The sequence below is a fragment of the Xanthomonas albilineans genome (genome assembly GCF_009931595.1).
In the GTDB taxonomy this organism is placed as follows: Bacteria; Pseudomonadota; Gammaproteobacteria; order Xanthomonadales; family Xanthomonadaceae; genus Xanthomonas_A; species Xanthomonas_A albilineans.
In genome coordinates this window covers 3,652,501-3,710,171 of record NZ_CP046570.1, presented here as the reverse complement: position 1 = coordinate 3,710,171, position 57,671 = coordinate 3,652,501, and the positions used below count along the sequence as shown (strand labels likewise).

The window sequence follows — 57,671 nt, the reverse complement described above, 5'->3', positions numbered from 1 at the left end:
GGCTCATATCCACATGATCGTGCGTGCGCGGTGGCGTATCGCCGGGCAGCACGCGCAGGCTCCCGGACATGCCCAGGTGCAACAGCGCACTGCCTGCTGCGGTTTCCAGCAACAAATATTTGGCGCGGCGGTGGATACCGGCGATGCGTTGCCCCGGCAACTGCTGTGTGACCTCCGGCGGAATCGGCCAACGTAGATCCGGTCGCCGCAGAATCACGCCGTGGATGCGACGCCCGGCCAGATGCGGTTCCAGGCCGCGTCGAGTGGTTTCGACTTCGGGAAGTTCAGGCATGAGCGTGCATGTTGGCAGAGAGTCGTTGAAGAAACCTCAGCGCGGGACTGTAGCATCGCAGTTGTGGCGACAGTAGCCGCACGATCATAAGATGTATTATCGATTTCCTATGGGTTGCATATTGCGATCGTAATCCCGGATAGTCGGCTACAGTTGAAGCCAACGCTTGTCAAGGTCTTGGACTCAACTTCCAAGTACAACACCCCTCAATCACGTAAGGGATTGGCATGGAAAAGCAATACATCCGTTTGAGCTGCGAAGAACACGCGTTGCTGCAGATCGAGCTCAGCCACAGTGCCAGCTCTGCTCCATCGCGCGCCGAATCGGACGAAGTGCGTCTGCGTTGTCGCGTGAAGTGATACGTCAAAACGCGTCTGTGTAGGCTGCCAATCTCGCGGCCAAGCACTATCGGCAGCGTCGTAAAGCCTGCGTTCGTAAGCGCAGAATTGTTGAGGGCAGTGCGCTATACGCCTTGGCAACGCGAGAGCAGTGAGAATACCAACGCACGGCTGCACCAGTTCATGCCCAAGGGGCCGGACCTTTCCAAGGCAAGCCAGGAATATCTCAACAATGTCGCAGACCTGATGAACGCTCGATCACGTCGTACGCTCGGCTGGAAGACGCCAAATCAATCAGGCGCTGGAAAAAGAGAGCGCTCAATTCAACGTAGGTGTTGCGCTTGCAAGTTGAGAATGCCCTTACTGCGCATGAACACATTTGAACTTGCCATTTTCTATGGCACGGAGATGTCTAGGATCTGTCTGAAAATCGGGAGCTGAGGGAGATGGGGCGGGCAGCGACCATGCGGATGGAAGCTGCGAAGTGATTTGCACGAAAAACACGAAATCTTTGAGGAGTTCGAGTCTCTGTAAGACCGACACCCGCCAACACGATACTTTGGTATAGCGCAGGCATGCCGATGTTCATGCGTAGATGCCTCACGCGTGCTGGCGCACCGCGGGCGTGCATGCCAGACTTTCCATCTCGCAACGCGGCGTGACGCGGGCCGTCAGCGACAGGTCGCAAGCCCGCATTCACCGGCACGGCGTCACTTGACACAGTCGCTGTCGCGGCCACTTTCTTTCATCTCACTGGAGATCGCCATGGATCCCGACCCGTATCGACGCGGCGCCATCGCCGCACTCCGCGCCCATTCTTTTCGCCTGGTAATAGCCTTGCGCTGACCCGGAAGACGCCCGTCGCCGTAGTGGTGGCGGTGTCCTTGCCGGCGATGCGCCGCAAGGAGGTCGTCATGTTCTTGTTCTTTTTCCGTCGTTTCCGCCTGCAACGCCGATTGCAGCGCGCCCTGCGTGCCGCAGTCGCCATGCACCGCGCTGAAGCGCTGCGCTATCTGCTGGCCGCACATGGCGCGCGCGCCTTCGCCAAGGCCGTGTCCGCACAGTCCCCGCGGGTGCTGGCCGATGCATTGTCGCTGCTGCCGGTCGATGACCGCATCCGCGTCCGTGCGCGACTGTCGCACGCGGCGCAACGGCGCTTGCATGCGGCCGGTATGCCCGCTTCGACATTGAACAGGAGCCACGCGGTGCTGGCTTGGTGGCTCGATGCATCGTTACTGCGTCGCGACTGAATCTCGCACCGAAAGTAGCTCGGTCCCATCTCCCCTTCCCACGCCAGACTGCCATGTGGCGCTGGCTCTTGCCATGGTGAGTGCCGTTTCAATGCATCGCTCTCGTGTTTTGTTCCTCATCGTGTGCACGGTCCCGCTGCTCGCGGCCTGCCACGCACATCCACAGGCTGTTGAAAATGCGTCTGCCGTGCTGCGTCGTGGTACGCAACTGCGCGTTCCACCACAATCGCCGTTGCGCGGCGCGCTACCCATCGGCACCGTGGTGCGGCGCCCGATCACGCCAACCATCGAGACGCCCGGGGTGGTGGAAGCGCTGCCGGAACGGCTAGTGAAACTGGTGGCGCCGGTCAGTGGACGTATCGTCAGCCTGGCGCATGGACTCGGCGATCCGGTGAAGGCCGGCGAGACGTTGTTCGTGATCGACTCGGTCGATCTGGCCAACGCCTATGCTGACGATGGCAAGGCGCAGTCGGCACTGCGTCAAGCGCAACGCGAAGCGCAGCGGCAACAAGCCTTGCTGAGCGGCGACGTCGCCACCAGGAAGGACGCCGAGGCGGCGCAACTGGATCTGGCTCAGGCGCAGGATCAGGCGCGCGCCGCACGCGAACGTCTGGCCCAGCTTGGCGCCGATCCGATGGCCGCCTCGCACCGACGCTATGCGATGCGTTCGCCGATCGATGGTCGCATCAGCGACATCGCCGTGTCGCTGGGTGGGTACTGGAACGACACCACGGCCACGGCGATGACGGTCGCCGACATCTCCAAGGTCTGGGTGAGTGCCCAAGTCGCTGAGCGCGATATCGGGCAGGTGTTCGTCGGCCAGCATGCGCAGATCCATGTCGATGCTTATCCGGATGCGTCATTCGAGGGCACGGTCCAACACGTCGCCGATCTTCTCGATACCGACACCCGCACATTGACCGTGCGTATCGCCATCGACAACCGCGACGGTCGCCTCAAGCCAGGCATGTTCGCGCGCGTCGGCCTGGCGGCGCGGCCGCGGTCGGCGCTGCTGGTGCCGACGACCGCCTTGCTCCAGTCCGGGTTGAGCACGCGCGTTTACGTGGAGACGGCGCCGTTCGTCTACGTCTCGCGTGTTGTAGCCACCGGCGCAATGCTGGGCAGCGACACCGAGATCACCGCCGGCTTGGCTCCGGGCGAGCGCGTGGTGGTCGGCAATGGAGCACTGCTCGATGATTGAATCCATCGTCAGCGTCTGTTTTCGGCGTCGTGGCATCGTCTGGTTGGTGTTTCTGGCGGTTGCGCTGTATGGGGCGTGGAGCTGGACGCAATTGCCTCTGGAAGCGTATCCGGACATCGCCGACGTCACCTCGCAAGTGGTCACGCAAGTTCCGGGACTGGCCGCCGAGGAGGTGGAGCAGCAGATCACCGTGCCGCTGGAGCGCGCATTGCTGGGCACGCCGGGCATGGAGGTGCTGCGCTCGCGCAGCGTATTCGGCCTGTCGCTGATCACGGTGGTGTTCGCCGATGGCACCGATGGTTACTTCGCCCGGCAACGTCTGCAGGAGCGGCTCAACGAGGTCACGCTGCCCTACAACGCCGCGCCTGGGCTGGACGCCTACACCTCGCCGACCGGGGAAATCTACCGCTACACGCTGGAGTCGAAGACGCGCAGTCTGCGCGAGTTATCCGAATTGCAGACCTGGACGGTGATCCCGCGATTGAAGAAAGTGCCTGGCGTGGTCGATGTCAGCAACTTCGGGGGCCTCACCACGCAATTCATGCTGGAGCTGGATCCGCAACGTCTCACTCAATACGGTTTGAGCTTGCAGCAGGTCAAGGATGCGATCAACGCCAACAACGCCAACGGCGGCGGCAGCGTGATCGATCGCGGCGAGCAAAGCTACGTGGTACGCGGCGTCGGCCTGCTGCATTCGCTGGAAGACATGGGCGCTGTCGCGGTGACGACGCGCAACGGCGTGCCGGTGTTAGTGCGGCAACTGGGCACGTTGCGCTACGGCAACGTCGAGCGCCGCGGCATCCTCGGCAAGGACGGCAATCCCGACACCATCGAAGGCATCGTGTTGTTGCTCAAGGACACCAATCCTTCGGCGGTGCTGGACGGTGTGCATGTGGCGGTCGCCGAACTCAATGGTGGGTTGTTGCCGAAGGACGTGAAAGTAGTCGCCTACCTGGACCGTACCGCCCTGATCGATGCCACGTTGCACACGGTCGGCTCGACCCTGGTCGAAGGCATGCTGTTGGTCAGTTTGGTGTTGTTGCTGTTTCTCGGCAGCCCGCGTGCGGCCACCATCGTGGCCTTGACCGTACCGCTTTCCCTGTTGATCGCCTTCGTGTTCATGCATCACCTGAAGATTCCGGCCAACCTGCTGTCGCTGGGCGCGATCGATTTCGGCATCCTGGTCGATGGCGCGGTGGTGCTGGTGGAGAACATCCTGCGCCAACGCGAGGCCGATCCATCGCAGCCATTGCGGCCGCAGGACGCCATCGCGGCTACCCTGCAGGTGGCGCGACCGATCTTCTTCGGCATGGGGGTCATCATCTGCGCCTACCTGCCGCTGTTTGCGCTGCAGCGCATCGAATACAAGCTGTTTTCGCCGATGGCCTATGCGGTTGGCGCGGCGTTGATCGGTGCATTGGTCGTGGCGCTGACGTTGATCCCGGCGCTGGCCTGGCTCGCTTTCCGCCGTCCGCGTCCGGTGGTGCACAACCGCGTGTTGCAGGCGCTGAGCGCCGCTTATGGGCGTTTGCTGGCGCGCAGCGTCGGCGGCAAGCGCTGGCTGCTGGTCAGTTGCGTGGCTGCGCTGTTGGCGTTGGGCCTGCTCGGCGGCAGCATTGGCCGCGACTTCCTGCCGTATCTGGACGAAGGTTCGCTGTGGTTGCAGGTGCAGATGCCGCCGGGGATCACCCTGGACAAGGCCGCGGCGATGGCCAATGCCTTGCGGCGTGCCACGCTGGCGTTTCCGGAAGTCAGCTACATCGTGACCCAGACCGGCCGCAACGATGACGGCACCGACTACTGGACGCCGTCGCATATCGAGGCCAGTGTCGGCCTGCGCCCGTATGCGCAGTGGCGGCCTGGGCTGGACAAGCAGGGGCTGATCGCCGCGCTCGCCGCGCGTTACGCGCGCATGCCCGGCTACAGCGTCGGTTTCATGCAGCCGATGATCGACGGCGTGCAGGACAAGCTGTCCGGCGCGCACGGCGACTTGACGGTGAAGGTGTTCGGCGACGACGTGAGCCAGGCGCGACAGATAGCCGATCGGATCGCGGGGACGCTACGCGCGGTGCCGGGCGCGGCGGACGTGACGGTGGACGTGGAGCCGCCGCTACCGAACCTGAAGATCGAAATCGATCGTGTCGCCGCCGCGCGCTACGGCATCAATGCTGCCGACATCGCCGATTTGATCGCCACCGGCATCGGCGGCAGCCCGATCGGTCAACTCTATGTCGGCGAACGCAGCTACGCGATGACCGTGCGCTTTGCACCAGCGACGCGCGACACCTTGCAGACGATCGGCGCGTTGATGCTGACCACGCCCAGCGGCGCCAAGTTGCCGCTATCGGCGGTGGCGCAGCTGCGCACGGTGTCGGGCGAGAGTGTGATCGTGCGCGAAATGGCCCGCCGCAACATCGTGGTGCGGTTGAACGTGCGCGGTCGCGATCTGTCCGGGTTCTTGCGCGAAGCGCGCGGCGCGATCGCACAGCAGGTGCGGTTCGACCACCAACGCTTCCAGGTGATCTGGGGTGGCCAGTTCGAAAACCTGGAACGCGCCCAGGCACGCCTGCTGGTGATCGCACCGATGACCCTGGGCATCATGTTCCTGCTGTTGTTCGCCAGCTTCGGCAACTTGCGCCAGCCACTGCTGGTGCTCGCTGCGGTACCGTTGGCGATGCTCGGTGGGCTGGCCGCGTTGCACCTGCGCGGGATGACCTTGAACGTGTCCAGCGCGGTCGGTTTCATCGCCTTGTTCGGCGTGGCCGTGCTCAATGCGGTGTTGCTGCTGGCGCAGATCAACCGCCTGCGCAACGAGGAAGGCAAGCCGCTGCGCGAGGCGGTGATCGAAGGCGCGCGCAGCCGCATGCGGCCTGTGCTGACCACCGCCACCGTGGCCGCGCTGGGGCTGACCCCGGCGATGCTGGCCACCGGCCTGGGCAGCGATGTGCAGCGTCCCTTGGCGACGGTGGTAGTCGGCGGACTGGTCACCGCCACCGTGTTGACCCTACTGTTACTGCCGTCGCTGTATCACCTGATCGAAACCATGGCCGCCGCACGCGCACAGCGCGCCGCGGCGAGCGCAGGAGATACCCCATGAGCACCTGCCGCATCGCATCCGCTTTGCTGTCGCTGCTCTTGCTCGGGGGTTGCCGGGTGGGTCCGGATTTCGTGCGTCCGCCGGTTCCGCCGGTGGACCGCTACACCGCCGCGCCGCTGCCGCCGCAGACCGTTGCGGCAGCCGACCCGGCCGGCGCGGCACAACACCTGTTGCAGGGGGAAGCGGTGCCGGCGCGTTGGTGGAGCGCGTTCGCCTCGCCGGCGCTGGATATGCTGGTAGACGAGGCACTGCAGGCCAATCCGGATCTGCAGGCGGCCGACGCCGCGTTGCGCGCGGCGAACGAAACCGCGGCGGCGCAGCTCGGCAGTCTGATACCCGCGGTCGATCTGCAAGTCAGCCCGCAACGGCAGCGGCAGGCAGGCGGCAGTCCGTACACGCTGCATACCGCTCAGGTGAACGTGAGTTACGTGCTGGACGTGTTCGGCGGCAATCGTCGGCAACACGAGGTACTGGCGGCGCAGGCCGACGTGCAGCGTTTCCAGCGCCAGGCCGCGTACATGAGCCTGACCAGCAATGTCGTCGCCAGCGCGATCCAGGAGGCCGGGTTGCGCGCGCAGATCGATGCGGCGCAGGCGCAAATCGCTCTGGCGCAGCGTCTGCGCACACTGCTTGAGCGTCAGTACGCCGCCGGCCAGGCCAGCGGTGTCGATCTGGCCGCGCAGGACGCGGCACTGGCCCAAGCCCAGACCGTCCTGCCGCCGCTGCAGCAGCAACTGGCGCAGCAGCGCGCCCGGCTCGCGCTCCTGGCAGGACGACCACCCAGCGAGGACATCGCGCAACGCTTCGCGCTGGGATCGTTGCACTTGCCGACTGCGCTGCCACTGAGCGTGCCGGCGCAGGTGCTGGCGCGCCGCGCCGACGTCGCGGCGGCGCAAGCGCAATTGCATGCAGCCTGCGCGCAGATCGGTGTCGCCACCGCGGCACGCTTACCCAGTCTGTCGCTGAGCGGCAACATCGGCAGTTCCGCCGCCCAGGTGCGACAGCTGTTCGAGCGCACCAACGCACAGTGGTTGCTTGGCGGCGAGTTGATCGCACCGCTGTTCCATGGCGGCAGCCTGCGCCACCAGCAGCGCGCCGCCGTGGCCGCCTACGATCAGGCGCAGGCCCAGTACCGCAGCGTGGTGTTGGCGGCGTTGCAGGACACCGCCAATACGTTGCAGGCGTTGCTCAGCGATGCGCAGACGTTGCAGGCCGCGGTCGCTGCGCGTACCGCTGCCGCGCGCAGCCTGGCGTTGGCGCAGCGCCAGCACGTGCTCGGTGCCGGCAGCGGCTTGCAGTTGTTGCAGGCCGAACAGGTCGAGCAACAAGCGGTGGTCGCGCTGGTCCAGGCACAAACGCAGCGCTATGCCGATACCGTGGCCCTGTTCCAGGCCCTGGGCGGCGCGCCGCCTGCGGCCGACGACCCGGTGCCGCAGACTGCCGTGCGCTGAACCGCGCGCGCTCGCGCCGCCTCAGCTGCCAGATGCCACACTAACCCGGCATCATAGGCATCCCGGAACCGTCCATTTCATATCCCGGAGCCGTCATGCTCGGTCCCTTTGTCCTGCGGAATGTGCCTTGATGGAAGCGTTGCGCCTGTTCAATCCCGTCTCCTTGCTCGACACCCTGGTGAGCCTGTCGGCCGCCTTCGTGCTCGGCGCGATCATCGGCTTCGAACGCCAAGTGCGCCAGCGCACCGCCGGGCTGCGCACCAATACCCTGGTCGCGGTCGGCGCGGCGATCTTCGTCTCGCTCGGCAACCGCCTGTTCGAGATCCACGGCGGTTCCCAGGGCGCGGTGCAAGTGGTGGCGTACGTGGTCTCGGGGATCGGCTTTCTCGGTGCCGGTGCGATCATGAAAGAGGGCGCCAACGTCACCGGGCTCAACACCGCGGCCACCTTGTGGGGCTCGGGAGCGGTCGGTGCCTGCGCCGGTGCCGGACTGATTGCCGAAGCGGTGCTGGCGGCGGCCTTCGTGCTGCTCAGCAATACCCTGCTGCGGCCGATGGTGAACCGGATCAACCGGCATCCGTTGAAGGAATCCTCGGTCGAAGCCACTTACATGTTCTATGCGATCTGCGCGCGCGAGGTGCACGGCACGATCCGCGAACGCTTGATCGAACTGCTGGAAGAGGCACACTACCCGGCGCGCGAAGTGGAACAGCATTCGTTCGGACACGACGATGTGGAGATCGCCGCGACCCTGTACGCCACCGCGGTGCGTGCCGAGGAACTGGATGCGGTGGTCCAGCGCCTGGAGGGCGAGCGCGGTGTCCAACAGGCGTTCTGGAACGCCGGCGCCGAAGGCTGAGCTGGCCGTGCCCGTATCCGTCCCTTCACCGTTGCCGTGCCGCCGATGATCGCGTGTTTCAAGCCATTGCCGCCGCACCGGCGCCTGCTCGGTCTGGCCGCGCTGTGCGTGGTGTTGGCGGCGATCTTCGTTGCCGACACGCTCACCGATTACGCGGTGGCCGCGCCGCTGTTCTACACCGTGGCGATCCTCGGCGCGGCGCGGTTGCTGGCGCCGGCCGGGCTGGCAATGCTGGCCGGCATCTGCGTGATGCTGATTGTGCTCAGCTTCCATTTGACCCATGCCGGCGCCTACCACGTCGGTGTCATCAATTCGGCCATCAGCATCGTGGTGGTGGCGGTGACCGCCTCCATCGCAATGCAGATGGAACGCGCCAAGGCCGCCACGCATGCGGCGCAGGCGCAGTTGCTGCGGTTGGCGCGCGTGCGCAGCCTGGGCAATCTGACCGCGTCGATCGCGCACGAGGTCAACCAGCCGCTGGCGGCGATCGTCACTAGCGGTCACGCTTGCCAGCGCTGGCTCGATCAGCAGCCGCCGAATCTGGACAAGGCCCGCGCGGCGCTGGCGCGGATCCTCGCCGATGCCGAGCGTGCCGGCGAAGTGATCGCGCGCGTGCGGCGCCTGACCAAGGGCGAGGCGCCGCAGAAGCGCGCTTTCGACCTCAACGCCGCGGTCGCCGAGGTACTGGCGATGTCGCACGGCGAACTGGAGCGCAATGCGGTGACGGTGCAAACCGAGTTGGCCACGGCGCTGCCGCAGGTCTCGGCTGACCCGGTGCAAATCCAGCAGGTGATCGGCAACCTGCTGCTCAACGCAGTCGAGGCGATGGCGGCCACGCCACCGGCACAGCGCACGCTGCGCATCGTCACCGAACGCGAAGATGCGCGCACGCTGCGGCTGAGCGTGGCCGATGCCGGCGAAGGCTTGTCGGCGCAAGCGCAGGCGCATCTGTTCGATGCGTTCTGGACCACCAAACAAGACGGCATCGGTATCGGCTTGAGTATCAGCCGCAGCATCGTCGAAGCCGGTGGCGGGCGCATCTGGGCCGAGCCTGGCCGCCCGCATGGCGCGGTGTTCTGCGTGTGCCTGCCCGCCGCTGCGAGCGGAACGCGATCATGAGCGCCGCCACCGCACCGCGTCCGGTGGTGTACCTGATCGACGACGATGCGTCGATCCGCGCCGCCCTGGAAGATCTGTTCGCCTCGGTGGACCTGCAGGTGCATGCGTTCGCGTCCACGCGCGATTTTCTGGCGCATCCGCAGGCCGATGCACCAGCCTGCCTGGTACTGGACATTCGCATGCCCGGACAGAGCGGCATGGAGTTCCATCGGCACATGCGCGAGGCGGGACTGGCATTGCCGACGATCTTCATCACCGGCCATGGCGACATCCCGATGAGCGTGGAGGCGATGAAAAACGGCGCGATCGAATTCCTGACCAAGCCGTTCCGCGACCAGGATCTGCTCGATGCGATCGAACATGGCATCGCCCGCGACCGCGCGCGGCGCGAAGCCGAAGCCGCGCAGGCCCAATTGCGTGCGCGCTGGGCACGGCTGACTCCGGGCGAACAGGACGTGGTGGAACTCGTAGTGCAGGGATTGTTGAACAAGCAGGTGGCATCGCGGTTGCAGCTCAGCGAAATCACCGTGAAAGTGCGGCGTGGCCATGCCATGCGCAAGCTGCAGGTCGGCTCGCTGGCGGAACTGGTACGGCTGGCCGAGCGCCTGGGGTTGTAGGCGACGGTACGCAGCGCATGCGAGCATAGCTTTGCTGCACTGCGTTCGCTGATACTTCCCCCTGTTCCGTCGCTCCCGAGGTTCATATGTCGTTCCTGTTCCGGCGCAAATCGTTCGATCTGGTCACCGTCCACGAAGCCGGACGTCGACTAGTGCCCACGCTACGCTGGCCGCATTTGGTGGCGCTTGGTATTGGTGCGATCGTCGGCACCGGCATCTACACCTTGATCGGGGTCGGCGCGCAATTGGCAGGGCCGGCGGTGCTGGTGTCGTTCGCGGTGGCCGGTGCGATCTGCGCCTGCGCCGCGTTGGCTTATGCGGAGATGGCCACGCTGATGCCGGCCGCCGGCAGTGCCTACACCTATAGCTACGTTGCGCTTGGCGAGAGCATCGCCTGGGTGGTGGGGTGGAGCCTGATTCTGGAATATTCGCTGGTGGTCAGCACGGTGGCGGTTGGCTGGTCCGGCTATTTCGTCGGCTTTCTGCACTGGGCCAACGCGCAGTGGGGCGTCGACTTGACGTTGCCGGCGGCGTTGGTTGCCGGTCCGCACGCTGGCGGCATCGTCAACCTGCCGGCGGTATTGATCACCTTCGCGGTGGCTGGCCTGCTGATGGCCGGCACCAAGGAAAGTGCGACGCTCAACGCGGTGCTGGTGACGCTGAAGCTGATCGCCCTGGGTATCTTCGTGGCGACGGCGCTGCCGGCATTCCATCGCAGCAATCTGCAACCGTTCATGCCCTACGGCTTTCCCAAAACGGTCGGGGCCGATGGTGTTGCGCATGGGGTGATGGCGGCGGCGGCGATCATTTTCTTCGCCTTTTATGGGTTCGATGCGATCTCCACCGCCGCCGAGGAAACCAAGAATCCCAAGCGCGACCTGGCGATCGGCATCGTCGGTTCGATGATCGGTTGTACCCTGATCTACATGCTGGTGGCGTTGGCGGCGATTGGCGCGATGCGTTACAGCGTGTTCGGCGCCAGCGCCGAGCCATTGGCGCTGATCTTGCGCGAGCTGGGTCAGGCCAAGGCGGCGGCGGCCATCGGCGTGGTCGCGGTGATCGCGCTGCCGACGGTGCTGCTGGCGTTCCTGTACGGACAGAGCCGGATCTTTTTCGTGATGTCGCGCGATGGCCTGCTGCCGCGCGGTTTGTCCAAGGTCCATCCGCGTACCGGCACGCCGGTGGCGACGACGCTATTCACGGCGGTGCTGGTCGCGGCGCTGGCCGGCGTTGCGAGGCTGGACGAAATCGCCGCGTTGGCCAATGCCGGCACCCTGGCCGCGTTCATCGCCGTGGCCGCGTGCATGCTGGTGCTGCGCGTGCGCGAACCTGCGCGTGTCCGCAGCTTCCGCACGCCGCTGGCATGGGTGGTCGGGCCGCTGGCGATTGGCGGCTGTGTGTATTTGTTCTGTAGTTTGCCGCAGACCACGCAGTTCTGGTTCATGTGCTGGAATGCGCTGGGTCTGGTCGCCTACCTGCTGTATGGCTACCGTAACAGCCAGTTGCAGCGCGCGCAGATGCGCTCGTAACCGCAGTCCGATGGTCGTGTTCGCTGCGTTGTTCAGGCGTTCGCCAGCGCCGTCATCGGCGAACCCGCCCACACCTGCGGCGGCGCCTTGCAGTATTGGGCGATGAACTGCGCTTGCGATGGCATTTGCGCCACGCTGCGTTCGATCGGCGCACGGATCGCGGCGAGGAAGCGTTGCAATTCCTGGTCCGGCAATGCGTGCGCCAGCGGATGATGTGCGTTGGGCATCACGCCCTGACCGAGCAGCACGTAGGCCCACGAATCCCCCCGAAACAGTGCGTCGGTGTCCTGCCAGACATGCGCACGTGCGCGCCAGGCGTCCAGGCGTTGCTGCAACGATGCCGGCAATGGCATCTCCCGACACGCGCGCCACATCGGTTCTTCGCGCCGGGTCGCGTGGTAATGCAGGATCACGAAATCGCGCACGTGCTCCATCTCGGCGCGGCTGGCCGCGTTGTACAGCGCCTCCAGCGACGGGGTAATGCCGTCGCTGGGAAACAGCGCCAGCAGACGCATCACTGCGGTGATGGTCAGATGGATGCTGGTCGATTCCAGCGGTTCGATGAAGCCGCTGGCCAGGCCCAGCGCGATCACGTTCTTGTTCCAGGTCTTGCGCCGGCGACCCGTGCGGAACGGCACCAGCGATGGCTCTTTCAACGTCGGTGCGGCGACCTCGCGCAGCAACTGCGCACGCGCCGCCTCGTCGGACAGATGCGCGCTGGAATACACCAGCCCGCAACCGACGCGATGCTGCAGCGGAATCTGCCAACGCCAACCGGCGGCGTGGGCGATGGTGCGGGTATACGGCACCGGTGGCGCCACCGCCTCGGCCTGCACCGCCACCGCGCGGTCGCAGGGCAACCAGTGGCTCCAGTCTTCGTATCCGCTGTGCAGGGTTTGTTCGATCAGCAGGCCGCGAAAGCCCGTGCAGTCGATGAACAGATCGCCGTCGATCAGTTGTCCATCCTCCAGTTGCAACGCGGTAATCGCACCGTTCTCCGGATGCTGCCGCACCTGGCAGATCTTGCCCTCCACGCGGCGTAGCCCGTGTCGCTCTGCGTGTGCGCGCAACAGGCGTGCATACAAGCCTGCATCGAGGTGATAGGCATAATTGAGCGGCGATGGCGCTTCGCGTGCGAAGCGATCCGCGCGTGCGGCTACGCTCTCCAGGCAGTAATCGCCCAGTTCCGAATGCAGTCCGCGCCGCTGCGCCTCCAGCCAGAAGTGGTGGAAGGCGCAGACCAGGGTGCTCTGCCCGGTGATCCCGAACGGATGCATGTAGCGCTCGCCCGCTTGCCCCCAGTGCTCGAAGGAAATCGACAGCTTGAAGGTGCCGGCGACCGCGCGTAGGAATTCCTGCTCGTCGATCTGCACGAAGCGGTGGAATTGACGCAACGGTGGCAGCGTGGCTTCGCCGACGCCGATCGTGCCGATCTGTTCGGATTCGATCAGGGTGATCTCGAGCAGATCACGGAACTGATGCGCCAGTGCGCAGCCGGCGATCCATCCCGCGGTGCCGCCGCCTGCGATCACCACCTTGCGTATTTGGGTCATTGCGATCTCTCTTCTGCCATCGTGAAGTGCGCTGACCAGGGGCGTTGGACGTCAGCGGTTGAGCCGGGATAGCAACATGGCGCGCAATTGCCGCGCCTGCGTCTCGTCGATCGGCCCGAGTAGCTGCCGTGCCTGCGCCGGCAGATGTGCGCCGGCCCGCTCGGCCGCGCCGAACACGTAGTAGTCGAACAACGCGCGCCAGGCTGCCTTCTCCGGCGGTGGTCGGTCGCGCAGCGCCCACAGCGCATGTTGCAGCGCCGGCATCGGTGCCGGCAGCTGCGCCGGTGCTTGGCTCCACCAATAGTTGACGAGCACGTTGAATGATTCCAGCGCTTGCACATGGTGCCACCACAGCGCTGGCAGGAACAGCGCATCGCCAGGTTCCAGCACCGCGCTGCGGCCATGCATCAATGCCTCGCGGAAACGCGGATAACGAACGAAATCCGGTGCGTCGAAGTCGACCACGCTGACCGCCTGGCCACCGGGATTGAGCTCCAGCGGCCCCGGGTACAGGTTCTCGATCTGCTCCGGCGCAAACACCGTGAAACGGCGCTGTCCAACCGCGCAACAGGCCAGGTTGTGCGGCACGTCGTAGTGGCAGCTGGCGGTGATCCGGTTGCCGATCCAGATGTTCGGTTGCGCGGCGATGCCATGCGCGGCGAAGTCCACCGCGTTGTCGGCGCGCAACCCCGGCAGGTGCGTGTCCATCGGGAGCGAGGCCAGGTAGTAGGCCGGTGGCTGCACTACGTCCAGATGGGTGGCGATGGCTTCCAGCAGCCCATGCAGGTCGTTGTGCCTGACCTCGAAGTTCAACGCGGTGAAATCGGCGTTGTAGAACGGTCGGCCACCGATCTGCGGCGCACCGTAGGAATACGCCAGCACCTGTTGTGTGGCATGCGTGCGCAGCAACGCCATCGCTGCCTGTGGACCGTGCAGACCGGCCTGGACCAAGCTCCAATCGCTTACCAGACCGCGCAGCACCACCGGTTCGCCGGCATCGTACAACGCCTCTAGCGGCAGCGCGTCGGCACGGCAATCGGCACGTTCGGCGATTGCCGTCAGCACGCGCTGCGGCAACGCGCTCATGCTGCGACCATGGCGTCGCCTTGCTGTAAGCGACGCTGTTTCTCGGCCATCAACCAGCGCATGGCCTGCATCGATGCCAGGATCAGGTAGGCGCCTTCCAAATAGCCGGCGTGATGCAGGCCGTGCAATGCCGTCGCGTCCAACGCGGCCAGGCGTTCGCGGTCGATGCAGTACAGGCCGGCCAGGTTCACTGCGTGTGCGCTGTCGAGCTGTACGTCGACATGCAACGGCTGGATCAGGCCCAGTGCATCGAAAGCGGCGAACATCGCATCGCCGCCTTCCACACCATCGCGGATGCCGCGCAGCACGGTGATGATGTGTTCCAGGTAGGTGCTATGCCCGCCCTGCGGCAGGAAGATGGGCTCGCCTTCGCTGCGGCTGATCCGCGGGTGTTCCAGATCGACATGGATCACCGGCTCGCGCCGCGCTATGCCGTCTTCGTGCCGTTCCTGAAAGCCGATCAGGAACGGACCCTTGGCGATAGCCCCGGGCAGATACGCCGCATTCCAGCGTTCGCCTTGCAGGAACAGGTTTTCCTGCGGTTCGAAACCCAGCAGCGCCACCGCGTGGAAACCGCTGCCGATGGTGTTCTTGCGCAGGAAAATCGGATATTCGCGTTGCAGGTCGGCGAACTCGGTCGGGAATGCCTGCACCATCCCGATGGCGTCGCCGAATGCGGCGCCAAAGCGTAGGATCACGCGCAGGTCATGATGGGTCACATTGTTGAGCAGTTCGAATCGGGCCATCGATGTTCTAGCTTGGCGTTAAACCTGCCGCTGACGTTCAGAAGGTATAACGTACACCCACCGTGTAGCGTGGGCTTTGGTCGATGAGCTTGATGATCTGCTTTTGCGAACGCCCGTGCCAGCGAACATCCTCGCTGGTGAGGTTGATCCCTTCGAAGCCGATGGACAGCTTGTCGGTGATCGCGTAACTCACGCTCAAGTCCAGTTGTTTGTATGGCTCGACGTAATACGGGTTGCGGTTGGAGCCGTCCTGGTTGGCGGCGATCAGGTACTTGTCGCGCCAGTTCCAGGCCAGGCGCGCACTCCATCCGTGTTTTTCGTAGATCAGCATGGCATTGGCGGTATTGCTGAGACCAAGCAACGCGAATTGGTCGCGGTCCAGGACCGTATCGTTGAAACCGACATCGCCCTTGACGATGGTGTAGTTGGCGTAGACGCCGAAGCCGGTGTCGCCGAAGAAGTACTGCCCGCCGAGCTCCCAGCCGTGGATATGCGCCTTGTTCTGGTTGACCGGGCGCGAGACGTCGAATTCGTACAACGGATCGTTGGCCTGGCCGACCAGATCGTAGGCGTTCTCCAGCGCCAGGCTTTGCGCGGAACTGCCGTTGTAGGCGGCCAATCCGCCTGTCTTGGCCGCATTGCGCAACAACGCCACGGTGGAGAACAGCGAGGTGTCGTTGGCCGAACACGCCGAAGTGGCGTCGCCACCGGCAGCGGCGACTTGTGCGGCGCACGCGCCGCTACGCAGGAACGCCAGCGCAGTCTGCGCGTCCGGGCCGGAGGTGGGATCGCGCAGCCCGTACAAGGGTTCCCGGCTGACACTGGTGCCGATGAAGTTGGACACGCGCTTGTCCCAGAACGTCATCGAGACATAGCTGGTATCGGCGAAATACCACTCCAACGCCAAATCGAGATTGTTGGATTTCAACGGGTCCAGACTGGGATTCTGCGCGCTGCCGGCGGCGCGCGTGGAAGGATTGATGAGGATCGAGCCGCTGGGGGTGCCGGGCGTCGGCCCGGGAACCAGGTTGTTGTATGGCGCGCGCGCGATGCTCTGGCCGAACGACGCGCGCGCCTTCAGCGCTTCGGTGAGGTTGATGCTGAAATCCAGATTCGGCAGTACGTAGCTGTAGCTGTGTTTTTCGCTGAAGGGTTGCACGTCGGTGGAGCGCAGCAACTGGAAATCGTTGTTGGACTGCCACTCCAGCGCCACGGGCGTGGCCACCAGGGCCGTGGCGACCACATTGGTCTTTTCGTAACGCACGCCGATGCGGGTATTGGTGGTCATGTTGCCGAGCTGGCCGTCCAATTCCAGCTGCATGTACGCGGCACGGGTTTTCTCGGCGACCTGGTTGTCGCTGCTGAAGTGGTTGTTGTAGCGCGTGCCCACGCCGTAGGCATTGGCGCCCCACTGTGCCAATTGGTCGGCGTTGCCGCGCCAAGCGCTGGAGGCAATGCCGGCGGTATTGAAATCGTTGAACAGGCCGGTGATGCTGACCGGCCGCAGCAACGCCACCATGCCGGGTTCGTTGCCGGCGTTGGATACGCTCCAATCGCCCAAGCCAGCGTAATTGTCGCTGATCCGTCGATGCGTGGTGGTCTTGGCGTCGTCCACGCCGAACTGGAAACGGCCGTTGTCGAAGTCCCACTGACCATCGGCGCGCGCTTCCTTCACCTCGGTCACTTGGCTCTGGTAATAGATGCGCAGCACCTGCGAGCCGAGTTCGGCCGGCGTGAACGGCTGGTTGACCACGCCGTTGGTGCCGGCCAGCGAATCGGCTGCGCTCGGGTACCAGGTGCGGGTTCCGATCGGCAGGCCGTTGTTGAAGCGCAGTTCCTGCGCCCATTGCCCGCCGCATTGCGGGCCGTTGCTGCAATTGTTGGTGCCGGCGAAGCTGAAGTAGGTGGCGCTGCCGCCGGTGAGTGGGTCGTTGGGCAGGCTCTGGCTTTTGGAGTCGTGTGCATCGAAGGTCAGGCGCAGGCGGTCGGCGGCCTGCCAATCGGCGTTGAAGCCGAGCGAGCCAAGTTTGTACTTCTGCATGCTGCGCTGCTGCTCCATGCCGAAGTCCTTTGCACCGTCGGGCACGTCGCGCAGATACACCGGCGTGGCCACCGCCTGTCCGGTGTCGAAGGTCAGATCGGTGAAGCTGTTGGCACGTTGCAGCCACATGCCCTGTTCGCCGCGGTTCTCGGTGATCTTGTTGGTCGAATAGGTGTAGTCCAGGGTCAGGGTCAGGCTATCGGTCGGCGCGAACTGCAGCACGGCCTGGCCGTTGAGGCGTTCGCGCTCGAAATCGGCGAACGCATAGCGCACGTCGTTGGGCATGCCGTAGAGCTGGCCGATCTGCGGCGTGTTCTGCACGTTTGCGCCCGGCCTCAGCGCGGGTTCGTTGCCGGTCCAGCGTTGGATGTTCCAGGCATTCTCGGTCGACTGCACCGACCCGCCTTGCCGCTTCTGGTAGCTGCCGCTCAGGCCGATCCCCCAGGTCTTGTCCGGATTGGTGTAGCTGAAGATGCCGGACAACTCCGGAGTGAGCTTGTGGGTGAACGGCTGCGAGGTGTCGTAGGCGGCCTTGGCGCCGGCGCTGGCGACGATGCCCTGATGGTTGAATGGCCGGTCGGTGAGGATATTGATGGTGGCGCCGATACCGCCGCTCGGCGCGTTGGCGCGGCTGGTCTTGTAGACCTCCAGGCCGCTGATCGCCTCGGAAGCCAGTTGAGCGAAATTGAACGCGCGGGTGCCGCCATCCACGCCGCCGATCGGCGCTGCGCCGGGGGCGCCGAACGCATCGGCACCGGGAATCTGACGTCCGTTGAGAGTCACGAGATTGAACTGCGGCCCGAAACCGCGCGCGGTGACCTGGGCGCCTTCGCCATCGCGGCGCTCGATCGAGATGCCGGTGATGCGCTGCAGCGATTCGGCCAGGTTGGTGTCGGGAAACTTGCCGATGTCTTCGGCGCTGATCGCATCGACCACGCCGACGTTGTCGCGCTTGATCCCCATCGACTGATTCAGACTGTTACGCATGCCGGTGACGCTGACCGTATCGAGCGTGGTGGCATTGGCGGGTGGCGTGGTTTCCGCGGCCGGTGTCTGCGCGGCCTGCTGCGCGAATGCCGGATTGATCACCAGCACACCGCCGATGAAAGTGAACATGGCCCTGGAGCGGAACTTCTTCAACGGCTGACGCATTTGAATGTCCTCGGTGCTGATGTCGAACGGGCAACGCCAAGTGCGACGATGGCCCGTATTGCGGCTGTCACTGGTACGCGACGCGCATTGCCCGACATGCCTGCGTGTGCATCCCCTCACTATTCATCGTTCCCCCGAAGCGCACCGTGCGCATCACGCGCACGCTTACAACGCGGACGGCTGGCTGTGCGAGCCGCCCGCTCCTGTCGATGGCAACGTATCCATCGGCACGCAGCCGATGGTGATAGCGCTATCAACGGATGCACCAAACTTAATCTTTCATCTCAATGCTTGTCACTCTGCGTCGCAACAAAGCACGCAATGTCATGCGCTAGCTGGGATGCAGGCCACGTTGTAAGCGTTATCAGCCTCTGGGCACTGTGGCTCCACGTGCGGACCATCGCAATGGCATGCGCTCGGACGTCGGCCCCGATTGCTGTCGCGGCCATGGGGGGGAGCGATTCGGCGCGCATCTGCGCGCGCTGCTCTGGTTGGCCATGGCGGCCATCTTCTGCGGTGAGCGACTCATCGAATGTCGCCGCTCACCGATCAGACCGATCTGCTGGATCAGTCCAGCACCCGGCAGAACACCGCCTTGAGGTAGCGCGATTCCTGCACGTGGGCCATGAACGGATGGTCGGCGCCAGCGCCGGCGACCTTCAGGATCTGCAGGGTGCGCCCGGAGAAATAAGCGGCGCGGCGCAGCATGTCCAAGAACTCGTGTTCGGCGACCAGGCCGGTGCAAGAGAACGTGGCGAACAAACCGCCCGGGGCGACCACACCCAGGGCCAGCTTGTTCATGTCCAGATACTTCTTCAGCGCCGGGATCACCTGGTCGCGGTCGCGGGTCATCTTGGCCGGGTCCAGGATCACCACGTCGTATTGGTCGCCGCGCGCGGCGGCGTCGCGCAGGTACGGGAAGATGTCGGCCTGCACGAACTTGGGACGCACCTCGTTGAGCCGCGCATTGCCCTTGGCAATTTCGATCACATCCTGGTCGATGTCCACGCCGACTACCTCGGCCGCGCCGCGCACCTGGGCGTACACCGCAAAGCCGCCGGTGTTGCAGCATAGATCCAGCACGCGCTTGCCTTGCACCTGCTGGCTCAGCCATTGGCGGTTCTCGCGTTGGTCGGCGAAGAAACCAGTCTTGTGCGCGCCAGCCGGATCGGCCCGGAAGCGCACGCCGTACTCGCTGATGATCGCCGGCTCCGGGCGCTCGCCGCTGCTGGAGACCGGGCGGTAATCGAAGCTCTCCTGCTTCTGCACATGCTCCTCGGCGAAACTGTAAAACCGCGCGCCGGGAAACTGCGCACGTAGCGCGGCATAGATCCACTCGCGGTGGCGGAACATGCCGGCACTGAAGAACTCCACCACGAGCAGATCGCCATAGCGGTCCACCACCAGCCCGGACAAGCCGTCGCCCTCGGCGTGCACCACCCGCCAGGCGTCGCTGACCGCGTCAAGCTTGAGTACCTCGCGGCGCAGCGCCACCGCCCCGGCGATCTTGCGCGCGAACCAGTGTTCGTCGATGGCGATGTCGGGATCGGTCTCGAGAATGCGCACGGCGATGCGCGAATGCCCATTGTAGAAACCGCGCCCGATCCACACGCCGTCCACCCCGACCACGTCCACCAGTGCGCCCGGCTTGGGTTTGGCGGCGGGTTTTTCGACCAGTTTCTGGAAGATCCACGGATGGCTGGAGCGCCAGGCGTTCTTGAGGCGGACGACGGGTAGAGACGTATTCATGAATGACATTGTAGCCGCCCGGATTGACGTCGCTGCTGGTCATGGCAAGAATGCAGGCAGAAGGGGAGTAGCTCCCGACGTTGTCGCCGTCAATTCGAGCCTGCGGGCTCCGGTGCAACGGCAGCCGGTTCGCCGGCTGCGAGCGAGACCTTCGCCGCAGTGGCGAAGGCATTCCCTGGACGACATCGTCGTCTCCGTCCGGAACGCCGCCGCCACTACGGCCCCGAGTTTCCCTGTTCACTGACGGAAAATTCCCAATGCAAACGATAGGCAACGTGTGGTTGTGGAGCGGTTTCGCGATCGTGGTGGTCGTGGCGCTGCTGGTGGACCTGGTGCTGATGCGCCACGGCGGCCCGCACAAGGTCACCTTCAAGGAAGCGCTGTGGTGGAGCCTGGGCTGGATCGCGCTGGCGCTGGCGTTCAATGCCGGACTGTGGTGGTACCTGCGCGAGGCCATCGACACGGCCACCGGCAATCGTTACGCACTGGAGTTTCTGACCGGCTACCTGGTCGAAAAATCGCTGGCGGTCGACAACATCTTCGTGTTCCTGATGCTCATGGGCTATTTCGCGGTGCCGGAAGAGCAGCGCCAGCGTGTGCTGGTCATCGGCGTGCTCGGCGCGATCGTGTTGCGCGCGGTGATGATCTTCGCTGGCGCGGTGTTGCTGAGCAAGTTCCACTGGCTGCTATACCTGTTCGGTGCGTTCCTCCTGCTGACCGGCATCAAAATGTGGTATTCGGCGGGCAAGCAACCGGACCTGGAGGCCAACCCGGTGCTGCGCTTCATGCGCAAACACCTGCGTCTGACCGCGCAGTACCACGGCAACGCGCTGAGCCTGACCCAGGAAGGCAAGCGCTGGTTCACCCCGCTGTTCGCGGTGCTGATACTGATCGCCATCACCGATGTGATCTTCGCGGTGGACAGCATCCCGGCGATCTTCGCGATCACCACCGACCCGTTCATCGTGCTGACCTCCAACGTGTTCGCGGTGTTGGGCCTGCGTGCGATGTTCTTCCTGCTGGCGGGCATGGCCGAGCGCTTCCACCTGCTGCCTTATGGCCTGGCAATCGTGCTGGTGTTCATTGGCATCAAGATGCTGATCATCGAGCTGTACAAAATTCCGGTATGGGTGTCGTTGAGCGCGGTGGTGGCGGTGATCGGGGCCACTGTGGTGCTGAGTCTGTTGCGCCCGGCCAAATCGGTGCACTGAGTCTGCGCGCGGCAGGCTAGACTCGTCGCCGACTTCCGCCAAGGACCTGCAGACATGCCCCAGTGGTACTTCCTCACCGGCAGCGAACAGACCCGCTCCGGGCCGTTCGACACCGCCGCCGCGATCGCGTTCGCGCGCAACCACCCCAACGCCCTGGCCTGGTGCCAGGGCCAGAGTAATTGGCAACCGGTCGCTCAGATCGACGGCCTGCGTGACAGCGGCATCGGCGGCATGCCCCCGGATCTGCCACCGCCGCCCGCGGGCAGATCCGACGCCATCGACTACCGCATCGTCGGGCACGAGATGCAATTCGTGGAGATCGAACTGGACCCTGGCGAAAGCGCGGTGGCCGAAGCCGGCGCGCTGATGTTCAAGGACACCGCGGTGCAGATGGACACCGTGTTCGGCGACGGCTCTGCCAATCAAGGCGGGCTGATGGGCAAGCTGCTCTCGGCGGGCAAGCGTCTGGTGACGGGCGCGACCTTGTTCACCACCGTGTTCACCCATCAGGGCCAGGGCAAGGCCAAGGTGGCCTTCGCCGCGCCGTATCCCGGCACGGTATTGGCGATGAAGCTGGACCAACATGGCGGTTGCCTGATCTGCCAAAAGGACAGCTTCCTGGCCGGCGCGCGCGGGGTGTCGCTGGGGATCCACTTCCAGCGCAAGATCATGACCGGCCTGTTCGGCGGCGAAGGATTCGTCATGCAGAAGCTGGAGGGCGATGGTTGGGTCTTCGTGCATGCCGGCGGTTGCGTGGTCGAACGCGAATTGGCGGCCGGCGAGCGTGTGGAGGTGGACACCGGCTGCGTGGTCGCCTTCCACGCTACGGTGGACATGGACGTGCGCACGGTCAGCGGGATCAAGAGCATGCTCTTCGGTGGCGAAGGCATGTTCCTCGCCACGCTGACCGGTCCCGGCAAGGTGTGGCTGCAATCGCTACCGTTCTCGCGCCTGGCCGCGCGGATGTTCGCCGCCGCGCCGCAGGGCGGCAGGCAGAACCGCGACGAAGGCTCGGTGCTGGGCAACTTCGGCCGCATGCTGGACGGCGACAATAACTTTTGAAGTGCCACCGCGCGCGGCGCCCCGGCTGTACGCCCGGCGCCGCGCCGCTCAGGGTGCTGGCGGCATCGCGTTCATGACCGCCAGCGTCATCGCTTCCACGCCGGTGCGGATGCTGGGCTGCGGGACCGGCGCGAAATCCGGCGAATGGTTGACCGGAATGCGTTCGCCTTTTTGTTTGGCCTGTTGCAGCCACTGCGGGTCGAGTCCGCCGATACTGAAGTACAACGATGGCACGCCGGCTGCGATGAAGGCCGAGTAGTCTTCGCTGGCCGCGCTCGGTTCGCTCTGGCGTTCGGCATCGCTCCCGAACGCCTGCGCGAACACCGTGCCGGTGCGCTCGGCCAGCGCCGCATCGTTGATCACCGCCTTGGAACCGTGCGCACCCAACGCGATCTGCGGCACGGGCGCGCCGGCCATCTGGGCGCTGGCAAGCGCGGTGCGGCGTACGCCATCGAGCAACTTGTCGCGGACCTGCGGATCGTAACTGCGAATGGTGCCGCGCAGCTGCGCGCGGTCGGGGATGACGTTGCCGGCATCGCCCGCGTTGAACGTCCCGATGCTGACCACGCCGAATGCCGCCGGGTCCTTTTCGCGGCTGATTACGCTCTGCACGTCGACCACGAAGCGCGCGGCGATGAGAATCGGGTCGATCGTCGCCGCCGGCATCGCCGCGTGCCCACCCTTGCCTTCGAACACCACCTCGAGCGAGTCGGAGTTGGAGGTCATCGCGCCGGGCTTGTAGTAGACATGGCCATACGGACCCGGGCCGACATGCAGCGCAAAGCCATAGTCCGGCTTGCCGAACCGGGCGAACAGGCCGTCGTCGAGCATCGCCTGCGCGCCGCGACCCTTTTCCTCCGCTGGCTGGGCGATGAACATCAGCGTGCCGTGCCACTGCGTGCGCAACTGCAGCAACGCCGTGGCCGTGCCGACCCAGATCGCCATGTGAATGTCGTGGCCGCAACTGTGCGCCACGTAGGTGTCCCGATCCTTGGAGTGCAGATGCACGGTGCTGGCGTACGCTAAGCCGGTGGTTTCGCGCATCGGCAGCGCGTCCAGTTCGGTGCGCACCATGACCGTCGGCCCGGGACCGTTGCGATAGATCGCCACCAGCCCGGTCTTGCCGATGCCCTCGTTGACCTGGAAGCCCAGCGCGCGCATTTCCTTTGCAAGCCGTTGCGCGGTCGCGGTTTCCTCGAAACCGAGCTCGGGATGCTGGTGCACGCTCTTGTACAGCGCCTCAAGCTGCGGATAGTGCTGTTCGAGGACGCCGTCCACGTCCTGCTTCACTGCCACGGCATTAAGCGCGTGGCAGGGAAACGCTGCGCACAGCAGGAACATCGACAGGGACCGCAATGGCGGGCGCCTCATGGCAGGTGATCCAGTGATCGGGACGAGCTCTCACCGCAAGGTGTCTGTTGTGTCGAATGCATGGCGGCAAGATACCAATCGGGGTGTAGGCGGACAACGAATTTCATAGCGCATACCGCGTGCGGCAACGCGCAGTTCGACTCATTGGACGATCTGCCGTCCATCGCCGCTGTCGCCGTCCGCTCACCGAACGGCTTACCGGCGGGCAAGGTCACGGCGTGTATGCTCCTCCGCTCACCCACATCACACTTCAGCACGACCTCTGCCATGACCGCCTTTCGTCGCTCGCGTTTCCTGCTGTCTGTGTCCCTGGTCTGCCTGCTCGGCGCCTGCGGCGGCGAGCCCAAGCCCGCCGCGCCAGCGCCGGTGGTCCGCGATCTTGTACCGGCGCCGGCAACCAAACCGTTGCGGATCGGTATCGCCCTCGGCGGTGGCGCGGCCAAGGGGTTCGCCCACATCGGTGTCATCAAAATGCTGCAGGCCAACGGCCTGGAACCGGTGGTGGTCTCCGGCACCAGCGCCGGCAGCGTGGTCGGCGCGCTGTACGCCAGTGGCATGGACGCGTTCCAGTTACAGCAGGCGGCGGAGGCGCTGGACGAACGCAGCATCCGCGATATGCGCCTGTTCTCCGGCGGATTGATGCAGGGCCAGGCGCTTCAGGACTATGTCAACACGCAACTCAAGTACACACCGATCGAAAAACTCGCACGACCATTCGCTGCGGTGGCCACGCGTTTGGAGGACGGCGAGCGCACCGTGTTCGTGCGTGGTAACGCCGGCCAGGCGGTGCGTGCTTCCAGCAGTATTCCCGGCGTGTTCGAGCCGGTCGCCATCGGCAAGTACCACTATGTCGATGGCGGCGTGGTCAGCCCCGTGCCGGTGGACGCCGCGCGCCAACTCGGCGCCGACGTGGTGATTGCCGTGGACATTTCCAGCAAGGCCAGCGGCAAGAATCCAAGCGGCATGTTCGGCATCGTCAACCAAACGATTGCGATCATGGGGCAGCGCTTGGGTCAGCAGGAACTTGCGCGTGCAGACATTGTGATCCGGCCCAAGGTCAACGAGATCGGCGCGGCGGATTTCGCGCAGCGCAACGCGGCGATTCTGGAAGGCGAGAAAGCCGCATTAGCGGCGATGCCGCAGATCAAAGCCATGCTGGCGCAATTGCAGCAGCAACGCGCGGCGGCGGCGGCCGCCGCGGCGAAGGCGACGCAAACGGCAGCCCCGCCACCGTGCCCACCACGCTCGCGCCTGGGTCGTTTGTTTGGGCGCGATGCACCTTGCAAGCGTCAGGACTGAGCTGCGTCGAGCCGCCGTCGGGGCGGTCAACGTCCTCCATTGGATCGCGCTGCACCATGGACACTAGTCTGGTGGTTCGCAACTGGCTTCTATGATTACACTGTACCAGCGCTGTAGAAATTGGAAATGAGCGGGTTAAATTATTGGGTTAGACTGCATTTTAAGACAGGGTAATAGCAAGGCCCCATTGCAATGACTCGTCATCATCGGACATGCGACACGGCTGGTCAGAAGAATGCCTGGCGCGGATCTGCCTCGCGCCTTTTACGCCCCATCCTGCTTTTTTTAGTCTCCATCTCAGCTGCGACAGGATGCACTGCCATGAGCAATGCGGACACATCGACATCGACCGAACCATTTCGAGATCAGCAATCCACGACAGAGGCCAAGACCCAGATCGGGCACTGGATCGTTCCCGAGATGACGCTTGCGGATGCCATGCGAGCCCTTGGCGCGCGAGGCTTCTCTTGCAAGCCTGCTGAGCCAGCGTCGGGAAAATTCCAATCGTCGGTCCTGTGCCTTCGCTCGACACCGGCATCTCCACCACCGCACCAGCGTATAACGGCTCCAGCCACCCCGATCAATTGGTTCGTCACACTGAATTCCAAAGATGGCGCATTGGTCACCGACTTTGAGGTGGCACGCACACCGAGAGAAATTGGGGGCTAGCAATGCCAGGAGATGAAGCAAAAATTATCGTGGGGACAAGCCCCGTTGCCGCTGACCGACGGCATGCATATCTCATATTCCAACGATCCGATGGTAGTCAAATGGTCGTCCGTGGTGGCCCGGATGCGCGCACAGAAGGTAACGATCTAACCAATTTCGTAGAAAGTACGCTGCTAGGTTCCGACAAATTTGGCAACATCCGCGTTGATACCGCGCCCTATGTTCCGCCATACAACGCCGTGTACCAGAGGCAAACCGATGGGTCCATTCGCCCAATACCGGTCGATCAAGCCAAGCCCGATGACCCAGCTCTGTTTCGAGATGCGCAAGGAAACGTCGTTGTGCAACAGGAAGTCGCGCCAGATTGGCCGCTCCCTGGGGAAAAGCACGAACGCTTGGTCGTGTGGCGAGGAACCGATCAGGAACTTGAGCGGAAGCTGCATTCGGCGCTTGCGGCAGGAAAACAGATCAACGATGCAAAGCTTGAATATTCACCGCTGTACAACAATAGCAACGGTGTCGCCAGCACGCTATTGAAGGCCGCCGATGTTGCCCCGTCACTGCCGCTAGGCAAAGACGGTAAAAAAGTAGATGCGCCTGACTTCGGCGAGAACTTGTATCAAGACGTTGGGCTCGCGTCCAGCCGGAGTGGCTATCGGTTCGACGGCAAGCAGTGGTACGACGGTGACGATCGTAAAATCAAGCCTCCGCAATCCGGCGAGCCTACCGTCCCGCTTGATCCAAACGACGAGAAGAAATCGCGATCAGGTTCTTTGCATAGCAGCCTCGACAATACACCGCAAGAGGGACAACACGGAAGGCAAGCTTTCGGTACGGGCGACCACGATCTCGATCGACTGGCTGCCTCGTTGTTGGCTAACGATGATGCCGAGATTTCGCGTGTATCCGCACAAATCGAACAGTCACCTCAAGTCCAAGCCTACGCGCAATTAGGACGTGATCTGGTTGCGGCACAGCAGCGAGAAGAACTCCAGCAGCAAGAAACAGCCAGGCAGATCCAAGGTCCCATCATGAAAATGTGATAGCCCATCGGCATCGGAACGCACATGTCCAGCGAGCAAGAACTCCCCAGCCTACTGACATCGCTTCAAAGCACGCTCAAGCTGCAATCGGCGTTGATGGCCAAGTTCGAGCAACGTGAGGCACGTATGCAGGCCACCTTCGATCAACAAATGCAGGCATTGCAAGGCGATCTCGCGCAGTTACATCGCCGTGTAGATAACATTGTGGTTGGAGCAAGCTCTCAGATTGCCAAGGAAGCCAAGGACGCGGTCGCGCCGGTTGCGGCACGATACGACCGCGCCGTATCGGCCACGTCTGCGCAGTTGCAAAAAGCCAACAAAACCGTGTGGCTGTGGTTTGTTGCCGCAGGTGTGATCCTGCTGCTCGTTCTTCTCGTCGGTTGGGCTGTATTAGGTTATTACCGCCGCGAACTTTCGGTTGTCAGGGAAGAACTCCAGCGCTACGAAAACGCGATCCCTATCCTCCAAGCCTATTCCGCATCCGATGCGGTCATTTGCGGTGGCCGTATATGCGCCGATATCGATTCCAATGGGCAGCGGACGGGCAGCAAGCACCAGTATCGGCAGGCCAAGCCGCGCCCCTTGCAATGAGGATTTATGTGCGGATGCGGATCGATTCACGTCTCTCGCCAGACGACGGTGCGTCTGTAATAACCCATCGGTTCCTGCACAGCGCATGCGGTTAATGTAGTGGCACAGGCTGCATCTGGGGTTTGCATCCTGAGTGCTTGGTGTGGATGTGGGTGTGGGCGCTGGCGGTTGTAGAAGGCCATTCAATCGCCGATCACGCGCAGGGCATGCACCTGAGGTTCGAAGCGGTGCCGGTGAACGCCCTGTTCCTTCAGGGTACTTATCATTCGTTCCAGCATGCCGTTGTGATGCGGGCAGTGCGGTGGAGGGGGGCTACTCAGAATCGGGCGGCCGCCGCTCCACCACCACGTCGATCAGATCGCCGATGCGGCAATGCGCTTCCAGCGGGTGCCTGAGCGGCACCCCGCGAACGATGCGGTAGGTGTTTTGGCGCCCGTCGCGCTGGCGCTGTAGTACCCCGGCCGCTTCGAGTTCGGCCACGATGCGCTGGACGGCCCGCTCGGTAATGCCGACCTTGGTCGCCACTTCCCGCAATGTCTGCTGCGGGTCCGCGGCTAGACAAAAGAGCACATGGCTGTGATTGCTGAAGAAGGTCCAGCCGCTGGGGTCCATACCGTTCGTCCCGGATACACTATGGTCGAAAGCCTAGCCTATTGACGCGAACCATGTAACGCGATCTATAATGCACGACACACATATCGTGTATAGGAGATCGCATGTCAGCACTGCCCAACCCAGCCGCCGTTCGCCTGCCCGCCCGGACCATTGCCGTGGCCGAAGGGGACGGCATCGGCCCGGAAATCACCCGTGCGGTGCTGAAGATCCTGACGGCAGCAGACCCAGGGCTGTCGTTCACGCCACTCACCGTCGGGCTTGAGGCGTACCGGGCAGGGCACGCGGCAGGCTTCGATCGCAGTGTCATCGATGCGGTCACCGAGCACGGCGTGCTGCTCAAGGGGCCGATCACCACGCCTCAGGGCGGCGGCTACAAGAGCGTGAATGTCTCGCTGCGAAAGACCTTCGGTCTGTACGCCAACCTGCGCCCCTGCGTGGCCTACCACCCCTTCGTCGCCACGCATCACCCGGGCATGGACGTGGTCATCGTGCGCGAGAACGAGGAAGACACCTATGCCGGCATTGAACACCAGCAGACCGACGAAGTCGTGCAATGCCTGAAGCTGGTGTCCCGCCCGGGCTGCGAGCGGATCGTGCGCTATGCCTTCGAGTATGCACGTGCGCATGGCCGCGGCAAGGTCACCTGCATGACCAAAGACAACATCATGAAGTTGACCGACGGCCTGTTCCATCGTGTGTTCGATGAAATCGCGAAGGAATATCCAGAGATCGCCAATGACCACATGATTATCGATATCGGAACGGCGAAAATGGCGGTGGATCCGCGTCGCTTCGACGTGGTGGTCACTCCAAACCTCTACGGCGATATTCTGTCGGACGTCGCCGCCGAGGTGGCCGGATCCATTGGTCTGGCCCCTTCGTCCAATATCGGCCGCCACTGCGCGATGTTCGAAGCCGTCCACGGCTCGGCGCCGGATATTGCCGGGCGCGATCTCGCCAACCCATCCGGCCTGCTGCTCAGCGCCGTGATGATGCTCGTCCACCTGCAACGTCCGGCGGCGGCTACCGCCATCCACAATGCATGGTTGCGCACGCTCGAAGAGGGACTGCATACCGCCGATATTTTCGGTTCTCACAGTCAGCGGCAAGTCGGCACGCAGGAATTTGCCGACGCGGTCATCGCGCGTCTTGGTCAAAAGCCACAGCAAATCGCAGCCGTTGATTACCCAGAGCAGCCCAAACAGTCAGCCGCTCCGGTCATCGAATCGGCACGTGCGAAGGTCGCCAAAACCCTGGAAGGCGTGGATGTCTTCGTGCATTGGGATCATCCAGGACGCGATGCCGACACGCTGGGCAACCAATTGCAGGCACTGGCAGGTCCGGATCTCCGGCTGGCCCTGATCACCAATCGTGGGGTGAAGGTGTACCCGAGCGGCTTGCAGCAGACCACGCGGACCGACCATTGGCGGTGCCGGTTCCTGGCGGCGGACGGAACCACGCTGAAGCCTGCGCACATTTGTTCGCTCCTGCTGCGCCTGTCCGAGGCCGGCTTTGAAACCGTCAAGACCGAGAACCTCTACGCATTCGACGGGGTCAGGGGTTACTCGCAGGCGCAGGGCGAGTAAGCGTATGGCCCAGCGCATGCGTCTGATTCGATCTACGCTGCCCGCTCGGCGGCGGTGTTGACGCATTACGGCAAGGATGCCGTACTGGGCGCACGTTTGGGAAAAGCCTTGAACTGCCACCTCTTCTACATCGGGCTGAGAAGCTAGATCTGAGCCGAGCAAGCCTGGACGCCACCAGTGTGCCCCCCTCCCGGGGGCCTTTAACAGCAGAACCCGACCGATCGCGGCACACACGGTAGCAAGCGGCATCTCTGATTATCGACCGCAACGGCGTGCCCTCGGCTGTGTGTCACTGACGCCAAGCGGCTGAATCCCCCAGGGTTCCGTAGATATTCCGTTGCCTATCTATCATTTGATGTAACTACACGCAGAACTACCGCTCCTTCCGCCAATTGAGCGAGCCACGGTTCTCCACCGTGGTCGATTCCACCTCTGCGTCGAAGCCGTGGCCGAGCAGATATTTCAAGGTCAGTACCGAACCACTGCCGATTAACGACACGCCATAACTGACATAAAGTTTCGGCGAGAGATATTTGCCGAACCCAACCACCGAACCGCCGAGTGCGCGCGATTGACTCACACCCGCATCATCGAAGCCGAGTCTGCCACCGAGCTGCGAGGCGAGCAGGCCGCTGCCGGCCGACAACGCGCTCGCGGCGGCGGTGACTTGATTGGCTTCGTCGCTGCTGGTGTTGCCGAGGCTGCGGCCAAGCACCAAATAAGACATCGCTTCGGATTGCGACATCGACGGGTCCGACCACACTTCCGCACGCGGTGCGGTGGCGCGGCCCGTCACGTCGATCCCGGCGGTGACGTCGGCGACCTGGCGCTCGGCGCGGATATTGATGCGCGGGTCGGACACGATATTGTTGCTCCAGGCCAATTGACCGCGCGTGATCGTCAAATCCTGGCCGTAGGCCTTGTACTTGCCGCTGACATCCAGACCGCCGGTGGCAGTCATCTCGCGGCCCGGGCGCGAGCGCACTTGCATCGTGCCAGTCAGTGCGCCCTTGAGGCCGAAGCCCGCCATCTTGACCTGATCGCCGAGGGTTATCCGCAAGTCCATTTCCAGCGGTGAACTCGCCGTTGCTTGCGGATCGGCGGGATCCAGCACCACGACGTCCTCGGAGAGCGACGTGCCGCGATCCAAGCGTTCCAGGTTGATGTCGGCCGAAGGCACGGTGACCTGGCCGCTTAACAGCATTGTTTTATTGGCGATGCCGAATTGCAGGTCGGGATTGATGACGGCACGCAACTCGGCGGTATTGGAGGCCAGCACGTTGTTGCCGTGGATATTCAACTGCAACGGTGTGCTGTCGCCGTACCAGGATAATCCGCCGTCGACGTTGAGCGTGCCCTGGCCGGATTTCACCGAGGCGACGATGCGCGCCGAACCGTCCGGCTGTGCGTCGAAGCGGCCTTGGCCTTCGCTCAGGGTCAGGCCGAGCGCAGGCAGTTCGCCAGTGAAATTACTGAGCGTGGCCTGCCCACCCATCGCTGGTTGTGCGCGGGTGCCCCGCAGGCTCACATGGCCTGCGACCAGGCCCTTGGGTTGGACCAGATCGGGCGAGAACAACTCCATCCAGTACAGCCGCGACATGTTCATGTAGATCTCGCCGACCAGCGGCGCGGATGCCTCCCAGCCGGTGTCGACCGTGGCATCGATGAAGCCATCGCCCTGGAAACCGATGCCGAGTTTGGAATGGATGTGCTGGGTGCCGAAATCGGTGACGAAACTAAATTGGTCGTAGCGCAGTAATTCGTCATGCGCTTTGTCGCCCAGGCGCAGGCCACCTTCGCGCGAGGCCAGCCGCAGTGTGCCTTCCCAGGCGCGACCGGCGGGTTTGATATTGCCGTCGATGGATAGATCGCCACGCAGATACATCTGGCGGCCGCTGTTGGGCGGCAGCCATGGTTGCACCAATGCCAGCGGAAGGGCGTCGCCGTGCAGCGTCAGCCCCTGCTTTGGCCAGTCGGCCCAGACGCACAGCGTGCCGCCGCCACTGCGCGGCGCCAGGCAACTCTGCGACAAAGTGAAGGCGCTGCCGGCCACGGCAACGTTGGCCGTTTGCTGCAATTGCCAGGGCTCGCCCTTGGCCGGCGCGATGCGTAGTGTGTTCAATGCACCCTGCCAGCGCGCGCCGTCGCGGCGGATCTGTCCCGCCAGGGCCAGTGCGCCCATGTCATTGTGGATGTCCGCATCCAGTTGCAGGTTCTCCACCGCGCCACGCGCATCCACACGCAGTGTCTGCAGCAGCATGCCGGCGTTGATCGCACTGCCACGCAAGGCCAATGCGCCACCGCTGCCGCGCCAGGGCAGGTGTCCGCGCAGGCTGATGCTGTCGGCGCTGTTGCCGTCCCATTTCAGCGCGCTGCCGCTGAGGTCGGCGCTGAGGTCGGGCGCCTCGGGACGGCCTTTCAGTTGCACACGTCCGTGCAGGCTGCCGGCCGCGCCAGGCAGCAGGTCGGCCAGTTGCAAGGGTTGCAGTTGCGCGTCGAGATCGAGTTGGTCGCCGATCTTGCCCTGCGCCTGCACCCGGCTATCGCCCAGGCGCAACTGCAACGTGCCTTCGCCCTGTTTGCCCTGCAACGCCAGCGCGGCTTTGGCATCGAGCGGGCGGCTGCGCAGACGCCCGCTCAGGCGCGGCACAGTCAGCGTGGCCTGGTAGCCGGCAGCGCTGCCATCGGCGTGCGTCGGCAATTGTTTGCCCTGAGAGGCGAACGTGCCGGACAGCGCGCCGTCCCAGCCGGGTGCGAAATAACCCGGATCGAATCCCGCCAGCGTGCCGTGGACGTCCCAATGCACGTCCGGCGCCCAGGCGACGTGGCCGCCGAGGTCGAGCGTGCCGCTGGGCATGCGCGCCCGCACCTGCGCCAACTGTGCCTGCTGATCGTCACCGCGTACATCCAGGTGCAGCGTGGCGCTTTCTTTGCCTCGCGCGACGGTGGCGTCGCCGTAGGTGGCCCATTGCCGCACGCTGCCCGCTAGGCCGAGGTGGGCGTCGACCAGGGTGATCGGGATCGCCGGCGCATGCGGCGTGGATGGATCCGGCGCGGGCGTAAAGCGCATGCCGCTGGCGTTGACCGAGAAAAATAGGTGCGTGTTGGCCGGATCGCGCAGATCGGCGTTGCCCCGCAGTCGCATTTGTCCATCGAAGGCGTGCAGTTGCAAGAGCGTGACGGTGAGGACCTGATTGTCCAGGCGTAACCGGGATGGATCCAGCACCACCTTGTTTCCATCGCGCGACACCTCGCCTTGCAGCGTGGCGTCGCCGCCCTTGCCCGTCGCGCGCAGATCGAACGCCAGCGGCACGCCAGCGGCACCGGCATCGGCGTCTGCGGGCAGGAACAAGGAGGGGTCCAGGGACGCGCTGTGCGCGGCGAATGTCCAGCTGGGATCGCGACGACCGCTCAATACCACCGTGGCGCGCAATGGCGCCGGTGCGTTGCCGGCGATGGCCACCGTCAGCTTGTCCAGGTCGCCGCGCGCGACCAGCCCCAGGCGTGCCGGCGTGCGCCCGCGCGCGGCCGGCAGCACCGCACTGGCGGTGAGGTCGGTTTGGTAGTCGTCCGCCGGTACGTAGTGGCCGTCGACACGGAAATCGCCACGGTCGCTGTTCATCGTCACCTGGGTGGCGCGAAATTCGCCGTTGGCCACTTCCACCGCGCCACGCAGCCGCTGGATCGCGATCAGCGGTTGCTGGGCTTGGGTGATGCGCAGGCCATCGATGGCGATGCGGTCGGCCTGCAATGCCAGCGGCATGTCGATCTGCGGCAGCGACTGCGGCCAGCGCGGCAGCTCAAAGGGGGTATCGCTCTTGGCCAGGTTGAGCGTGGCGTTGCGCAGTTCCAGCGCATTCAATTGCAGCTTGCGCCCCAACAGCGGACGCAGAGACGGATCCAGCAACGCACGCTCTGCGGTGAAGTGAATCTCGTGATAGCGAAAATCCAAGTTGTACAGGGTCAACGGTCCGGCCAGCGGGCCGTCGGCGCGTTCCCAGGTCAGGCTCGAGTCGGCTGGCAGCCGTGCCACCAGCTGCGCCAGCAGCACGTCGCGGCCGGCCACGGTCTGCAGCAACCAGTACAAGGCGATCACCACCAGCACGCCCAGGCCAGCGATGGTCAGTGCCGATCCCCACCAAAAGCGTTGACGCCGGTAGAAGCGCGGCCCCCGCGGCGGCGTTGCGGACGTGGACAGACCGGCTGACCCGCTCACAGGTTGGCTCCGATGTTGAGATAGAGCTGGAACTGCGAATCGGGCCGGTTCAAGCCGTGGGCGATATCCACGCGCACCGGACCGATCGGCGAACGCCAGCGCAGGCCCACGCCCACGCCGGTGTGCCAATCTGGAGTCGTATCGAAGGCACTGCCGCTGTCCACGAACACCGCTCCACCCCACGGCCCGCCGTTGAAGTAGTGCTCGTACTCGGCACTGCTGGTGAGGATGTACTTGGCACCGAGGGCGAAGTGATCCGGTCGCGGCGTGCGCGGGCCGACTTCGCGGAACGCATAGCCGCGAATGCTGTTGTCGCCGCCAGCGAAGAAACGCAGGCTCGGTGGCATTGCCATCAGCGCGTCGGTCCAGGTGCTACCGGCTTCGCCGCGCAGGATCAGGCGATCGTTCTCGCCAAACCCATGGAACCAGTTCACCCGCATCAGCGCTTGGGCGAAGCTGGCGTCCGAGCCCAACCCCTTGGTGCCGCCGCGCAAGCTGACGTTACCGCTGAAACCGCTGCGCGGGAACACTTTGTCGTCCACACCCACGTAGTTGGCCTCGATCTGCGGGTAGAGCAGTGTCGAGGTCTCGTATAGCGCGCCATCGAATACCTTGTCGGTGGCATAGCGCCAGCGTTCGCGCAGCGCGTTGAGCGAGGCGATCACCATCCAGTGCTCGTTGATTTCGCCACTGCGGCTGCCGGTGAGTTTGACGTTGCGCAGGTCGATGTAGTCGGTCTGTTCGTCGTAGGCACGAAACGAGGCGGTGTACCAACCGTCGAGCCAGCGAAATGCGGGAATTCGGTAGCTAGTGATGAAGCTTTTGCGCTTCTGCGCGTAATCCAACTGTGCACTGAGCTTGTGCCCGCGCGTGTTGACATAGCGACGGTCCACGCCCAAGCGCACACCGGCGCCGCTCTCGCTCCCGTAGCTGAGGCCGCTGGTGTAGATACTGCGCTTGGCGAGGGTGAGCTTGACATCCACCGGCACGTCGCCTTTGGCGTCGGCTTCCTCTGGTTTGGACTGGATGTCGATGGCGCTGAAATAGTCGAGCTTCAGCAGCGACTCGCGCAGGCGATCGAGCTTGCCCTCGTGGTAATAGCTGCCTTCTTTCCAGTACACCAGCTGGTCGAGCAGGTGCGGGTTGAAGTAGTCCTGATGGAAGCGGATCGGCCCCATGTTGTAGCGGCGGCCGCTGTCCCAGCGCAGATCGATGTCGGCGGCGTGGTCGGCGCGGGTAATCTCGACCTTGCGTTGGGTGAAGTCGGCATCGAAGTAGCCGCGCTCGGCCAGACGCCGGGTGATGGTGACCTTGCTGGTTTCGTAGACATTGCTGACGAAGATGTCGTGCGCTTGCGGACGAAAGTTCTTCAGATCTTCGCCCAGGTAGTGATCGTCCTCGGCCGGGCCGGTGATGGCGACCTCGAAGTGACGTACCCGCACCGGCTCGCCCTTGTCCACGCGGATCACCACGGTCAGCTTGTCGTCCTGACGCGGTGCATCGACGCTGATGGTCGGAGTGAAGTAGCCGAACGGTTCCAATGCCTCACGGGTCTGCCGCTGGGCCTGGCTCAGCAGGTACTCCAGGCGCGACTCGCCCTGAACCTTGCCGATCGTCTCGTACAGCGAGAGCGACACTTGGATGTTCTGGATCATCGCGGCGTCATCTTTTTTATCCAGGCCCTGGATCTTCACCTTCTCGATGGTGCCATTGGCCTCGGCGAAGCCGGCCAGCACGAGCAAGGACACAAGCAGGGCAAGTCGGAAAAAGGCGCGCATGGGTAGCAGAATACCGATACATTGCGTGAAGCGGTGAACCAGTTGGGATTGCACCTGGGCGCCGCTGTCGTCTCCACAGCGCATGCCATGACCGCCAAACAACCAGGCACAGATCGCCCACACGCCTGCGTAGCATGGCTGGACCGGCACTACCATCTGGCGACGCGCTCGTGTGCATGTAACGCTCACCATTGGAAGCGCTACGGTATGGCCCGTGGTGTCTGCAACTGCGCCACGCTCTCGCGCAACGCTGCCACTTCGGCTTCCAGTGCTTGCACGCGTCGTTCCAATTCATCGTGTGCCGATGCTGTCGGGCGGGATTTGAACGTCGCCGCCAGCATCTGCGCATCGACTGGCCCGCAGAGCAGGTGCATATAGCGATCCTCCCGTTGTCCACTGGCACGTGGCAACAGTATTGCCAACTGACGTTGCACTAGCCGTTCCAATGAATGACGGACATCCTCGGCATCGGCAAAACGCGCCATGCGTTCGGCGCGCGGCAGCAACTCATTGACCGTCTGCGGACCACGCAGCAACAATAATCCGAGCAACACGACCTGCTGCTGAGTCAAATCCAGCGCTGTGGTCACCCGATGTTCGTAGCGCTCCGCCCGCGAGGAGAACTGTTGTCGGACCAAGCCACGTGCTTCCAATTGGCGTAGCGCATGTTGCACATCGCCTGAATTCAGCGTCATCACGGGTTCACGCGAGGTTTTCTGATTGGCCGCCATCACCGTTGCATGGACCGTGAGTGGATACGCATCCGGTGTGGTCGCCTCTTTCTCTATCAGACAGCCGAGTGCACGTGCCTCGATGGCGGAAAGAACGGGGACGGTAGGCGTGTCGGTCATTGTGGATGTTTCCAATATGGCGAAGGTCGTTCTCAAGATTCAAATGCAAGAGTCAATTTGAAGGCTGTGATCGTGTTTTCCATCGCGCCTCGTCGGGCGTCCTCCCGACGGACGCGCTGTCGGGGCCGAGGATTCATCAAAAGGGCAGTGTAATGGAGTCAAGTTTGCTTGATGTCGGAGAGAGTCGTGCCCTTGGTCAGGCCGCGTCGCCCGACAGCCCACACGCACGCGGGGCGGGCGGAAGGCGTTGGCATACATCGTCATGATGCTTTGGATCAATCTGCTGATGCGATCACCGCCATATGACACGACGATCACGGATACGTCGATGTCGTCTTCCTTCCTCGATCAATCTTTAAGGTCACCTGCGGAGACGAGCACGCGACCGACATGGCGCATTGGTGGTCGTGATCGAGGACATGCTGTCGTCTTACCTCAATGCCCATGGCTCGGCGTCGCGTCACAGCGGTTCAGACGCGTGGATATCGAGCACGCATGTTACTCGCGACGACTCTCGATTTGGATCAAGGGACGCTTTCGAGTACTCCGATGACAGTCGCTTCTCGACATCCAGACACCTCACCTTGGTGGAGAGATGTTGCAATTAGAAATGGATTCGGCGCGTTTCGGCGGGCAGGCGAGTTGCCTGACCATGGCGGTCGGCTTTCAGAATGCGCGCCTCGTGACGGTTGACCGCCTGATGCCGATGCGGGTAACTGGCATTGTCGGCATTCTTACCTGCTGCCGCGCCGATCGGGCGCGGCAGCGTTCACTTGCTGATGTGATCGCAGGAACGCGGCGAAGCGGCGCCCCTGCGATCTTTCGCCGCTGGCTCAGCGCAACTTGTCGAAGAGCCCCTGGCGCACGGCGATGGTGCACTCGTCTTCGGTCACCAGGTGCTCGAGCGCGCTGTTGTCCTTGGGATTGCCGGAGCCCAGATCGAGCACGGACACCTGGTTGCTGCCGTTGGCCTTGAACGCGGCGATGGCCGTCTTGGCGTTCTTCAGCGGCACGGTCGCGTCGTTGTCGGAGCCGCATAGCAGGGTCGGGGTACGTGGCGCCCAGTTGATCACGTTGTTGCGGGTCAAGTCGCGCAGGAACGGGTTATTGATGTTCTTGGCGAAGTCGTTGTAGAAGCCCGGCTGGAAGTAGCGGTGGATTTTGTCGACACCGGGCAGGATGTCGCTGCCGAACAGGTCGATCAGGCCGTACTTGCCGGGGAACAGCGCCTCGACCTTGTTGGCCCATGGATCCTGGAACACCTGCGATGGGTGCTGATACACGTTCTGGTAGGTGTGCTGCATGCCGACGATGGCGTAGCTGGCCAGCAGTATGCCGAAGGTGTTCTCGCCCACGGCGTTGCGACCGCTCCAGCTGTCGCGGAAGGTCTGGCTGAGTGCATATGGGCCGGAGATGGGGGCGCTGGCAACCAAATTGAACTCGTTCGACAGGTGTGCTTCGATCTCGCGCTGGGTGGCCATGGCCGCATGGCCGCCCTGCGAGAAACCGGTCAGCATGACCTTGCCCGACAGCGGGGTGTTGAGCTTTTTCAACACCTGCCGTGCCGCGCGCATCGCGTCGATGGTGGCGCTGGCTTCGGAGCCGGCGTGCAGGTAGGGGTGGAACGGATAGTTGGAACGGGGGCCGATGCCCAGGTAATCGCTGCTTACCACCACGTAACCTTGGGTGGCTAGGTGGGTGACCATGGTGTCGTCGCCCTTCTCCTCTTCGACAATTTCCTTGGCCTGTTCGGCGGAGCGCTTCGTCTCGGTACCCTGGTCATAGCTCACCAGCGGGAAAGGACCGTGGCACTGTTCGCCGCCGGGGATCAGTAGTACCCCGGAAGCGGTGGCGGGCTCGCCATTGACGCCGATCGTGGCATAGGTGAACTCGGCGACGCGCACATCGCACTTGGCCTTGTCGTTGGTTTGACCGTTGGCCAGCAGGGTGGCGATCGCATTACGGGTGTAATTGGCCAGGACAGCGCTCTCGAGCACGGTACCGCGCGCCGGCGATGCCGACGCGGCCATGGGCAGCAGCGCTCCGGCGATCATGACGGAAAGAGCACTCAGTGCAAGACGGTTTTGTAGCTTAGCCATGGGAAACATCCTCGTGTTTGAAATCCCAATCAGTCTGGTGGGGTGGTTCTGGTGTCAAACGGTACTATGGCGATACGATGATTTCTAAGACAATGCAGTTAAGATGTTTATCTGCCGTATCGATTCAACTTGGCGATAGACTGCGGCGAGTGAAGAACAACAAAAGAAAAGGCATCAATGTATCTTGACAGTACGGCAATGGTTTGCCAGGGCGGCGTGAGATTTTGTTGATAATCCGCACGGTTAGTGTTTACTTTATCCTACTTTGTCAAAACTGGGTGATGGTCCAGTCATGCTGCTTCAGCCGTGCCAAACCCAGATTTGGATGTTCCATCATTAAATAATTGTGATTTTAAGATAATCGCGGCGGCGGCCGTTACGTATCGTGTGCACACTATTTCTATGAGCTGTATCGCTTTTCACTCTGTCGTGAGAGAAGCGCAATGTTTGCTCGGGTGTTACCACAGGCGGTGTGCGCCAGGGGCTCGGTGGTGCTTGTACAACACCGCAGGGTCAGATGTGGATTCGGACGCCAACACGCTGCGCGGTCTTCGTTCCGCGCCCTTGGCTTCTACACCGTACTTTTCCGGCGCGCACGGTGATGGCTGGCGGTGCTAGCTAAGGAGGCACGTGCCGACTCTCGCCATCTGGCTGTTGCGATGGCAACGCAGGTATTAAGGGCGCGGGAGGCCGATCTTGCATCCGCGCTCAGCGATACGGGCCGGGTCCGCGCCAGACCAATTCGCCGTGATGATAGACCTGCAACATGGTGATGACCTGGCGTGCATCGCCGATCGTCTTCAGTTCGGGCGAGTCCGGCGGCAGCGCGCGGCACTTGCCGGAGCCACGGGTGAGCGCGATCTCCAGCGGACAGACCATGCGGTACTCGGTCCCCGGCAGCAGGATGAAGAGTTCCTTCATGCCCTGCCGTTGCCAGGCGCGCAACTGCGTTTCGCTGCCCAGGTCGTAGTAGACGAGGTAGCCGCCGACTTCCAGGCTGGGCTGGGAGGCGTCCAGGTCGTGCCGGTTGCCGTGGTTGCCTGGGCCGTTGGTCAGGCCGCTATTGTCCGGGGCGGTGTCGGTGTCGAGCGCCCCTGGCGGGCGTCCGGTCCAGGTCTGAGGGTGGCGCTCGGTTGGCGGTGGTGGCGTGCTGGCGGTGGTCTGGGCCTGGCTCGGCGTTGGCGCGTCCTGGGCTGGGGAGGGGACGGGTGCCGCGACGGCCGTCGGCTTCTCGGAGGAGGGGGGCGGGGCGTTTTCGGTTGGTTGGTTGGCGGTATCGGTCGGCGGTACCGGGTCGTCCGCGTGTGCGACCAGGGTGGACTGCACCGGGCTGGCGGCTCGCGCCGCACGTCGGTGGGCTGGCGCTTGCGCACGGGGCGGGGTCGGTCGCGGCGGCACCGGGTGATCGGGGCGCTTGGTCTGGCCGATGAAGTCGACTTTGATCCGGCTGCCTCCGGCCGCGCCTTGCGGTGTGGACATGGTCGGCTTGGCGGCATACAGCAGCAGCACTGCCATCAGGACATGCAGCAACGCGCTGAGCAGCAAGGCGATCCAGTGCTGCCAGCGTTCGTTGTGGGATTGTGCCCTGGCAGGCTCGCGGTTCGACGCGCGGCTCATGCCATCGTGGCTGCGTCGGAGGTGCGGGCCTTCACGGGAGTCTGCGCAAGGGGTGAACGTGGGAGGGCGCCATCCTAACCTGTACGTGGGCGTATGCCGTGGCTAGGCGGGCGCCGGCGCTCACCGGCCGACACCTTGCGTTCACCCGTTGCCGCCGAGGCCAGGCGGCAACGCCGGCTGCACTCAGACGTAGGCGCCGACCTTGAACACTTCCACCGCCTGGGTGAGTTGCGCCGATTGTTCCTCCAGCGAGCGCGCTGCGGTGCTGGCCTCTTCTACCAGGGCCACGTCCTTTTGGGTGGTTTCGTCCATCTTGGCGATGGTTTGGTTCACCTGCTCGATGCCCTGTGCTTGCTCGCGTGAGGCAGCCGAGATGTGGCCCATGATGTCGGTGACATGCTGCACGCTGGTGACCAACTGGTCCATGGTGGTGCCGGCCTTGTGGACCAGCGCGGCGCCATGGCTCACACGCTGTACCGAGTCGTCGATCAGGGTCTTGATTTCCTTCGCGGCGCTGGATGCGCGGTGAGCGAGGGTGCCGACTTCCGCGGCGACCACCGCGAAACCCTTGCCTTGCTCGCCAGCGCGCGCCGCTTCCACCGCGGCGTTGAGCGCCAGGATATTGGTCTGGAAGGCGATTCCATCGATGACCGAGATGATGGCGGCGATGCGTTTGGACGCTGCCTCGATGCCGCTCATGGTTTCCACCGCCTGACTCACCACGTTGCGTCCGTCCGTCGCCACGCTGGCCGCGCCCAGCGCCAGCTGGTTGGCACGCTGGGCGTGTTCGGCATTCTGCTTCACCGTGGAGGTTAGCTCCTCCATTGCGGCGGCGGTTTCTTCCAGGTTGGATGCTTGCTGTTCGCTGCGCTGGGCCAGCTCCTGATTGCCGCTGGCGATATCCTCGGCGGCGAAGCCGATATTGTTGGTGGTGCGTTGGATGTGGGCGACGATGTCGGTGAGGCGGTGCACGGTGCTGTTGGCGTCGTCGCGCATCGTGGCGAACACGCCGTGGAAGTTGCCGGACATGCGCACGGTGAGGTCGCCCTCGGAGATGCCGCGCAACAGTGTCGAGAACTTGCCCAGGTTGGCATCGGCCGTCGCCATCATCGTGTTGAGATTCTCGACCATGGTACGGAAGGCATGTTCGAATTTCTCCGGCTGCCCACGGTGGGCGAAGTCGCCGGCGCAGGCGGCTTCGGCCAGCGTCTGGATTTGCACGTTGATCGCATGCAGGTTTTGTTTGACCTGGCGCATCGTGGCGGTGATCGCCGCCTTCTCGCCGGGGTAGTCCGCAATCTCCTGGCGCAGGTCGCCGACAGCGTAGCGGCCCATGACCTCGGTGATACGCAACTGTGTCTGCACATGGGCATCGACCAGGGCGTTGGTGTCGGCGACCATCTGCCCGTATTCGCCGGGGAAGCGTTGCGCATCCATGCGGTAGCTGATCGCGCCGGCATCGTGTCGCGTGGCCATTTCGCGTTGCGCCGAGATGACCTCGTGCAGGCGCCGCTGCATTTGCTGCATCGCCCGTAGCAATTGTCCGGATTCGTCGTTGCTGGTGGATGTGTCGGGACTGCTCAGGTCGCCGGCGCCGATGCGTTCGGCCAGTCGCAGCGACTGCCGCAGTGGCAGTACCACCCGGCGGGTGAGCAGAAAGGCGATGCCGGAGCCAAGCAACAAGGCCAGCACGGTGCAGCCGACCATCAGCACGGCGAAACCGCGCGCGGTGGCCATTGCTTCCTTGGCGGCCTGGCGGTTCTTGGCTTCCTGTAGGTCGATGAAGGCGTTGATGCTGGCTAACCAGTCGACGAAGGCCGGACGCGCCTGCTGCAACAGCTGCGCTTTCGCCTGGTCCTTGTCGCCGCTGTCGCGCAGGCTGCGCACCTGCACGATCAGCGGCATGGTGCGCTGCTCGACCGCCTTGATCCGTTGCAGGATCGCCTGTTCTTTGGGATCGTTGGAGGCCGCCAGTTGAGCGTCGAGCGGCTGCGCCGAGCGCGCATAATCGGCGGCCAGTTTGTCGATCAAGTCCTCGGTGGTTTGACGGCTGGCCGGATCGTCCAGCAGCACCACGTCGCGCAGTGCGATCGCGCGATCGTGGACGCTGCCGCGGAAATTGATCGCGTAGCGCTGCTTGACACTATTGACCGCGTTGATGGCGGTCAGGCGCTGGTCGATGCTATGGACGCGCTCGATGCCGACGACAGTGAGCAGAACCATCAGCACGATGATCGAGAGGAAGCCCAGGGCCATGCGTTGGCCGATACGCAGATTCGAGAAGACGTGCATGGAGGTCGAGTTCGCCGACGTGGAGTGGGAAGCGGAGATAACGGGCATGGTGCGGAGGAACGGGTTGCCGACGGTCGCACGATTGCGCTGTGCCGGGTTAGCACATGGGTAGCGGCGTGTTGCCGGTGAACTGAAGTGCGTCGTTAGCGCATGACAAGGCTATGATCGAGGTCAGGGCGTAAGTTCACGTGATGAAGATCACATTAATGAACCAATTCGCGCTTGTCATACTTTGCTGGCGTTCCTCATAACAGGATCCATCGCATGCACGCATCTTCACCTTCCGTTGCCCATATCGCTGTGCCCGGCAGCCTCCGTCGCTCGGTGTCCAACACGCTCAAGGGCTCGGCCGGCAATCTGGTGGAGTGGTACGACGTCTATGTCTACTCGGTATTTGCCAGCTACTTCGAGTCCCAGTTCTTTTCCAAGCAGGACAAGAACGCCACGCTGTATGTTTGGGCGATCTTTGCGGTCACTTTCGTGATGCGGCCCCTGGGCGCGTGGTACTTCGGTCGCGTCGCCGATCGCTATGGCCGGCGCCTGGCGCTGATTCTCTCGGTGTCGCTGATGGCCGCTTGCGCGTTCCTGATCGCGGTCACACCGACGATGTCCAGCATCGGCTTCGCCGCGCCGGCGCTGCTGCTGTTGGCACGTCTGGTGCAAGGCTTCGCGACCGGTGGCGAGTACGGCACCAGTGCCACGTATCTGTCGGAGGCGGCGATTCCGGGGCGACGCGGCTTCCTGTCCTCATTCCATTACGTGACGCTGGTTGGCGGCCACGTACTCGCGCAGGCCGTGCTGCTGGTGCTGTTGCAGGTGTTCGATCCCGTGCAGATGTCGGCGTGGGGGTGGCGTGTGGCCTTCGCCCTGGGGGGTGTCGGTGCGTTGGTGGTGTTCTGGTTGCGCCGGAGTATGGACGAGTCGTTGGGTTCGGACTCCATCGCCGAGGCGCGCAAGGGTGGTGCGCACGCGGCCGGCGCGTTGCACGAGTTGTTCGTGCATCAATGGCGACCGCTGCTGGTGTGTTTTCTGGTGACCGCGGGCGGTACGGTCGCCTTCTACACGTATTCGGTCATCGGGCCGAAAATGATCCAGAGCGCGTTCGCCGGCGACGATGTGATGGCCGGGACGATCATCAATTTGGTGGCGTTGACCGTGCTGATGCTGATGCAACCGATCGGCGGTTGGCTATCGGATCTGGTCGGGCGCAAGAGCCTGTTGGTGTTCTTCGGTATCGGCGGGGTGCTTTACACCTGGTTCCTCGTGCTGGAACTGCCGAAACAGCACGATTGGCTGGGCGCATTCGCGATCCTCGCTGTGAGTTTCGTCATTCTCACCGGTTACACCTCAATCAACGCGGTGGTGAAAGCCGAATTGTTCCCCACCCATATCCGCGCGCTCGGTGTCGGCCTGGGATATGCCTTGGCCAATTCGGTCTTCGGCGGCACCGCGCCGCTGCTCTACCAAGCCTCGCTGAAGACCGACCATGTGACGACCTTTGTCTGGTATGCCACGGCGGTGATCGCAGTGTCGTTGGTGGTGTACGCGCGCTTCCTGAGCAACAAGGGCGCCAACTGGCTCGACGACGCGACTGCGTTGCAGCAACGCCGGTATCCGCCAATGCCGGATGTGCGCGGCTGAGCCGTCGCGCGTTTCTATCGGCTGCGTCACCGCGCAGCCGGCTTGCGTGCACCCCGCAACGGCGTCTTCCCGGCGACTCGGGTACCATGCAGCCCCTCTCACCGGCGTTTCTTCATCCGATGGCCGATTCCAAGCACACTCCTGTCCCTTGCGTGACCCAGGCCCAGGCCGAAGAGGCGGTGCGTACCCTGCTGCGCTGGTCCGGCGACGACCCGACCCGCGAAGGCTTACTGGATACTCCGCGGCGGGTCGTCGAGGCCTACGGCGATTGGTTCAGCGGTTACCGCGAGGATCCGCGCGAGTATATGTTGCGCACTTTCGAAGAGGTGGCTGGCTACGATGAACTGATCGTGCTGCGCGACATCGATTACGAAAGCCACTGCGAGCACCATATGGCGCCGATCATCGGCAAGGTGCATGTCGGTTACCTGCCGCGTGGCAAGGTGGTGGGCATCAGCAAGCTGGCGCGGGTGGTCGATGCCTATGCGCGTCGCTTCCAGGTACAGGAAAAGATGACCGCGCAGATCGCGGAATGTATCCAGGATGCGCTGGAGCCGTTGGGCGTGGGTGTGGTGGTGGAGGGCTCGCACGAATGCATGACCACCCGCGGCGTGCACAAGCGCGGTGTCAGCATGGTCACCTCGAAGATGCTCGGCACTTTCCGCGAAGATGCGCGCACGCGCGCCGAATTCTTGCGCTTCATCGATTGCGGCGCACGTTGAGCGTGGCGCATGCGGTGGCGGGTTAGCATGGCCGAGTCGTTGCAAGGTTGTCCTTGCTTGCGCTCGGTACACGCTCCATGAAACACCGCGCCCGTATCGCCCGTTATCGTGCGCTGCGCGAGCAGTCGTTGTGGAAGCTGCTCGCGGCCGATCAGGCACCGGAAATCATCGGCCTGCTGCAGACCTTGCTGTTGGAGAGCGAGCGCCGCTTGCCGACGGCGGTGCTGCACGAACGGCTGCAGCGCATGCTGGACGATCTTAACGCCGATCAGCTGGCGCGCGACCTGCCGCGGACCGCGCAGGCCTATGTCGCGCACTGGTTGGCCCAGGGCTGGCTGGAGCGTCGGTTGCCGGAGGGTGCGCAGCAGGAAGACTACGAGTTGTCGACTCAGGCCTTGCAGGCGATCCGCTTCGTCGATGGACTGGAACATGCGCGTGGCGCCGCCACCGAGAGCCGTCTGGCGTTGGTGATGCAGCAGCTGGCGCAATTGGCGGCGTTGACCGAAACCAATCCGGATGCACGTTTGTCCGCGCTGCGTAACGAACGCGACCGGATCGATGCGGAAATCGCGCGAGTTTCCGCAGGCAAGGTCGCCTCGCTGGATGGCAAGCGCGCGCTGGAGCGGACGCGCCAGGTGATCGCCCTGGCCGACGAGTTGACCGAGGATTTCCGCCGCGTTCGCGACGATTTCGAGCAACTCAATCGCGGCTTCCGCGAACGCATCATCGACGATGAAGGCGAACGCGGCGAGATTTTGGGCAAGCTGTTCGAAGGCGTGGACGTGATCGGTGACAGCGATGCCGGTCGCAGCTTCCAGGCGTTCTGGGCGTTGCTCAACGATGCCGAACAGAGCGCGCAGCTGGATGCGGCACTGGAGACGGTGCTGTCGCGTGGTTTCGCGCGCAAACTCGATCGGCGTGAACGCAGCTTCCTGCGTGGGCTGACCGCCACCATGCTCGAGCGCGGCGGTCAGATCCACGATGTGATGCAGCATTTCGCGCGCAGTCTGCGCGGCTTCGTGCAGAGCCGTGGCTATCTCGAACAACGCCGGCTCAATCAGTTGCTCAAGCAGGCGCAGGCCGAAGCGCTGGCCCTGCGCGATCGCATTCCCGCGCAGCGCAGCATCGGTCGCGATCTGAAATTGACCAGCAGCCGCTTGCGCTCGCTGGCGCAGTGGCGCCTGCACGATCCGCGTCAGCAACAGATCGACGGCAGCATCCAGCGCAACGAAGCGGCGGCGATCTCCTTAGACAGCGTTGGCGACTTGGTGGCGCAATCGGAGATCGATTTCCGCCGTCTGCGCCGCGATTTGTTCGAGTTGCTTGCCGTGCATCGGCAGTTGTCCATCGCTCAGGTGCTGGCGCAGCGCGAGGCTAACCAGGGCTTGGGTAGCGTGATCGGCTATTTGTCGCTGGGTACGCGCCATGGCGTTGTCCTTGCCGAACAGCACGAACGCGCGCACTGGCGCGGCGGCGATGGCCAGTGGCGCAGCGCGCGCATTCCGCTGGTGTGGTTCACTCAGGAGAAACGCCATGAATTGGCATGATCATGCCGATGCGCCTGATCCGACATGCGATACCGACACCGCGACCGCCGCAGATACCGGTAGCGGATTATTCGCAGGCGACAGTGGTGGCTTGCCGCTGGACGCGCGTCGTGCGCTGTGCCAGTTGCTCAGCGGCCCGAGCGTGGACGCGCAGCGGCACAGCAAGCTATGGCCGGCGTTGTTGCGCAACGAAGCGGCGATCCGCAGCGCGCTGTCGGAGTTGTTCCTGGAGTTGGTGCTGGACCGCGAAGCCGGTATCGCGTTCACCCGTCAGGCCGACACCGGCGAACTGGAAACACCGGTGCTGCTGCGCTCGGCGCCGCTGACCTTCATCGATTCGGTGTTGCTGCTGCACCTGCGCCAACAATTGGCCGAAGCCGATGCGCGCGGGGTCCGCGCGGTGGTGGAGGAAGCACAGTTGAGCGACGCGTTGGCGGTGTACGAAAAGAACCTGTCGACCGACCGTGCCGGTTTCCTGCGTCGTGTCGGCAATGCTGTGCAAAAAATGAAGGAAAACCACGTCTTGACCCGCCTGCGTGGTGAAGAAGAGCGTTGCGAAGTCTCACCAGCACTCAAATTATTGTTCTCCGCAGAGGATGTGGCCGCATTGGCCCAGGTCTACCGCGAACTACGCGAGGCGCCGGAATCCGTGGAAAACAGTGATGCGGCCGCAGATGTGTCTGGTGACGGCTAGCGATACCATGCACCACCACCATCGCACCGCTGACCACCAACGCAACCCATTCGACGTGCATACACGCTCTAGGCTGTGCCGATGAAATCTTCCGCGTCTTCCAGCTTGTTTGCCTGCGATCTGCCCGATCCGCGTCTGCAACAGTTCCGTATGCGGCGCCTGCAGGTCTATAACTGGGGCACGTTTTCTGGCCTGACCGAGGTGCCGATCGCCGCGCGCGGTTTCTTGTTCGTCGGCCGTTCCGGTTCTGGTAAATCCACCTTGCTGGACGCGATGTCGGCATTGCTGACGCCGCCGAACATCGTCGATTTCAACGCCGCCGCCCGCGAGGCCGAACGCAGCGGGCGCGACCGCAATCTGGTGTCCTACGTGCGCGGTGCCTGGGCCGACCAGCAAGACAGCGCTTCCGGCGAAATCGCCACCCAATACCTACGCAAGGGCGCCACCTGGACCGCGCTGGTGCTGGAATACCGTGACGGCGAAGAGCGCGTGGTCAGCCTGGTGCGGTTGTTCTGGATCGCCGGTAGCGGCGCTGCGGCCGGCGATGTGCGCAAGCACTACATGGTGGCCGAGCGCGCGTTCGATATCGCCACCGATCTGGCCGGCTTCGACCTGGATCTGCGCAAGCTCAAGCAGCGCCTGTCCGACGTGCATCACTTCGACAGCTTCGCCGGCTATGCCGAGTGTTTCCGTCACCAGCTTGGCATCGGCAACGAAACGGCGCTGCGCTTGCTGCACAAGACCCAGTCGGCGAAGAACCTGGGCGATCTCAATGCCTTCCTGCGCGGTTTCATGCTCGAAGAGCCCAAGACCTTTGATGCCGCCGAACGGCTGCTTGGCGATTTCGCCGAGTTGGATGGCGCGCATCAGGCAGTGGTGACCGCGCGCTGCCAAGTCGAAACCCTGGCCCCGGCGCGCGACTATCATGCCGAGTTGATGGTCTTGCGCCGTCAGCGCAGCGAGCTGGAGGAACTCAAGCTCGGCTTGGATCCCTATCGCGAGCAGCGCCGCCTGGCCTTGCTGGATGCGCGGTTGCAAGCGCTGGACACCCAGGATCGTGGGCTGGCCGGCGAAGAAGGCCAGCGGCGTGCCGCATTGGAGAACCACCAGCGTCGCCTCGACGATCTGGAAGCGCAGCGGCGCGCACAAGGTGGCGAACGCATCGATGCGCTGGAGCGCGAACACGCCCAGGTGGAGGCCGAGCGCGACCGCCGCGCGGCCAAGCGGACCCACGCCGAACAGGCCTGTGGTGTGCTGGAGCAGGCGCTGGCCGGCAGTGCGCATGGTTTCGCCGAACAGGCCGCGCAGGCGCGCGCGGCGCTGGAGGATGGACAGCGTGCGGCCGCCGAACTGGACGAGGCGATCCTCCAACGCATGGCGGTCAAGGCTGAGGACGAAAAACGCTTCGCCGAGGTGCGCGCCGAAATCGAAACGCTCACGCGCAATCCCTCCAACATTCCAGCACCGATGCAGGCGCTGCGCGCGCGGCTGAGCGCCGATACAGGCGTGCCGGAGGCGGCGCTGCCGTTCGTTGGCGAGTTGATCCAGGTACGTGCCGACCAAGCCGCCTGGCGCGGTGCCATCGAGCGCGTATTGCATGGTTTCGCGCAATCGTTGCTGGTGGACGAACGCCACTACGCGGACGTGGCCGATTGGGTCAACCGCACGCACTTGGGGATTCGCCTGGTCTATTACCGGGTACGCGACAACGCGCAGGCGCTGTCCTCTGCCAGCGCGCCTGGGTCGGTGTCGCTGCTGCACAAGCTGGAACTGCGCGAACATGCCTTCGCTGGCTGGCTGCGCCGGGAACTGGGCAAGCGTTTTGACTACGACTGTGTGGACAGCGCCAAGGCGTTGCGGCAGGCCGAACGCGGTATGACCCGCGAAGGCCAGATCAAACATCCTGGTGAGCGTTACGAAAAGGACGACCGCCATGCCATCGGTGACCGCCGGCGCTGGCTGTTGGGCTTCGATAACCGCGACAAACGGGCCTTGTTCGAGCGCGAGGGCCAGGAACTGGCCGCGCGCATCGCCGCCTGCGATGCCGACGTGGTGGCGTTGCGCGCCCGCCGCGAACGCGCGGGCATGCAGCGTCTGGCGCAGCACACCCTGGCCAATCTGGGCTGGGACGAGATCGATGTGGCCGCGCCCTTGCAGCGACTGGACGACATCGCGCAGGCGCTGCGCCAGTTGCGCGAAGGCGACGCCAACCTGCGCGCCCTGGCCGAGGCGATCGACCGCGCACGCGCCGACATCCAACATGCCGACCGCACCTATCAAGATGTCCGCAGCGAGCGGGTGGTGCTCGGCAAGGAGCGCGCGCGCCTGGAAAAGCAGCGCCTGGAATGTGCCGATGCCGACGCGCGCGTCCTCACGCCGCTGCAACGCCAGGGCCTCGGCGAGCGCCTGGAGGTGCTCGGCACGTTGAGCCTGGACAACCTGGCCGATCTGTTCCGCAATCTGGAACGCGGTATCGAAGCCCAGCTCGGCACCAGCCAGCAGGAACACCATCGGTTGGAGCAGTTGCTGCTAGGCTGCTTTCGCCGCTACTGCCAGCAGTGGCCGGAAGACAGTGGCGATTTCAGCGTCAGCCTCTCCGGCGCCGACGACTTCCTCGCCCGCTTGCAGCGCCTGGAACGCGATGGTCTGCCGCAACACGAAGCGCGCTTCTTCGATCTGTTGCAGAGTCAAAGCAAAAACAATTTGCTGGCGTTGCAACGGCATGCCGCCGAGGCGCGCAAGTCTATCGCTCAGCGCCTGGACGAAGTCAACGCCAGTCTCGAACAGGTGCCGTTCAATCGCGGCACTTTGCTGACCATCGAATTGAGCGAGCGCCGTTTGCCCGAGGTGATCGAATTCCAGCAATGCCTGCGCGAGGTGCTCGGTCATCACCAGACCGAACAGCGCGAACTGGCCGAGCAGCAGTTCGCCGTGCTGCGCGCGCTGGTACGCCGGCTCGGTTCGCAGGAGGGCGAAGACAAGCGCTGGCGGGAACTGGTGCTGGACGTGCGCCTGCACGTGGAGTTCGTCGGCGTGGAACTGGATGCCGCCACCCGCCAGCAGGTGGAGATTTATCGCAGCGGCGCCGGCAAATCCGGCGGCCAGAGGCAGAAGCTGGCCACCACCTGCTTGGCCGCGGCGTTGCGCTACCAGCTCGGCGGCGAGGACGGCGAACTGCCGCGTTATTGTGCAGTGGTGCTGGACGAAGCGTTCGACAAGGCCGACAACGAATTCACCGCGCTGGCGATGAATATCTTCGCGAACTTCGGCTTCCAGATGGTGGTGGCCACGCCGTTGAAATCGGTGATGACGCTGGAACCGTTCATCGGTGGTGCCTGCTTCGTGGAGATCAGTGGCCGTCATGATTCGGGTGTGTTGCTGATCGAATACGACGAGGATGCCAAGCGATTGAAGCTGCCCGAACGTGCGCGCACTGCAGACCCGACTGCGGCTGAGCTGGTCGAAATCGCTGCGCCGACGGGCAGCACGTCGCGCCGGCGCGTCACCGCTGACGCATCACCTAAGACCTGATCCGGATGACGCGCGCCGCGCCGATGTTGCTTCCCGACGCCGCGCTGGCGGCCTTGCGCTCGCAGTGGCGGTTGCACCGTGGTGCCTGCTGATAGATGCCGCCACCCCGGCGCCGATCGCGTTACGGGTGCCGACCCAGGCGCAGGCCAGTGCTGGGTTCGCCGCGTTCGGGCAATGGCTGCAGGCATGGCGCGGCACGGCCTTGCCGGGGCGGGTGGAGTGGGGCGAGGTGAAATGGTCGCAACTGGGCCTGCAACGTTTGCCGCAGGTTTGGCATGCCGATGCCAGCGAGGCCGCCAGCGCGCTCGGCGAAGGAGCGCGTTGGCAGCAGGCGCGCCAGCGCTGCGCGTTGCTGGCCCAACGCTGGCCGCAGACGACGGGACTTGCCGCGCGCGTGCACCGGCAGTTCGATCTGCTCGCCGATGCGCCGGAGGGCGATTTCGCGCGTTTGATCGCGGTCGTCGATTGGCTGCATGCACATCCCGACAACGGCCTGTTCCTGCGCCAGTTGCCGATTGCCGGCATCGACAGCAAATGGATCGAGCCGCGCCGCGGAGTTATCGCCGATTGGCTGGCCGGGCTGCGTGGCATTGCCGAACAGCGCAGCTTCGACAGTCTGTCCGGACTGCGCCGCGCACCCGACCGGGTGCGCCTGCGCCTGCTCGATCCGGCACTGCGCGCGCGGCTCGGCGGCCTGGAGGACGTGCACGCGCCGATTGCCCAGGTCGCCGCGTTGCAACTGCCGGTACGCCAGGTGTTGATCGTGGAGAACCGCGAGACTGGCCTGGCTTGCGAGGACCTGCCCGGCACGCTGGTGCTGATGGCGCGCGGTTATGCCGTGGACTACGTGCGCGCCATCGAGTGGTTGCGACCATTGCCGCTGTACTACTGGGGCGACATCGACACGCATGGCTTGGCGATCCTGCATCGCCTGCGCCGGCACGCGCCGCAGACGGTCGCGTTGCTGATGGACGAAACCACGTTGCGTGATACGCCGTCCAACCTGTGGGGACACGAGCGCCGCCAGCATCGCGCGCAGCGGCTGGACGCACTGAGCGCGGCTGAGCAAACCTTGTACACCGGCCTGCGCAGCGGTCGCTTCGGTCCCGCGCCGCGCCTGGAGCAGGAGCGCATTGCCTGGAACTACGCGTGGCCCCGCATCCGTGCCGCGCTCGGTGAGTAAAACGCGTAGGCGTGCGCCGAACCGGCATGCCTTAGAGTAGCTGGCCAAACTACGGCGTCTCTGTCGGACGGGCGCGGGTAGTGTTCGGAATCCTTATGTACTGCCTGTAGATTGCGTTTCCTACGCGCTGTCAACGCCCATCCGACACAGACTCGCGACGTTTTGTTAGCCACTCTTAGTGCAGCACATCCCAGCCCATCTTGCCGATCAGCACCACCACCAACACCAGGAACAATCGCCGGATCAGGGGTGTGCCGCCGCGCAGCGCCAGCCGCGTGCCGGTCATCGCGCCGGCCACGTTGGCCGCCGCCATCGGTAGCGCCGCGGCCAGCAGCACTTGCCCGCTGGGTAAGAAGAAGCACAGCGCGGCCAGGTTGGTCGCCAGATTGACCACCTTCGCTGCGGCCGAGGCGCGCAGGAAATCCAGGCCGAAGAAACGGATGAACAGGAAGATCAGGAAGCTGCCGGTACCCGGGCCGAAGAAACCGTCGTAGAAACCGATCGCCGCGCCCATCGTCAGCGCGATCACCAGTTCACGGCGACCGATGTGGCGTGGCCGGTGCAAGGCGCCGAAGTCCTTCTTGAGCAGCGTGTATCCCAGCATCGCGATCAGCAGCACCAGGATCAGCGGTCGCACGGCCTGTTTCGGCAACAGGCTGACCGCAGTGGCACCGAGGAAAGAGAACGCGAACGCCGCCGCCGTCGCATACAGCACTGGTCGCCATGGCAAGCGCACATGGCGTGTGTAGCGCCAGGTGGCCGCGCCGGTGCCGGCCATCGAACTGAACTTGTTGGTCCCCAACAGCAGGGCGGGGGCTTGCTGTGGCAGGGTCGCGAACAGCCCCGGCAACTGGATCAAGCCGCCACCGCCCACCGCCGCGTCCACCAGTCCCGCGCTGAAAGCGATGCATAGCAGCCACGGTAGTTCGGTGGGAATCGATTCCAGCACGCGAAGGCTCCGTGCAAAGGGGCGGCCAGCATAGCCGTGGTCGGCCGCCATGGCGCTCGCCGCGTGCAGCGCGTCGCGGCAGCCGGCACAATTTGCGGATGTCCCGGTCCGCCCCGCGTCTTGCCGATCCCTGTCCCTGCGGCCGCCCGCGCGATTACGCGCAGTGCTGCGGGCTCTACCATGCGGGTGCTGCCGCGCCGGATGCCGAGTCGCTGATGCGCGCGCGCTACAGTGCGTATGTGCGCGGCGATGCCGATTACCTGCGCGCCAGTTGGTATCCGTCCACGCGCCCAGCGCAGGTGGACATCGATCCGCGCACCGTTTGGCTCGGCCTTACAGTGCAGCGGGTCGTGAACACCGGCGAGGCGCGTGCCGAGGTCGCGTTTCTGGCGCGCTATCGCATCGGCGGCGGCAGCGCGGTGCGCATGACCGAACACAGCCGCTTCGTGCGCGAGGACGGGTGCTGGTACTACCTCGACGCGCTGGATTGAGCGTCGCGTCGCCGTCGCCGGGTGAGTGGCGTGTGCGATGCGGTTGTTTATGATGTGCGGCCTGTTGTCGGCGAGGAAGTTTCGATGCTGCGTTTCGCTTGGGCCTTGCTGTGCGTGGTGCCGTGTGCCATCGCGCAAACCCCGTCCGCCGCGTCCGCCAGTGCATCGGCAGTGGACCCGGCCTTCGCCACCTGCGTCGCGGGCCTGCGCACCGCCGCCGGCAAAAATGGGGTGACAGCAGCGGCTTTCGATCGCTTCACCGCCGGCCTGCAACCGGACATGAGCGTGTTACCGCTCCTTGATGCGCAACCCGAGTTCACCACGCCGATCTGGGATTATCTGGCCGGCTTGGTCGATACCCAACGCATCGACGATGGTCGTGCGATGCTGAGCGCCCACCGCGATCTGCTCGCGCACGTGGCGCAGCAATACGGCGTGGATGCGCAGACGGTGGTCGCGGTGTGGGGCGTGGAGAGCGATTACGGTCGCAGCACGGGCAAACGTCCATTGTTGGTGTCGCTGTTGACCTTGGCGTGCAACGGCCGCCGTCAGCCGTTCTTTCGCGGCGAACTGTTCGCGTTGTTGAAGCTGCTGCAAGCCGGCGATCTAAAGCCCGAAGGGCTGACCGGCTCCTGGGCAGGCGCTTTCGGCCATACCCAGTTCATGCCCAGCACCTACGCGCGTATCGCGGTGGACGGCGATGGCGATGGCCGCCGCGACTTGGTCGCCAGTCTCCCCGATGCACTGGCCTCCACCGCGCACTACCTCAAGCTGTCCGGTTGGCAGAGCGGACAGCCGTGGGGGCTGGAGGTGAAGTTGCCGGACGGTTTCGATTCGGCGCACGCCGGGCGCACGCAACGCCGGCCGCTGGCGGACTGGCGCGCGCGCGGGCTGACCGCCGCCGATGGCCGCGCCCTCCCTGCGCTGGCGACGCAAACGCCAGCGGCGCTGCTGTTGCCGGCCGGCGAGCATGGCCCCGCGTTCCTGGTGTTCCGTAACTACGATGCGATCTATGCCTACAACGCCGCCGAAAGTTATGCGCTGGCCATTGCGTTGTTGTCCGACCGCCTGCGCGGCAAGCCCGGGCTGGTCGCTGCCTGGCCGACCGACGATCCCGGACTGGGCCGCGCGGAGCGGCGCGAACTACAGACCTTGCTATTGGCGCGCGGGTATGCGATCGGCCAGGCCGATGGCATGATCGGCACCGCCACCCGCCGTGCCATCCAGGCTGAGCAGCAACGGTTGGGCTTGCAGCCGGTCGATGGCCGCGCCGGGCAGCGCATCCTCGACGCGTTGCGCCGTGAGGCACCCGCGACGCCTGCCAAAGCGCCTTCCGCACCCGTACCCGCACATTCGTCATCGCCATCCGTCGGCAAAGCGACCACGGCGCTCCCTCGCCCGCTCGCTAGCATGGGTATGTCCACATCAGCGCGCCACGGAGCATGCAGCCCATGTCCGACGTCCTCGGTCTGAGCGTAGCCGATTTCCACGGCTATCCTTCGTTGCTGGTGGACACGGCGCAGTCCATCGCTGCGATCAGCCTGTTTGGCGGGCAGGTTCTGTCGTTCGTGCCCAAGGGCGGCACCGACGTCCTGTGGTTGTCGCCGAGTGCGCAGCCGACGCCGACCCCGATCCGCGGTGGCACGCCGGTGTGCTGGCCGTATTTCGGTCGCCAAGGTCAGACCGACGCCGTACCCGCGCACGGTGTCGTGCGCACGGTGCAGTGGCAGTGGCAGGAGGCGCAGCGAGAGGCCGACGGTAGCCTGGTCTTGACCTTGGTACCGCTAGACGTCGACGCGCTGTCATTGCGCTTGCGCCTGCATCTGCGGATCGGCGCCACGTTGGAGCAGCGCCTGATCACCGACAACATCGGCACGGCTCCGGCACGCATCACCCAAGCCCTGCACAATTATTTTCGGGTTGCCGACGCCACCCAGGTGCGGGTGCAGGGCCTGGACGGGCTCGATTACCTGGACAAGTTCGACGGCTACGCCACGGTGCATCGTCAGCAGGGCGATTGGACCTTGCAGGATCCGCGCGATCCAGGCCGTAGCGACCGCATCTACATCGATGCCGGCGGCCGCTACACCCTGCTCGATCCGGGCCTGCAGCGTCGGATTCATCTCGCTAGCAGCGGCAGCCGCACCCTGGTGGCGTGGAATCCGGGCGAAGCCGGGGCCCACGCGATGGTCGACGTGGGATCCCACTGGTGCCAGTTCGTGTGCCTGGAGCCGGCCAACGCCGGACCGGAGGTGATCGAACTGGCACCGGGCGCCCGCCACGTGCTGCAGCAGACAATCGCGGTCGCGCCACTCTGAGGCGGCGGGTGCTGGTCGGTGTCTGCGGTGTGCCTTACGCCGCCTGTGGGTGGTCTTATAGTGGTCTTATAACCGTTCGCATATCGCGCATGGCATGAACCGCTCAGCTTGTGTCGGCGGCCACGCCTTGCCTGTCTGGCAGCGTGCCATCGGCGTTGCTACGCTGTGTGTTCTCTTCATCGCGGCCAATCGTGCTGCTGCTGCCAGCCGCCTCCATGATGCCGCCTCCCGATGGAACCGTCCTGCCGTTTACCGCATCGCGTTTGCTGCGCGAGGCCACCGCATCGCAGCACGAGGCCGTCGAACGCTTGCCGACGATGCGAGCTTTGATGAGTGGCACCTTGTCGTTGTGCGATTACGCGCAGCTGTTGCGTCGCCACCATGCCGTGTTGGCCGGTTGGGAGCAGCGCGAGGCGGCCTGGCTGCGCGATTGCGGCGATGCTCGATGGCGCTACCAGCCGCGCATTCCACTGTTGGTCCAGGATCTGCTTGCATTGCAGGTGCCACCGCCGGCGTTACTGCCGGCACCACCCGCGCATGCTGCCGGTAGCGGCTGGGGCATGCTTTATGTCGTCGAGGGCTCGCGGCTGGGGGGGCGAGTGATTGCCCGGCAATTGCGCGCGCGTCTGGCCGAATCCGCATCGGCGTTGCGCTATTTCGAACTGGGCAACGCCGATCCGGATGCTTGGCGACATTTTCAGCAGCGCCTCGAACAGGCCCTGACCACCCCGGCACGGCGACAGGCCGCGATCGACGGCGCGCGGACCATGTTCGCGCATTTCCATACCCATCTTGCCCTGGAGACTGCCGCATGAGTGATTCCATCGCGCCTCTGGATATGGACGCGTGTGCGCGTGAGCCGATCCATATCCCCGGGTCGGTGCAGCCGTATGGCGTGTTGTTGGTGATCGAACCCAGCGATGGTTGCATCGTGCAGGCCAGCGCCACTGCCGCCGATCTATTCGGCCAGCCGCTGGAGGAACTACTGAGGCAGCGCTACGACAGCATTCTCGCGGTTGAGGATCCGCGTACGCGGTTGCTGCCTGACGCGACCGAGCCTAGTCACCTCGCGTATGTCGACATCGCGTTTCGGCACGACACCGCGATGTCGGCACAACGCTGGGTTGGCGCCTGGCATCTGTATCCAGAGCAATGGCTGCTGGAACTGGAACTGCGCGATGCGCCGCTGGCCGATGCCACCTTGCGCGAGGCGTTGCCGGTGCTGCGGCGGCTCGAGTCCGACACCAACATCGAAGATGCCTGCCAGCGCGCCGCCAAGAGCCTGCGTGCGCTGATCGGCTACGACAGGGTGATGATCTACCGCTTCGATGAAGAGTGGAATGGCGATGTCGTTGCCGAGGCGCGCGCGGCGGAGCTGGAGCCGTACCTCGGCCTGCACTACCCGGCCACCGATATCCCAGCCCAGGCGCGTGCGCTGTATCTGCGCAACCGCGTGCGCCAGATCGTCGACGTCGGCTATATGCCGTCGCCGATCCAGCCTACCTTGCACCCGCGTTTGCACGCGCCGCTGGACCTGAGCGACGTGAGCCTGCGCAGTGTCTCGCCGGTGCATCTGGAATACCTCGCCAACATGGGCGTCACCGCCACCTTGGTCACCTCGATCGTGGTCAACGATGCGCTATGGGGGCTGGTGGCTTGCCATCACTATCGCCCGTATTTCTGCAATCACGAGATGCGCGACGTCGCCGATGCGGTCAGCCGCGCGCTGGCCGGTCGGATCGGTGCGCTGACCGCAGTGGCGCGTGCGCGCACCGAGTCGATGCTGCTGACCTTGCGGGAAAAACTGATTACCAACTTCAACGACGCCGAGATGCTGACCGCCAGCATGCTCGATGAGATGGCCTCGGACCTGCTCGACGTGGTGGATGCCGATGGCGTGGCGGTTTTCCACGGGGATCACGTTACCCGCCACGGCATGATGCCGGCGATCGAGGATCTGGCGCGCATCCGCGAACAGATCGAGGATACCCACCATGAAGCCTTGCGCCACGATGCCGTCGGCGCGCTACACACCGATCAGATCGGCCAGACCTTTCCGGCGCTGGCTGATCTGGCCCCGCTCGCGGCCGGTTTCATCTTCGTGCCGTTGATGCCGCAGTCGCGCAGCGCCTTGCTATGGACCCGCCGCGAGCAGGTGCGCACGGTCAACTGGGCCGGTAACCCCCAGTTGGCCAAATTGCAGGACATCCCCGAC

At 64.2% G+C, this 57,671-nt stretch carries 37 protein-coding genes, 1 other RNA gene and 3 pseudogenes (2 of these 41 only partly in view); 26 read left to right on the top strand and 15 right to left on the bottom strand.

The window, feature by feature from the left end:
* Positions 1-292, bottom strand: partial view of a bifunctional DNA-formamidopyrimidine glycosylase/DNA-(apurinic or apyrimidinic site) lyase gene (mutM, locus tag XaFJ1_RS15515; protein ID WP_012917632.1) — the beginning only. The gene continues 521 nt to the left of window position 1, outside the view; only the first 292 of its 813 coding nucleotides appear in the window; the start codon lies at positions 290-292; the stop codon falls past the left edge of the window.
* 464 nt (positions 293-756) lie between these two features.
* Between mutM and XaFJ1_RS16320 the strand changes: the two are divergent.
* The 9 genes and pseudogenes from XaFJ1_RS16320 to XaFJ1_RS15475 form a co-directional block, all read left to right on the top strand.
* A pseudogene (locus tag XaFJ1_RS16320) lies at positions 757-982 on the top strand (IS30 family transposase); the annotation flags it as partial.
* A 562-nt stretch (positions 983-1,544) separates the two neighbouring features.
* Positions 1,545-1,880 (top strand): hypothetical protein, encoded by a 336-nt coding sequence (locus XaFJ1_RS15510; protein ID WP_012917630.1) that lies wholly within the window; start codon positions 1,545-1,547, stop codon positions 1,878-1,880.
* A 187-nt stretch (positions 1,881-2,067) separates the two neighbouring features.
* Positions 2,068-3,081, top strand: a complete 1,014-nt coding sequence (locus XaFJ1_RS15505; RefSeq protein ID WP_187388417.1) for an efflux RND transporter periplasmic adaptor subunit — start codon at positions 2,068-2,070, stop codon at positions 3,079-3,081.
* Positions 3,074-6,178: an efflux RND transporter permease subunit gene (locus XaFJ1_RS15500; RefSeq protein ID WP_012917628.1), complete on the top strand. Its 3,105-nt coding sequence runs from the start codon at positions 3,074-3,076 to the stop codon at positions 6,176-6,178. Before XaFJ1_RS15505 ends, XaFJ1_RS15500 begins: the two co-directional genes overlap by 8 nt.
* The gene (locus tag XaFJ1_RS15495; protein WP_012917627.1) at positions 6,175-7,629 is read left to right on the top strand and encodes an efflux transporter outer membrane subunit; all 1,455 of its coding nucleotides are present in this window, start codon (positions 6,175-6,177) and stop codon (positions 7,627-7,629) included. Before XaFJ1_RS15500 ends, XaFJ1_RS15495 begins: the two co-directional genes overlap by 4 nt.
* 130 nt (positions 7,630-7,759) lie before the next feature.
* Positions 7,760-8,488 (top strand): MgtC/SapB family protein, encoded by a 729-nt coding sequence (locus XaFJ1_RS15490; protein WP_012917626.1) that lies wholly within the window; start codon positions 7,760-7,762, stop codon positions 8,486-8,488.
* Positions 8,489-8,533: 45 nt separating this feature from the next.
* Complete coding sequence (locus XaFJ1_RS15485) at positions 8,534-9,607, top strand: sensor histidine kinase (RefSeq protein WP_012917625.1); 1,074 nt, start codon at positions 8,534-8,536, stop codon at positions 9,605-9,607.
* The gene (locus XaFJ1_RS15480; RefSeq protein ID WP_012917624.1) at positions 9,604-10,224 is read left to right on the top strand and encodes a response regulator transcription factor; all 621 of its coding nucleotides are present in this window, start codon (positions 9,604-9,606) and stop codon (positions 10,222-10,224) included. The genes XaFJ1_RS15485 and XaFJ1_RS15480 overlap by 4 nt, the downstream gene beginning before the upstream one ends.
* Positions 10,225-10,310: 86 nt before the next feature.
* Positions 10,311-11,753 carry an amino acid permease gene (locus XaFJ1_RS15475; protein ID WP_012917623.1) on the top strand — a complete coding sequence of 481 codons (1,443 nt, stop codon included), beginning with the start codon at positions 10,311-10,313 and terminating at the stop codon, positions 11,751-11,753.
* 32 nt (positions 11,754-11,785) lie between these two features.
* Here XaFJ1_RS15475 and XaFJ1_RS15470 read toward each other — a convergent pair whose 3' ends face one another.
* The 5 genes from XaFJ1_RS15470 to XaFJ1_RS15450 all read right to left on the bottom strand — a co-directional run bounded on the left by XaFJ1_RS15470 (position 11,786) and on the right by XaFJ1_RS15450 (position 20,080).
* A complete protein-coding gene (locus XaFJ1_RS15470) occupies positions 11,786-13,312 on the bottom strand; it encodes a tryptophan halogenase family protein (protein ID WP_187388457.1) in 1,527 nt (508 codons plus the stop codon).
* A gap of 45 nt (positions 13,313-13,357) precedes the next feature.
* Positions 13,358-14,392 carry a cupin-like domain-containing protein gene (locus XaFJ1_RS15465; protein ID WP_012917621.1) on the bottom strand — a complete coding sequence of 345 codons (1,035 nt, stop codon included), beginning with the start codon at positions 14,390-14,392 and terminating at the stop codon, positions 13,358-13,360.
* Positions 14,389-15,138, bottom strand: a complete 750-nt coding sequence (locus XaFJ1_RS15460) for a SapC family protein (protein WP_012917620.1) — start codon at positions 15,136-15,138, stop codon at positions 14,389-14,391. The genes XaFJ1_RS15465 and XaFJ1_RS15460 overlap by 4 nt, the downstream gene beginning before the upstream one ends.
* Positions 15,139-15,175: 37 nt before the next feature.
* Positions 15,176-18,331: a TonB-dependent receptor gene (locus tag XaFJ1_RS15455; RefSeq protein ID WP_012917619.1), complete on the bottom strand. Its 3,156-nt coding sequence runs from the start codon at positions 18,329-18,331 to the stop codon at positions 15,176-15,178.
* 567 nt (positions 18,332-18,898) lie between these two features.
* Positions 18,899-20,080 (bottom strand): class I SAM-dependent rRNA methyltransferase, encoded by a 1,182-nt coding sequence (locus tag XaFJ1_RS15450; RefSeq protein ID WP_012917618.1) that lies wholly within the window; start codon positions 20,078-20,080, stop codon positions 18,899-18,901.
* Between the two features lie 257 nt (positions 20,081-20,337).
* Between XaFJ1_RS15450 and XaFJ1_RS15445 the strand changes: the two genes are divergently transcribed.
* Positions 20,338-21,291, top strand: a complete 954-nt coding sequence (locus XaFJ1_RS15445; protein ID WP_012917617.1) for a TerC family protein — start codon at positions 20,338-20,340, stop codon at positions 21,289-21,291.
* A 54-nt stretch (positions 21,292-21,345) separates the two neighbouring features.
* Positions 21,346-22,353: a TIGR00266 family protein gene (locus XaFJ1_RS15440; protein WP_012917616.1), complete on the top strand. Its 1,008-nt coding sequence runs from the start codon at positions 21,346-21,348 to the stop codon at positions 22,351-22,353.
* Between the two features lie 48 nt (positions 22,354-22,401).
* On the opposite strand, the gene XaFJ1_RS15435 is transcribed toward XaFJ1_RS15440, so the two are convergent.
* A complete protein-coding gene (locus XaFJ1_RS15435) occupies positions 22,402-23,649 on the bottom strand; it encodes an amidohydrolase (protein WP_230598518.1) in 1,248 nt (415 codons plus the stop codon).
* Between the two features lie 342 nt (positions 23,650-23,991).
* On the opposite strand from XaFJ1_RS15435, the gene XaFJ1_RS15430 reads away from it, so the two are divergent.
* The 3 genes from XaFJ1_RS15430 to XaFJ1_RS16310 all read left to right on the top strand — a co-directional run bounded on the left by XaFJ1_RS15430 (position 23,992) and on the right by XaFJ1_RS16310 (position 27,326).
* Positions 23,992-25,023, top strand: coding sequence for a patatin-like phospholipase family protein (locus tag XaFJ1_RS15430; RefSeq protein ID WP_012917614.1), 1,032 nt, complete (start codon positions 23,992-23,994; stop codon positions 25,021-25,023).
* 770 nt (positions 25,024-25,793) lie between these two features.
* Positions 25,794-26,735: a hypothetical protein gene (locus XaFJ1_RS16315; protein ID WP_230598105.1), complete on the top strand. Its 942-nt coding sequence runs from the start codon at positions 25,794-25,796 to the stop codon at positions 26,733-26,735.
* A 24-nt stretch (positions 26,736-26,759) separates the two neighbouring features.
* On the top strand, positions 26,760-27,326 hold the full coding sequence (locus XaFJ1_RS16310) for a hypothetical protein (RefSeq protein WP_012917611.1): 567 nt from the start codon (positions 26,760-26,762) through the stop codon (positions 27,324-27,326).
* A gap of 312 nt (positions 27,327-27,638) precedes the next feature.
* On the opposite strand, the gene XaFJ1_RS15415 is transcribed toward XaFJ1_RS16310, so the two are convergent.
* Positions 27,639-27,938: a winged helix-turn-helix domain-containing protein gene (locus XaFJ1_RS15415; protein WP_012917610.1), complete on the bottom strand. Its 300-nt coding sequence runs from the start codon at positions 27,936-27,938 to the stop codon at positions 27,639-27,641.
* 104 nt (positions 27,939-28,042) lie between these two features.
* On the opposite strand from XaFJ1_RS15415, the gene XaFJ1_RS15410 reads away from it, so the two are divergent.
* Complete coding sequence (locus tag XaFJ1_RS15410) at positions 28,043-29,527, top strand: NADP-dependent isocitrate dehydrogenase (protein ID WP_012917609.1); 1,485 nt, start codon at positions 28,043-28,045, stop codon at positions 29,525-29,527.
* Positions 29,528-29,900: 373 nt separating this feature from the next.
* Here XaFJ1_RS15410 and XaFJ1_RS15405 read toward each other — a convergent pair whose 3' ends face one another.
* The 6 genes from XaFJ1_RS15405 to XaFJ1_RS15380 form a co-directional block, all read right to left on the bottom strand.
* Positions 29,901-33,725, bottom strand: a complete 3,825-nt coding sequence (locus XaFJ1_RS15405) for a translocation/assembly module TamB domain-containing protein (protein WP_045757458.1) — start codon at positions 33,723-33,725, stop codon at positions 29,901-29,903.
* Positions 33,726-33,739: 14 nt separating this feature from the next.
* Positions 33,740-35,521, bottom strand: a complete 1,782-nt coding sequence (locus XaFJ1_RS15400) for an autotransporter assembly complex protein TamA (protein WP_012917607.1) — start codon at positions 35,519-35,521, stop codon at positions 33,740-33,742.
* 200 nt (positions 35,522-35,721) lie between these two features.
* The gene (locus XaFJ1_RS15395; protein WP_012917606.1) at positions 35,722-36,372 is read right to left on the bottom strand and encodes a YceH family protein; all 651 of its coding nucleotides are present in this window, start codon (positions 36,370-36,372) and stop codon (positions 35,722-35,724) included.
* An 833-nt stretch (positions 36,373-37,205) separates the two neighbouring features.
* On the bottom strand, positions 37,206-38,471 hold the full coding sequence (locus XaFJ1_RS15390; protein WP_012917605.1) for a lipase family protein: 1,266 nt from the start codon (positions 38,469-38,471) through the stop codon (positions 37,206-37,208).
* 708 nt (positions 38,472-39,179) lie between these two features.
* Positions 39,180-40,088: a hypothetical protein gene (locus XaFJ1_RS15385; protein ID WP_012917604.1), complete on the bottom strand. Its 909-nt coding sequence runs from the start codon at positions 40,086-40,088 to the stop codon at positions 39,180-39,182.
* Between the two features lie 183 nt (positions 40,089-40,271).
* Positions 40,272-42,380, bottom strand: coding sequence for a methyl-accepting chemotaxis protein (locus tag XaFJ1_RS15380; protein ID WP_012917603.1), 2,109 nt, complete (start codon positions 42,378-42,380; stop codon positions 40,272-40,274).
* A 264-nt stretch (positions 42,381-42,644) separates the two neighbouring features.
* Here XaFJ1_RS15380 and XaFJ1_RS15375 point away from each other — a divergent pair, with 264 nt between their 5' ends.
* The 7 genes and pseudogenes from XaFJ1_RS15375 to XaFJ1_RS15345 all read left to right on the top strand — a co-directional run bounded on the left by XaFJ1_RS15375 (position 42,645) and on the right by XaFJ1_RS15345 (position 51,869).
* The gene (locus tag XaFJ1_RS15375) at positions 42,645-44,021 is read left to right on the top strand and encodes an MFS transporter (protein WP_012917602.1); all 1,377 of its coding nucleotides are present in this window, start codon (positions 42,645-42,647) and stop codon (positions 44,019-44,021) included.
* 119 nt (positions 44,022-44,140) lie between these two features.
* Positions 44,141-44,743 (top strand): GTP cyclohydrolase I FolE, encoded by a 603-nt coding sequence (gene folE / locus XaFJ1_RS15370; protein ID WP_012917601.1) that lies wholly within the window; start codon positions 44,141-44,143, stop codon positions 44,741-44,743.
* Positions 44,744-44,820: 77 nt separating this feature from the next.
* Complete coding sequence (locus tag XaFJ1_RS15365; RefSeq protein WP_012917600.1) at positions 44,821-46,290, top strand: DUF3375 domain-containing protein; 1,470 nt, start codon at positions 44,821-44,823, stop codon at positions 46,288-46,290.
* Positions 46,277-46,984, top strand: coding sequence for a DUF4194 domain-containing protein (locus XaFJ1_RS15360; RefSeq protein WP_012917599.1), 708 nt, complete (start codon positions 46,277-46,279; stop codon positions 46,982-46,984). The genes XaFJ1_RS15365 and XaFJ1_RS15360 overlap by 14 nt, the downstream gene beginning before the upstream one ends.
* 81 nt (positions 46,985-47,065) lie before the next feature.
* Entirely contained in the window at positions 47,066-50,515 is a 3,450-nt protein-coding gene (locus XaFJ1_RS15355; RefSeq protein WP_012917598.1) for an ATP-binding protein, read from the top strand.
* Between the two features lie 5 nt (positions 50,516-50,520).
* A pseudogene (locus tag XaFJ1_RS15350) lies at positions 50,521-51,698 on the top strand (Wadjet anti-phage system protein JetD domain-containing protein).
* Positions 51,699-51,793: 95 nt separating this feature from the next.
* Positions 51,794-51,869, top strand: a non-coding RNA gene (locus XaFJ1_RS15345) — sX9 sRNA.
* A gap of 4 nt (positions 51,870-51,873) precedes the next feature.
* Here XaFJ1_RS15345 and XaFJ1_RS15340 read toward each other — a convergent pair.
* Positions 51,874-52,647 (bottom strand): sulfite exporter TauE/SafE family protein, encoded by a 774-nt coding sequence (locus tag XaFJ1_RS15340; protein ID WP_045757456.1) that lies wholly within the window; start codon positions 52,645-52,647, stop codon positions 51,874-51,876.
* 98 nt (positions 52,648-52,745) lie between these two features.
* Here XaFJ1_RS15340 and XaFJ1_RS15335 point away from each other — a divergent pair, with 98 nt between their 5' ends.
* From XaFJ1_RS15335 to bphP, 4 genes and pseudogenes are all read left to right on the top strand, one after another.
* The gene (locus XaFJ1_RS15335) at positions 52,746-53,138 is read left to right on the top strand and encodes a YchJ family protein (RefSeq protein WP_012917595.1); all 393 of its coding nucleotides are present in this window, start codon (positions 52,746-52,748) and stop codon (positions 53,136-53,138) included.
* 84 nt (positions 53,139-53,222) lie between these two features.
* Positions 53,223-55,456, top strand: a pseudogene (locus XaFJ1_RS16305) (lytic murein transglycosylase).
* 215 nt (positions 55,457-55,671) lie between these two features.
* A complete protein-coding gene (locus XaFJ1_RS15320) occupies positions 55,672-56,271 on the top strand; it encodes a biliverdin-producing heme oxygenase (protein ID WP_045757115.1) in 600 nt (199 codons plus the stop codon).
* A protein-coding gene (gene bphP / locus XaFJ1_RS15315) for a bacteriophytochrome BphP (RefSeq protein ID WP_012917591.1) crosses the window boundary here: on the top strand, positions 56,268-57,671 show its 5' portion. Its footprint extends 507 nt past the window's final position; 1,404 of the gene's 1,911 nt are visible here — the first part of the coding sequence; it begins with the start codon at positions 56,268-56,270; its stop codon lies beyond the right edge, outside the window. Before XaFJ1_RS15320 ends, bphP begins: the two co-directional genes overlap by 4 nt.

Bases quoted from the DNA above. Each gene is read 5' to 3' on its own strand.
- XaFJ1_RS15510 (WP_012917630.1), top strand. From the start codon at position 1,545: ATGTTCTTGTTCTTTTTCCGTCGTTTCCGCCTGCAACGCCGATTGCAG.
- XaFJ1_RS15500 (WP_012917628.1), top strand. From the start codon at position 3,074: ATGATTGAATCCATCGTCAGCGTCTGTTTTCGGCGTCGTGGCATCGTC.
- XaFJ1_RS15495 (WP_012917627.1), top strand. From the start codon at position 6,175: ATGAGCACCTGCCGCATCGCATCCGCTTTGCTGTCGCTGCTCTTGCTC.
- XaFJ1_RS15490 (WP_012917626.1), top strand. From the start codon at position 7,760: ATGGAAGCGTTGCGCCTGTTCAATCCCGTCTCCTTGCTCGACACCCTG.
- XaFJ1_RS15485 (WP_012917625.1), top strand. From the start codon at position 8,534: ATGATCGCGTGTTTCAAGCCATTGCCGCCGCACCGGCGCCTGCTCGGT.
- XaFJ1_RS15480 (WP_012917624.1), top strand. From the start codon at position 9,604: ATGAGCGCCGCCACCGCACCGCGTCCGGTGGTGTACCTGATCGACGAC.
- XaFJ1_RS15475 (WP_012917623.1), top strand. From the start codon at position 10,311: ATGTCGTTCCTGTTCCGGCGCAAATCGTTCGATCTGGTCACCGTCCAC.
- XaFJ1_RS15465 (WP_012917621.1), bottom strand. From the start codon at position 14,392: ATGAGCGCGTTGCCGCAGCGCGTGCTGACGGCAATCGCCGAACGTGCC.
- XaFJ1_RS15460 (WP_012917620.1), bottom strand. From the start codon at position 15,138: ATGGCCCGATTCGAACTGCTCAACAATGTGACCCATCATGACCTGCGC.
- XaFJ1_RS15455 (WP_012917619.1), bottom strand. From the start codon at position 18,331: ATGCGTCAGCCGTTGAAGAAGTTCCGCTCCAGGGCCATGTTCACTTTC.
- XaFJ1_RS15450 (WP_012917618.1), bottom strand. From the start codon at position 20,080: ATGAATACGTCTCTACCCGTCGTCCGCCTCAAGAACGCCTGGCGCTCC.
- XaFJ1_RS15445 (WP_012917617.1), top strand. From the start codon at position 20,338: ATGCAAACGATAGGCAACGTGTGGTTGTGGAGCGGTTTCGCGATCGTG.
- XaFJ1_RS15440 (WP_012917616.1), top strand. From the start codon at position 21,346: ATGCCCCAGTGGTACTTCCTCACCGGCAGCGAACAGACCCGCTCCGGG.
- XaFJ1_RS15430 (WP_012917614.1), top strand. From the start codon at position 23,992: ATGACCGCCTTTCGTCGCTCGCGTTTCCTGCTGTCTGTGTCCCTGGTC.
- XaFJ1_RS16315 (WP_230598105.1), top strand. From the start codon at position 25,794: ATGGTCGTCCGTGGTGGCCCGGATGCGCGCACAGAAGGTAACGATCTA.
- XaFJ1_RS16310 (WP_012917611.1), top strand. From the start codon at position 26,760: ATGTCCAGCGAGCAAGAACTCCCCAGCCTACTGACATCGCTTCAAAGC.
- XaFJ1_RS15415 (WP_012917610.1), bottom strand. From the start codon at position 27,938: ATGGACCCCAGCGGCTGGACCTTCTTCAGCAATCACAGCCATGTGCTC.
- XaFJ1_RS15410 (WP_012917609.1), top strand. From the start codon at position 28,043: ATGTCAGCACTGCCCAACCCAGCCGCCGTTCGCCTGCCCGCCCGGACC.
- XaFJ1_RS15400 (WP_012917607.1), bottom strand. From the start codon at position 35,521: ATGCGCGCCTTTTTCCGACTTGCCCTGCTTGTGTCCTTGCTCGTGCTG.
- XaFJ1_RS15395 (WP_012917606.1), bottom strand. From the start codon at position 36,372: ATGACCGACACGCCTACCGTCCCCGTTCTTTCCGCCATCGAGGCACGT.
- XaFJ1_RS15390 (WP_012917605.1), bottom strand. From the start codon at position 38,471: ATGGCTAAGCTACAAAACCGTCTTGCACTGAGTGCTCTTTCCGTCATG.
- XaFJ1_RS15385 (WP_012917604.1), bottom strand. From the start codon at position 40,088: ATGAGCCGCGCGTCGAACCGCGAGCCTGCCAGGGCACAATCCCACAAC.
- XaFJ1_RS15380 (WP_012917603.1), bottom strand. From the start codon at position 42,380: ATGCACGTCTTCTCGAATCTGCGTATCGGCCAACGCATGGCCCTGGGC.
- XaFJ1_RS15375 (WP_012917602.1), top strand. From the start codon at position 42,645: ATGCACGCATCTTCACCTTCCGTTGCCCATATCGCTGTGCCCGGCAGC.
- folE (WP_012917601.1), top strand. From the start codon at position 44,141: ATGGCCGATTCCAAGCACACTCCTGTCCCTTGCGTGACCCAGGCCCAG.
- XaFJ1_RS15365 (WP_012917600.1), top strand. From the start codon at position 44,821: ATGAAACACCGCGCCCGTATCGCCCGTTATCGTGCGCTGCGCGAGCAG.
- XaFJ1_RS15360 (WP_012917599.1), top strand. From the start codon at position 46,277: ATGAATTGGCATGATCATGCCGATGCGCCTGATCCGACATGCGATACC.
- XaFJ1_RS15355 (WP_012917598.1), top strand. From the start codon at position 47,066: ATGAAATCTTCCGCGTCTTCCAGCTTGTTTGCCTGCGATCTGCCCGAT.
- XaFJ1_RS15335 (WP_012917595.1), top strand. From the start codon at position 52,746: ATGTCCCGGTCCGCCCCGCGTCTTGCCGATCCCTGTCCCTGCGGCCGC.
- XaFJ1_RS15320 (WP_045757115.1), top strand. From the start codon at position 55,672: ATGATGCCGCCTCCCGATGGAACCGTCCTGCCGTTTACCGCATCGCGT.